The 57,671-nt window shown below is 61.7% G+C and carries 48 protein-coding genes and 1 pseudogene (1 of these 49 cut by a window edge); 38 read left to right on the forward strand and 11 right to left on the reverse strand.

The features are described 5' to 3' along the window. The 3 genes in view from KP004_RS06005 to KP004_RS06015 are tightly spaced (at most 60 nt apart) and all read right to left on the reverse strand, a layout consistent with a single transcriptional unit that may run on beyond the window. Nucleotides 1–99, reverse strand: partial view of a DUF1566 domain-containing protein gene (locus KP004_RS06005; RefSeq protein WP_216801453.1) — the beginning only. The gene continues 2,505 nt to the left of window position 1, outside the view; 99 of the gene's 2,604 nt are visible here — the first part of the coding sequence; its start codon is at nucleotides 97–99; its stop codon lies off the left edge, out of view. Between the two features lie 37 nt (nucleotides 100–136). Then, entirely contained in the window at nucleotides 137–745 is a 609-nt protein-coding gene (locus KP004_RS06010; RefSeq protein WP_216801454.1) for a hypothetical protein, read from the reverse strand. Nucleotides 746–805: 60 nt separating this feature from the next. Beyond that, the gene (locus KP004_RS06015) at nucleotides 806–1,438 is read right to left on the reverse strand and encodes an Lcl C-terminal domain-containing protein (RefSeq protein ID WP_216801455.1); all 633 of its coding nucleotides are present in this window, start codon (nucleotides 1,436–1,438) and stop codon (nucleotides 806–808) included. Nucleotides 1,439–1,824: 386 nt separating this feature from the next. Here KP004_RS06015 and KP004_RS06020 point away from each other — a divergent pair, with 386 nt between their 5' ends. Further along, a complete protein-coding gene (locus KP004_RS06020) occupies nucleotides 1,825–3,147 on the forward strand; it encodes a sigma-54-dependent transcriptional regulator (RefSeq protein WP_239026964.1) in 1,323 nt (440 codons plus the stop codon). Nucleotides 3,148–3,633: 486 nt separating this feature from the next. Here KP004_RS06020 and KP004_RS21100 read toward each other — a convergent pair whose 3' ends face one another. After that, complete coding sequence (locus tag KP004_RS21100; protein ID WP_239026965.1) at nucleotides 3,634–3,879, reverse strand: hypothetical protein; 246 nt, start codon at nucleotides 3,877–3,879, stop codon at nucleotides 3,634–3,636. On the opposite strand from KP004_RS21100, the pseudogene KP004_RS21460 reads away from it, so the two are divergent. From KP004_RS21460 to KP004_RS06040, 5 genes and pseudogenes are all read left to right on the forward strand, one after another. After that, a pseudogene (locus tag KP004_RS21460) lies at nucleotides 3,803–5,344 on the forward strand (RCC1 domain-containing protein); the annotation flags it as partial. The gene KP004_RS21100 and the pseudogene KP004_RS21460 sit on opposite strands and share 77 nt — an antisense overlap. Before the next feature lie 69 nt (nucleotides 5,345–5,413). After that, complete coding sequence (locus KP004_RS06025; RefSeq protein WP_239026966.1) at nucleotides 5,414–9,718, forward strand: cadherin-like domain-containing protein; 4,305 nt, start codon at nucleotides 5,414–5,416, stop codon at nucleotides 9,716–9,718. A gap of 9 nt (nucleotides 9,719–9,727) precedes the next feature. Then, on the forward strand, nucleotides 9,728–10,234 hold the full coding sequence (locus KP004_RS06030) for a hypothetical protein (RefSeq protein WP_216801458.1): 507 nt from the start codon (nucleotides 9,728–9,730) through the stop codon (nucleotides 10,232–10,234). Nucleotides 10,235–10,248: 14 nt separating this feature from the next. Further along, nucleotides 10,249–10,443 (forward strand): hypothetical protein, encoded by a 195-nt coding sequence (locus KP004_RS06035; protein ID WP_216801459.1) that lies wholly within the window; start codon nucleotides 10,249–10,251, stop codon nucleotides 10,441–10,443. Between the two features lie 6 nt (nucleotides 10,444–10,449). Continuing rightward, complete coding sequence (locus tag KP004_RS06040) at nucleotides 10,450–11,463, forward strand: exosortase/archaeosortase family protein (RefSeq protein ID WP_216801460.1); 1,014 nt, start codon at nucleotides 10,450–10,452, stop codon at nucleotides 11,461–11,463. Between the two features lie 119 nt (nucleotides 11,464–11,582). Here the strand turns inward: KP004_RS06040 and KP004_RS06045 are convergent, their stop codons facing one another. Beyond that, nucleotides 11,583–13,145, reverse strand: a complete 1,563-nt coding sequence (locus KP004_RS06045) for a sigma 54-interacting transcriptional regulator (protein WP_216801461.1) — start codon at nucleotides 13,143–13,145, stop codon at nucleotides 11,583–11,585. Nucleotides 13,146–13,338: 193 nt separating this feature from the next. On the opposite strand from KP004_RS06045, the gene KP004_RS06050 reads away from it, so the two are divergent. The 11 genes from KP004_RS06050 to KP004_RS06095 all read left to right on the forward strand — a co-directional run bounded on the left by KP004_RS06050 (nucleotide 13,339) and on the right by KP004_RS06095 (nucleotide 26,960). Further along, nucleotides 13,339–14,004 (forward strand): NAD(P)H-dependent oxidoreductase, encoded by a 666-nt coding sequence (locus KP004_RS06050; protein ID WP_216801462.1) that lies wholly within the window; start codon nucleotides 13,339–13,341, stop codon nucleotides 14,002–14,004. A 14-nt stretch (nucleotides 14,005–14,018) separates the two neighbouring features. Next, nucleotides 14,019–14,150 (forward strand): hypothetical protein, encoded by a 132-nt coding sequence (locus tag KP004_RS21275; RefSeq protein ID WP_275423151.1) that lies wholly within the window; start codon nucleotides 14,019–14,021, stop codon nucleotides 14,148–14,150. Continuing rightward, entirely contained in the window at nucleotides 14,140–15,366 is a 1,227-nt protein-coding gene (locus KP004_RS06055) for an efflux RND transporter periplasmic adaptor subunit (RefSeq protein ID WP_216801463.1), read from the forward strand. The genes KP004_RS21275 and KP004_RS06055 overlap by 11 nt, the downstream gene beginning before the upstream one ends. Before the next feature lie 24 nt (nucleotides 15,367–15,390). Beyond that, nucleotides 15,391–19,815 (forward strand): efflux RND transporter permease subunit, encoded by a 4,425-nt coding sequence (locus tag KP004_RS06060; protein WP_216801464.1) that lies wholly within the window; start codon nucleotides 15,391–15,393, stop codon nucleotides 19,813–19,815. A 214-nt stretch (nucleotides 19,816–20,029) separates the two neighbouring features. Then, nucleotides 20,030–21,250 (forward strand): tetratricopeptide repeat protein, encoded by a 1,221-nt coding sequence (locus KP004_RS06065; RefSeq protein WP_216801465.1) that lies wholly within the window; start codon nucleotides 20,030–20,032, stop codon nucleotides 21,248–21,250. 53 nt (nucleotides 21,251–21,303) lie between these two features. Next, on the forward strand, nucleotides 21,304–22,074 hold the full coding sequence (locus tag KP004_RS06070) for a hypothetical protein (RefSeq protein ID WP_216801466.1): 771 nt from the start codon (nucleotides 21,304–21,306) through the stop codon (nucleotides 22,072–22,074). 166 nt (nucleotides 22,075–22,240) lie between these two features. Then, complete coding sequence (locus KP004_RS06075) at nucleotides 22,241–23,611, forward strand: sigma-54 interaction domain-containing protein (protein WP_216801467.1); 1,371 nt, start codon at nucleotides 22,241–22,243, stop codon at nucleotides 23,609–23,611. A gap of 181 nt (nucleotides 23,612–23,792) precedes the next feature. Further along, entirely contained in the window at nucleotides 23,793–25,244 is a 1,452-nt protein-coding gene (locus KP004_RS06080; RefSeq protein ID WP_216801468.1) for an ammonia-forming cytochrome c nitrite reductase subunit c552, read from the forward strand. Between the two features lie 253 nt (nucleotides 25,245–25,497). Beyond that, a complete protein-coding gene (locus KP004_RS06085) occupies nucleotides 25,498–26,064 on the forward strand; it encodes an HPP family protein (protein WP_216801469.1) in 567 nt (188 codons plus the stop codon). 105 nt (nucleotides 26,065–26,169) lie between these two features. Beyond that, a complete protein-coding gene (locus KP004_RS06090) occupies nucleotides 26,170–26,556 on the forward strand; it encodes a DUF6982 domain-containing protein (RefSeq protein WP_216801470.1) in 387 nt (128 codons plus the stop codon). A 5-nt stretch (nucleotides 26,557–26,561) separates the two neighbouring features. Next, on the forward strand, nucleotides 26,562–26,960 hold the full coding sequence (locus KP004_RS06095) for an HIT family protein (protein WP_216801471.1): 399 nt from the start codon (nucleotides 26,562–26,564) through the stop codon (nucleotides 26,958–26,960). Here KP004_RS06095 and KP004_RS06100 read toward each other — a convergent pair. Together KP004_RS06100 and KP004_RS06105 are read right to left on the reverse strand one after the other, a co-directional pair. After that, nucleotides 26,957–29,185, reverse strand: a complete 2,229-nt coding sequence (locus KP004_RS06100) for a thioredoxin domain-containing protein (protein ID WP_216801472.1) — start codon at nucleotides 29,183–29,185, stop codon at nucleotides 26,957–26,959. The genes KP004_RS06095 and KP004_RS06100 overlap by 4 nt on opposite strands. A gap of 27 nt (nucleotides 29,186–29,212) precedes the next feature. After that, entirely contained in the window at nucleotides 29,213–29,374 is a 162-nt protein-coding gene (locus tag KP004_RS06105) for a hypothetical protein (RefSeq protein WP_216801473.1), read from the reverse strand. Nucleotides 29,375–29,413: 39 nt separating this feature from the next. Here KP004_RS06105 and KP004_RS06110 point away from each other — a divergent pair, with 39 nt between their 5' ends. Beyond that, nucleotides 29,414–29,713: an MFS transporter gene (locus KP004_RS06110; RefSeq protein ID WP_216801474.1), complete on the forward strand. Its 300-nt coding sequence runs from the start codon at nucleotides 29,414–29,416 to the stop codon at nucleotides 29,711–29,713. 69 nt (nucleotides 29,714–29,782) lie between these two features. Here the strand turns inward: KP004_RS06110 and KP004_RS06115 are convergent, their stop codons facing one another. Then, entirely contained in the window at nucleotides 29,783–30,343 is a 561-nt protein-coding gene (locus tag KP004_RS06115) for a ferritin (protein ID WP_216801475.1), read from the reverse strand. A gap of 246 nt (nucleotides 30,344–30,589) precedes the next feature. On the opposite strand from KP004_RS06115, the gene ylqF reads away from it, so the two are divergent. From ylqF to KP004_RS06135, 4 genes are all read left to right on the forward strand, one after another. After that, nucleotides 30,590–31,504: a ribosome biogenesis GTPase YlqF gene (ylqF, locus tag KP004_RS06120; RefSeq protein WP_216801476.1), complete on the forward strand. Its 915-nt coding sequence runs from the start codon at nucleotides 30,590–30,592 to the stop codon at nucleotides 31,502–31,504. Nucleotides 31,505–31,538: 34 nt separating this feature from the next. After that, a complete protein-coding gene (locus tag KP004_RS06125) occupies nucleotides 31,539–33,317 on the forward strand; it encodes a transporter substrate-binding domain-containing protein (RefSeq protein WP_216801477.1) in 1,779 nt (592 codons plus the stop codon). Beyond that, nucleotides 33,314–34,729 carry a sigma-54-dependent transcriptional regulator gene (locus KP004_RS06130; protein ID WP_216801478.1) on the forward strand — a complete coding sequence of 472 codons (1,416 nt, stop codon included), beginning with the start codon at nucleotides 33,314–33,316 and terminating at the stop codon, nucleotides 34,727–34,729. Before KP004_RS06125 ends, KP004_RS06130 begins: the two co-directional genes overlap by 4 nt. A gap of 336 nt (nucleotides 34,730–35,065) precedes the next feature. Beyond that, nucleotides 35,066–36,397, forward strand: coding sequence for an anaerobic C4-dicarboxylate transporter (locus KP004_RS06135; protein ID WP_216801479.1), 1,332 nt, complete (start codon nucleotides 35,066–35,068; stop codon nucleotides 36,395–36,397). 325 nt (nucleotides 36,398–36,722) lie between these two features. On the opposite strand, the gene KP004_RS06140 is transcribed toward KP004_RS06135, so the two are convergent. Further along, nucleotides 36,723–37,595 (reverse strand): bifunctional 5,10-methylenetetrahydrofolate dehydrogenase/5,10-methenyltetrahydrofolate cyclohydrolase, encoded by an 873-nt coding sequence (locus tag KP004_RS06140; RefSeq protein WP_216801480.1) that lies wholly within the window; start codon nucleotides 37,593–37,595, stop codon nucleotides 36,723–36,725. 432 nt (nucleotides 37,596–38,027) lie between these two features. On the opposite strand from KP004_RS06140, the gene KP004_RS06145 reads away from it, so the two are divergent. The 7 genes from KP004_RS06145 (at nucleotide 38,028) to KP004_RS06175 (ending at nucleotide 44,825) form a co-directional block, all read left to right on the forward strand. Beyond that, nucleotides 38,028–38,573, forward strand: a complete 546-nt coding sequence (locus KP004_RS06145; protein WP_216801481.1) for a helix-turn-helix domain-containing protein — start codon at nucleotides 38,028–38,030, stop codon at nucleotides 38,571–38,573. Between the two features lie 19 nt (nucleotides 38,574–38,592). Further along, entirely contained in the window at nucleotides 38,593–39,789 is a 1,197-nt protein-coding gene (locus tag KP004_RS06150; protein WP_216801482.1) for a saccharopine dehydrogenase family protein, read from the forward strand. Nucleotides 39,790–39,813: 24 nt separating this feature from the next. Next, nucleotides 39,814–40,944 carry a carboxynorspermidine decarboxylase gene (gene nspC, locus KP004_RS06155; protein WP_302467685.1) on the forward strand — a complete coding sequence of 377 codons (1,131 nt, stop codon included), beginning with the start codon at nucleotides 39,814–39,816 and terminating at the stop codon, nucleotides 40,942–40,944. Nucleotides 40,945–40,986: 42 nt separating this feature from the next. Continuing rightward, complete coding sequence (gene speA / locus KP004_RS06160) at nucleotides 40,987–42,894, forward strand: biosynthetic arginine decarboxylase (RefSeq protein WP_199390540.1); 1,908 nt, start codon at nucleotides 40,987–40,989, stop codon at nucleotides 42,892–42,894. Between the two features lie 238 nt (nucleotides 42,895–43,132). Continuing rightward, on the forward strand, nucleotides 43,133–43,327 hold the full coding sequence (locus KP004_RS06165) for a GSU3473 family protein (protein ID WP_216801484.1): 195 nt from the start codon (nucleotides 43,133–43,135) through the stop codon (nucleotides 43,325–43,327). 248 nt (nucleotides 43,328–43,575) lie between these two features. After that, nucleotides 43,576–44,184: a YceI family protein gene (locus tag KP004_RS06170; RefSeq protein ID WP_216801485.1), complete on the forward strand. Its 609-nt coding sequence runs from the start codon at nucleotides 43,576–43,578 to the stop codon at nucleotides 44,182–44,184. A 413-nt stretch (nucleotides 44,185–44,597) separates the two neighbouring features. Further along, nucleotides 44,598–44,825, forward strand: a complete 228-nt coding sequence (locus tag KP004_RS06175; protein ID WP_199390537.1) for a hypothetical protein — start codon at nucleotides 44,598–44,600, stop codon at nucleotides 44,823–44,825. Nucleotides 44,826–44,910: 85 nt separating this feature from the next. On the opposite strand, the gene ldhH is transcribed toward KP004_RS06175, so the two are convergent. Both ldhH and KP004_RS06185 read right to left on the reverse strand, forming a co-directional pair. Continuing rightward, nucleotides 44,911–47,046 (reverse strand): L-lactate dehydrogenase (quinone) large subunit LdhH, encoded by a 2,136-nt coding sequence (ldhH, locus tag KP004_RS06180; RefSeq protein ID WP_216801486.1) that lies wholly within the window; start codon nucleotides 47,044–47,046, stop codon nucleotides 44,911–44,913. Further along, the gene (locus KP004_RS06185; RefSeq protein ID WP_216801487.1) at nucleotides 47,043–47,594 is read right to left on the reverse strand and encodes a LutC/YkgG family protein; all 552 of its coding nucleotides are present in this window, start codon (nucleotides 47,592–47,594) and stop codon (nucleotides 47,043–47,045) included. The genes ldhH and KP004_RS06185 overlap by 4 nt, the downstream gene beginning before the upstream one ends. 439 nt (nucleotides 47,595–48,033) lie before the next feature. On the opposite strand from KP004_RS06185, the gene KP004_RS06190 reads away from it, so the two are divergent. The 9 genes from KP004_RS06190 (at nucleotide 48,034) to KP004_RS06230 (ending at nucleotide 57,629) form a co-directional block, all read left to right on the forward strand. Continuing rightward, nucleotides 48,034–49,983 (forward strand): L-lactate permease, encoded by a 1,950-nt coding sequence (locus KP004_RS06190; RefSeq protein ID WP_216801488.1) that lies wholly within the window; start codon nucleotides 48,034–48,036, stop codon nucleotides 49,981–49,983. Nucleotides 49,984–50,134: 151 nt separating this feature from the next. Further along, nucleotides 50,135–50,500 carry a CidA/LrgA family protein gene (locus KP004_RS06195; protein ID WP_216801489.1) on the forward strand — a complete coding sequence of 122 codons (366 nt, stop codon included), beginning with the start codon at nucleotides 50,135–50,137 and terminating at the stop codon, nucleotides 50,498–50,500. Then, nucleotides 50,497–51,186, forward strand: coding sequence for an LrgB family protein (locus KP004_RS06200; RefSeq protein WP_216801490.1), 690 nt, complete (start codon nucleotides 50,497–50,499; stop codon nucleotides 51,184–51,186). The genes KP004_RS06195 and KP004_RS06200 overlap by 4 nt, the downstream gene beginning before the upstream one ends. 52 nt (nucleotides 51,187–51,238) lie before the next feature. Next, nucleotides 51,239–52,612, forward strand: a complete 1,374-nt coding sequence (locus tag KP004_RS06205) for an FAD-binding oxidoreductase (RefSeq protein WP_216801491.1) — start codon at nucleotides 51,239–51,241, stop codon at nucleotides 52,610–52,612. 64 nt (nucleotides 52,613–52,676) lie between these two features. Further along, nucleotides 52,677–53,918 carry a (Fe-S)-binding protein gene (locus KP004_RS06210; protein WP_216801492.1) on the forward strand — a complete coding sequence of 414 codons (1,242 nt, stop codon included), beginning with the start codon at nucleotides 52,677–52,679 and terminating at the stop codon, nucleotides 53,916–53,918. Nucleotides 53,919–54,037: 119 nt separating this feature from the next. Then, on the forward strand, nucleotides 54,038–54,760 hold the full coding sequence (locus KP004_RS06215; RefSeq protein ID WP_216801493.1) for a FadR/GntR family transcriptional regulator: 723 nt from the start codon (nucleotides 54,038–54,040) through the stop codon (nucleotides 54,758–54,760). A gap of 203 nt (nucleotides 54,761–54,963) precedes the next feature. Beyond that, complete coding sequence (gene aspS, locus KP004_RS06220) at nucleotides 54,964–56,748, forward strand: aspartate--tRNA ligase (protein ID WP_216801494.1); 1,785 nt, start codon at nucleotides 54,964–54,966, stop codon at nucleotides 56,746–56,748. A 12-nt stretch (nucleotides 56,749–56,760) separates the two neighbouring features. Next, nucleotides 56,761–57,450 (forward strand): LysM peptidoglycan-binding domain-containing protein, encoded by a 690-nt coding sequence (locus KP004_RS06225; RefSeq protein ID WP_216801495.1) that lies wholly within the window; start codon nucleotides 56,761–56,763, stop codon nucleotides 57,448–57,450. 41 nt (nucleotides 57,451–57,491) lie between these two features. Beyond that, a complete protein-coding gene (locus KP004_RS06230; RefSeq protein WP_216801496.1) occupies nucleotides 57,492–57,629 on the forward strand; it encodes a hypothetical protein in 138 nt (45 codons plus the stop codon). Nucleotides 57,630–57,671 lie beyond the last annotated feature (42 nt).

Consider the following 57,671-nt stretch of genomic DNA (forward strand, 5'->3'; position numbering starts at 1 on the left):
CCGGGTCTGTCCGGTCTTCGGGAGCTGGATGGTTCCGGCCTGTGCCGCGTGAGTCGGCAGTGCCAAAACCACCGCTAAAAGTACTGTCGTGAGCCTCATGACGACCTCCTGGGGCAGTCGGGAAACCCGGCGTCTGCTACTCGATGGTTGCGCTGCAGGTGGGCGAGAGGCCGGTGATGGTCGCCCCCCGCAGGTCGACGGCCCGGAAGTCCCCGGCTGTGAACTCAGCGGCTTTGGGGAAACTGCCGTTGTTGATGCCGCAATAGATCCTGGCGAACTCGCCGGTGCTGAAGCCAGCCGGCGTGCTGCTCGCCAGGACCACCCGCAGCGAGCCGGGCGAGCTGGACGTGGCCGGGGTAAGGCTGGTCAGTGTGACGGCCGTGGCGCCGGAGGTCTGCCCCGAGCCGGTGACGACCCCGGCGGCCACCGCGCCGTTTGCGTCGGTTGCGACGGTGACCCCTGCGGGAATGACGATGGTGACGGTCACCCCTGCGATGGCCGTTCCCTGCGGCAGGGCGCCCTGTGTCGCGAGCGTCACCACCGCACTGGTCGGTTGCACCGGTCCCGTAACGGGTGGAGGGGTTACCGTGCCGCCGGTGTCGCCCCCCGTTCCGCCCCCGGTGCTTCCACCATCCGTTCCACCCCCCCCCGTTCCACCGCCTGTGCCGGTCCCGGCACTCCCGCCTCCGCCCCCGCAGCCGAAGGCCAGCAACAACAGGCATACAAGCAAAACGTGTCTGACCATGTGGCACCTCCTCAGTTTGGCGGGCGGCGTCGCGCCCGGTCGGTTACCGTGTCATCCGGCTCAGCGTCCTCCCCGGACCGGCCACACGAAATGGGTGGCGGTGGCCTTGTCGGCGCCGTTCACTGCACCGTCCGGCATGTAGACGTAACGCGCCCGCACGGGGTGGAATGCGTTGGTGGTGGAAGACCAGTAACCGCTGGTCTGGACGTTGCGGAAGGGGTGCCCCGTCGGGAGCGCGGGGTTGATGTTGGATATGTCCACCAGGCTCTCCAGCTCCAGGATGTTGGGCAGACGCCAGTCGCCGGGAGCGGAGTTGTCGGACAGGTCGCATGTTCCCGAGGCGAGGTTTCGGGCCAGAGTGAGCGCGTCGGTCCAGAGCTTGGCCGAATAGCAGTTGGCGTGCCTGAGCCAGATGAGGCCGGTGAGGTTGTCGGTGACGGTGCCGTCGTTGTTGTCGGTAAAGCGGGGGGAGGGGGGGAGAAGCCCCATCTGGAGTTCGCCGTCCTGCCTGGTCCCGGTGCAGGGGATCTGCGTGCCGGCCTGGTCGTAGCAGTTTTTCTGCCCTGTCTGCGGCAGTTGAACGACTCCGGCGTAGGTGTCGCGCAGCAGCGGGAATGCCAGGAGCAGCAAAGACGCCCCCAAAGCCAACAACCTCTTGCTCAAACCATCTTTAACCACGGGTTCGGGTAGCATGGGCTGCCTCCTTATGTCGCGCAGCAGTGATGCCAACTATGAGGGGGGATCTGTATTTAACGGATTTTAATGGTACTGGAGAAAGCGGACGCGACAATGGTCACAGGTCACAATTCAGGTAAGTAATTTCCGTAGGTAAATGCGGGGGGGAGACGGTCGTGTACGGAACTGTAGCTTGCTGGTTTTGATGCGAAATTTCAGCTATCTGGGAAGCTTTTGTGGCTTTTAATCCATAGATATCAATCTGCGAATGGGATATAGTGTGCACCACCATTATCACAGTCATCCCCTATTTACCGGCAGTAGTGCTACCTCCTGAGGTGGTCGTGGCAAATGAAACTGTACTTGTCATAGATGACGATCCTACAGCGCGCTCGCTCCTCAGTGTGCTTCTGCAAGCGTGGGGCTTTTGCTCGGTCTTTGCCCAAAGCGCCAGTGAAGGATTGCGGCTTCTGAGTGAGTGCAACATAGATCTTGTCATACTGGACCTTGTCATGCCTGAAATGGACGGCATCCAGTTTCTTTCCCAAACCAGGGAGCTTTTCAGCCACATCCCTTTTATCGTCCTGTCTGCCCACGGTTCGGTCGATGCCATCGTCGCATCGATCAAACAGGGGGCGACCGATTTCATTGCCAAACCCTTTAACAGCTCCGATCTTTCCGCCAGCATCACCAAGTCCCTGAACGCGGGGAACACAGCCGGCCCGGCCACCGGCCTGTCCTCCGGCACATATTCCTTCCAGCAGATCGTGAGCCGCTCGCCGAAGATGTGCAGCGTTCTTCAGATGGCTGAGCAGGTCGTGTCTTATCCGCAGACCACCGTTGCCCTGTACGGCGAGAGCGGGGTCGGCAAGGAAGTCCTTGCGCGCGCCATTCATGCCGGCAGCGGCAAAGCCGATCACCGCTTTGTCGCCGTCAACTGTGCCGGGATACCTGCGACTTTGTTGGAGAGCGAACTCTTCGGTCATGTGCGCGGTGCCTTCACCGGGGCTGACAAAGATCGGGAGGGGATGTTCGGCCTGGCAAGGCAGGGGACCATCCTGCTCGACGAGATCGGGGACATGCCCCTCGAGCTCCAGGTGAAGTTGCTGCGGGTCATCGAGGACCGCAGCTATCTGCCGGTTGGTTCGAACCGTTCGGTGAAGGCGAACTTCCGCATCATCGTCGCCACCCACCATGACCTGAGGCACCTGGTTCAGCAGGGACGTTTCCGCTCCGACCTGTTCCACCGGGTCAACGCCTTTCCCATCACCATTCCACCCCTGCGCGAGCGCAAGGAAGAGATACCGCTTCTGGTTAACAAGTTCCTGGGATATTTGCGCAAGGAGATGGGGAAGCCGCTGCCGGGGATCTCCAAACGCGGCATGGACGTCATGCTTGGCTACGATTGGCCGGGCAACATCAGGGAGTTGAAGAACTCGCTGGAACGTGCGGCTATCATGGTGGACAACGAACTGATCGGCCCGTCCCATCTGGCCTTTCTGAACGCGGGACACCCGGTGGGGAGGGGGGAGCGCCGGAAACTCAGACTGAGCGGCGGCAACGACCAGCCTTTCGAGTTGCACATCACCCTGGAGCCCGACGAGTTCTCACTGCAGGCCATCATCAACAAGGCGCTTCACATCACCCTTACCCGCTGTAACAACAACAAATCCCTCGCCGCACAGCTTCTCAAGACCGACCGCAGGGTCTTTTACCGTACCAAATAGCCTTTCCCTCGATTAGCCTCACAGTAATCGCCCCTGCATCTATCTCCCATCTATCTGCCTCCCCGTGCCCAAACGTCACCCCTTGTTGAAAGGTTAATCCGGGAATTCCGGTGCAACCTCTCCGAATGGCCTCCCCCTCCCTTGACGGGAGGGGGGCGGGGGGTGGGTGAGACTGCAAGTTGTGGAAAACATGGCTAGCTCCCCCACCCCCTAACCCCCTCCCGCAAGGGGAGGGGGGGATCCGGACGTCGTTCTCCCGGAATTTCCGGATGAACCTTTGTTAAAGGCGGACAGGAGGGGATTCTCCCATCATGGATGGTTCTACGCCAAAAACAGCGTTGTGCCGATTTCGTACACTCTGTTCCGAATATGTACAAATTCATATTATTAATGAGAAGGAAAGCCCTTGGAATGACATGAATTTGAGGATGGCCCACGAATTGCCATAGTGGTGCCTAATCGAACCTTGCACGGGGATGCGATTCCCTATGTTGTGTCTTCATTGAATGAGGAGGAGCGAATGGTCAGAATACGCACTTTGAGTACTTGGAGGTGGTTGTTCCCGCTGCTGGGCATGATGTTGGTCCTGAGTGGGCAGACGGCCTGGGCTGCACCTACGGTTACGGCGAAGAGCCCGGCGGACGGCGCGAGCAATGTGTCTGCCAACACGGCCGTCACGGCGACGTTCAGCGAGGCGATGGATCCACAGACCATCACCAGCGGCAGTTTCACCTTGGCGAAAAAGGTCGGGATAAAGGCTGTTGCCGCTGGTGGATATCACACTGTGGCATTGAAAAACGATGGGACGGTGGCGGTGTGGGGGGATAACTCGTACGGCCAATTGGGCGTACCGGCAGGTCTCAGCGGTGTTACCGCCGTCGCCGCGGGTAGTTATCATACGGTTGCGTTGAAAAGCAACGGGACGGTTGTCTGCTGGGGGAATAACGGAAACGGGCAAACGAGCATCCCTGAAGGTCTGAGCGGTGTTACCGCTATAGCTGCTGGGTATTCCCATTCAGTGGCACTTAAAAGCGATGGGACGGTTGTCGCCTGGGGGAATGGCGGAGACGGCCAAACGAGAGTACCGGCAGGTCTCAGCGGCGTTTCGGCCATTGCCGCTGGTGGTTACCACACAGTTGCACTGAAAAACGATGGGACGGTTGTGGCGTGGGGGTATAACGGAAGCGGCCAAACGAACGTACCTGCAGGTCTTAGCGGTGTTGCCGCCATCACCGCAGGTGATTCCAGTACTGTTGCGCTGAAAGCAGACGGGACGGTTATCGCGTGGGGGGATAACGAATACGGCGAAACGAGTGTCCCGGAGGGCCTTAGTGGTGTAGCCGCCATCGCCGCTGGCGCTTTCCATACCATCGCGCTTAAAAACAATGGAACGCTTGTGGCCTGGGGAAATAACATGGTTGGCCAGGCGAGCGTACCCGCAGGTCTCAGCGGGGTCGCCGCCATCGCCGCTGGCTACTATTACAATGTTGCCCTGAAAAACGACGGTACAGTAGTCGCTTGGGCAGACAATGGGTATGGTCAAGCCAGTGTTCCTGCTGCCCTCAATGGTGTTGCCTCCATCGCAACAAATTTGTTTCATTCCGCTGCGGTGAAAAATGACGGGACCATTGCCTCCTGGGGGTACAACAGTAACGGACAAACGAATGTCCCCCTAGGGCTCAGCGGTGTTACCTCTACCGCCGCTGGTTGTTATCATACTGTGGCACTAAAAAATGATGGGACGGTGGTCGCGTGGGGGGGGGACGGTTTTGGACAAGCGAGCGTGCCTGTCGGTCTCAGCAGTGTTGCCTCCATTGCAGCCGGCTGTTACCACACTGTTGCGTTGAAAAAGGACGGAACCGTTGTCGCATGGGGGGGGGGCGAACCAGCGAGTGTTCCCACTGGTCTCAGCGGTGTTGTCTCCATCGCCGCTGGTGGTAGGCATACGGTTGCACTGAAAAGCGACGGGACAGTCGTAGCCTGGGGGGACAATGGCTACGGACAAACGAACGTCCCTGCGGGTTTAAGCGGTGTTGCCGCTATCGCCGCTGGTGACCTTTACACTGTTGCACTGAAGAACGACGGGACTGTTGTTGCCTGGGGTGACAACGAATTTGGCCAAGCGAGCGTACCAACTGGTCTCAGCGGTGTTGCCGCCATAGCGGCTGGTTCCAGTCACACCGCTGCGCTGAAAAACGATGGAACGGTTGTCGCCTGGGGGAGCAACTCAGTTGGCCAAACAAATGTTCCAGCGGGGCTCGGCGGTGTGGCCGCCATTGCCTTAGGGGGGGAGCACACTCTTGCCCTGCTCAAGGACGGTACTGTGGTCGTGTGGGGGGATTTAAATGATGTCCCCACCTCGCCCTATGAAACCGCCGTGTCCGGTGCGGTCTCCTATGACTCGGTCACCAAAACAGCCACATTCACCCCATCTTCTCCTCTCTCCCAGAACGTTACCTTGAACGCCGTGGTCAATACCGGCACCCGCAGCGCTGCCGGGGCACATCCGGCTGCCGATACCTCCTGGAGCTTCAGCGTACCCATCTACGGCCCGACCTATCCTCCCCCCGGCGGCGTGACGCGCACCGACACCGGTGCGGAAGGGGCCATCGGCCGCTCGGGCGGCATGACCTGGACCTTCGACAACGTGGCCCTTGCCGCCACCAACCCGACCTGGTGGGGACCGGCGGCGAACGAGATCAAGATCTCCTTCGACGGCAGCACCTATACGGGCAACGAAATCCACACGTACCAGGCGGCTCAGTCCAACCTCCCCAACGGTATCGCGGTCTGGACCGGCCAGACATCGGTCCAGGGGATCCCGATCTACACCCGCTTCACGCTGACGCTGAAGAAGACCGACAATACCCCCCTGGCCCTGACCACGGCAACGAACTACGGGCTTGCGGCCAGTGTGGGCGCCATCGTCCCGGTCACCTACGGCCAGGCCTTCAAGGCCAACTTCATCTTCGAGGCCGCAACCAGTCCGGCCGGACCGTTCCAACCGGCATACAACCTGTTCGACACCTACCATTCGGCGTACAGCCTGAACTACAGCGTCTACAGCTCTTTCACCGCAGGCTTCTACTACAAAAACGACGCTCCCAGCGTAGCCGGGTCAGCCGACCTCGTAATCCAGAAAGGTGGAAGCGGAACCTATCTCTTCACGTTAGCCGACAGCGACAACGGCACCGGCAGTCTTGCCATCTCGGCAACCTCTTCCAACCAGACCCTTATCCCCAACGCCAACCTCGTCCTTGGCGGCAGTGGGGCGGATCGTAGCCTGACGGTGACGGCCGCAGCCGGCCTGACCGGGAGCGCCCAGGTCACCATCAGCATCTCCGACGGCATCTCGACCACCACGAAGGTCGTGAACGTGCTGGTCAATTCGCCTCCGCAGCTTACCGCCAACAACCAGCTTCTAGCGGACCGTGGGGCTTCCGCCGCCGTGACCAGTGCCGTGCTGCAGTCCACCGACGCCGAAAGCACCACGGCGCAGATCGTCTACACCCTCGCCGCCGGCGGCGGCAACGGCGGACCTCCCCACGAGGGAACACTGAAGCTCGCCGGCGCCGATCTTGCGCCGAGCGCGACTTTCACGCAGAAGGACATCGACGACGGGCGGCTGCAGTACGTTCACAACGGCAACTGCAGTCTGAACGACGATTTCCAGTTCAGCGTGAAGGACAGTCAAGGCGCGTCCATCCCCACCGGGACCTACACAAGCTACTCGTTCCGGATCGCCATCAACCATCCCAACCGTCTGCCCGTCGCTGTCAATGGCAGCGCCGGCGCCTCCATGGGAAGGCCCCTCACCGGAACGCTTGCGGCAACAAACGACGACTGCACGCCCCAGTCGCTCACCTTCCGGATTCTCGCGAACCCTTCCAAGGGAACCGTGGAAATAACCAATGCCAGCACCGGCGCGTTCACGTACACTCCTAACGCCGGGGCCAACGGGTCCGACAGCTTCCTCTTCCAGGTCAATGACGGTCTGGCCGACGCCGCCGCGCCCGGTACCTTCTTCATCAACATCGCCAACCAGGCTCCGGTGCCGGTGGCCGTCACTTCGACTACGGCTGAAAACACGACTCTGGCCGGCATCCTCACGGCTACGGATTACGATCTTCCGGCGCAGCAGCTGACCTATGCCGTTGCAACTAACGGCAGCAAAGGGGTCGCGACGATCGTCGATCCCGCCGCCGGGACCTTCACCTACACTCCCAACGACGGTGCGTTCGGTACCGATACCTTCACCTTTACGGCCAGCGACGGGCTGCTCACTTCCGCGCCTGCCACCTGCACCGTCAACATTCACCCGCAACTGAAGAGCGGCCGCATTCTGGTGACCAACGGCCAGACCCAAACCTCCGGCGGCAGCATCGCCATTTACGATCCGACGACGCACCAGCAGGGAACTTTTGCTTCTGGCGGTCAGCTCAGCAATCCGCGCGGCATCGCATTGGAAGCGAACGGCAACCTGGTGGTGGTGGACGAGAACAACGGTGTCCTCCGTGTCGACCGCTTTACCGGCGACCAGTCCAGCGTGGTCGCCCCCGGTGTCTTCTCCATGCCGATCGGGATCGCGGTGGAGCGTTCCGGCGAGCTCCTGGTCGGGACCACCGCAGGGCTGTACCGGGTGAATCCCGGGACCGGAGCTGCCGACACCATCTTCTCCGGCAACCAGATCGACTTCCCGGCCGGCGTGAGGGTGTCTGCCAATGGCGACATTCTGGTCACAGACGTCGGGGCGTTCGCCGGTAAACCGAGCCAGGTACTGCGGATCGATCCGGAGACCGGCGCCCAGACCGTCATCTCGGACGGCGGCAACCTCGCCGTCCCCGCTGACCTTGCCCTTCTCGATGACGGCCGCATCGTGGTCGCCGACGGCCCCATGGGCACCAACAACGTCATCGCCATCAACCCGACCAGCGGTGCTCAGCAGATCCTCACCGCTGGCGGCAGCATAGCGGCTCCCAGCGGCATCACCTATGCCGGCGGCAAGGTTCTTGTGGCAAGTGCCGGTAATGCATCGGTAGTCTCGGTGGACCCGACCACAGGTGCACAGGCCGTCCTCACCTCTGGGGGGGCAATCACCAACCCGTTCGGTATCGCCGTAGTGGCACTGGATGAGACGGCACCGGTGACGAGCCCGGTACCGGGTGAAGGTACCTACAGCTCGGCCCAGAGTGTGGCCCTCAGCTGCAACGACGGCACCGGGAGCGGCTGCGTCACGACCATGTATTGCCTCGGCACCGGTTGCACCCCGGGTACGGCCTACAAGGACCCGATCGTAATGTCCGCATCGGGCGTGATCCGCTTCTTCTCCAGCGACAAGGCCGGCAATGCCGAGGGCATTCGGTCGGCGACGTACACCATCATTTACCCGCCGACCATATCCGGCACCCCCGCAACCGGGGTGACCGCCGGGAACCTGTTCAGCTTTACTCCGACGGCCACCAATGCCGTCAGCTTTACCATCACCGGTAAGCCGTCCTGGGCAACCTTCGACAGCGCGACCGGGACGCTCAGCGGGATTCCCACCAACAGTAACGCCGGGACCTACCCGGGCATCGTCATCAGCGCCAGCAACAGTTCGGGTTCGGCCTCACTGTCAGCCTTCACCATTACAGTTTCCACTGCCGCCGTGAACGGTTCCTGCGGTTCGGCCCATGGCAGCGTAGTCAGTTCCGTGCCCGCGGCAAACCTGTGCACCGACGGGACCCCCTCTGCGGTCAGCGGCAGCGGCCCGTGGAGTTGGAGATGCAGTGGGCTCTACGGTGGCGCCACAGGTTATTGCTCGGCCACCAAGCTCGCCAGCACGATTCCTGCCGTCGTAACCGGGCTCCCCACCGGCGATTACACCGGGGGCAAAGAGGGAACTGCCTTCACCGTGAAACGCACGGATGGCACCGGCACCGCGGTGACAGCGTACACCGGCACCGCAACCAGGTTCACCGAAACCACGGCACTGAAACCCAACACGATCTACAAATACAGCGTCTCCTCTGACAACGATCCGTCCCAGACGGTGTTTATGACAGTGAGAACGCCTCTGTACAACGGTTGGAACATCATCGCTGTTCCCTACGACACGACCGGGGTTGCGCCGGCAACGCTCTTTGGTAATTCGGTCAGTTCCGTGTACCAATGGGTTCCGACTGGTGCCACTGCGGAAAGCAGCAACACGGTTCTTGGTTCGTACAGCATCGCGGCATCGCTCCAGCCCGGCAATGGCTACTTCGTCAAGACCAGCAGTGGTGCCACCACGTTGGCCTATAACGGAACCAGCGCCCCCCAGAGCGTGAACGTCACTCTCAAACCCGGCTGGACCATGGTCGCGAATCCGAACAGTACAGTCAAAAGCGACATAGCGATCAATTGGCTGATCGATGGAGCGGCTTTGGGCAACGCGGTAATCAGTAACAAAATAGGCGGCGGCATCTACTGGTGGAACGGAACCACCTATGACTCGTGGTCCATTGTGAGCGGGAACCCGCAGGTCGAGCCGTGGAAAGGATACTGGATCTTGAACCTCGATACCGTCAACCACGTCCTTACCATCAAGTAGGAGCATCAGGTGACCCGTGCTTTTGCCATAACTGCCGTGCTGCTTGCCCTGACCACCGTGGCGGCCATGGGCTTCGAGCCCATGACCGCCACGGTCCGGGTGTCGAGCGGGCAGCTGTACGACTACGTGGTCCTGGCAGAACATCAAAAGGCCACCGACGGCTTCGACAATGCCTATGACATCATCTCCCCCGGCAACCTGAACGCCGACATGGGGGAGCCTTTCATCAGCGCCGTGGTCAGTCACCCCGAGTGGCGCCCGGCCAGGGAGCTGCGAGGAGACACCCGGCCGCCTGCCAAACAAAAGCAGTGGGACGTAAGCATCACCACGAGTCTGCCCAAGGGGACGCCCCTTGTGGTCGGCATCGTGCCTGAGCAGAGTCAGCTTCCGAAGCAGGTAAGGGTTTCCGCAAAAGAGGGGAACAGGCAGGTCGAACTTACCAAGAACGAGTACATACTTTCTGCTCCTGGACCGGGTTCGGTCGCCAGACTCCAGATAGTCGCGGAGCAGCCGTAAAAGGGGATACGACAATGAAACTGACAGTACAAAAAATCGTGGAAAGCGCGGCTTTGATCCTTGTCGCAGGACTCAACCTCTGCTCCTCGTGCTGGGCCGGCCCTCCGGCTCCTCCGGTCATTCCTGCCACGCCGGTGGGCAGTGCGGAGATGAGCGCTGTGACCGTAGCAGCGGTAGCCGCCTACGGATTCTGGAAGAGCCGCAAGTAAGAACCGATGACAGATGCCGCACAGACGCAGAGTGCAAAGGGGCACCCTGGCACCTTTTTCGCCATCGCCTTCATCTGGTGCACCATCACCGCGGTGACCCTTCTGGGCAACCTCCCCGAAGGTTACTGGACGGCCTGGCGCAACCTGACCATGGCGGTTACCACGGCTCTTGGAACCGTGCTCGGGATAGCCACGTCCGGGACGGGAGACGTTCTGACCGTGAACGGGTTTGCCATGCGCATCATCAGGCAGTGCACGGCTGCCGACTACATTGTCATAGTGGCTTCAGCCATGCTGCTGTACGTGCGTCACCGCATCGGCTACCGCCTCCTTGGCGTCGTCGTTGCCGTGCCGGTGATTGTGCTTGCCAATGCCTGCCGCCTGATGGTCACCGGCGTGATCGGCTCTGTCTCTGTCGCTGCCTTCAACCTTTTTCACGACTACCTCTGGGTCATAGCCTTCGCTCTCCTGGTCTTTTCCATATGGAAGTTCTGGGTGGACGGGGGCTTCTCTGTCTCCAAAGACACCGCACGGCGGGTGGGACAGGTCATCGCTGTCTCACTCGCCGCCTACGCCCTGCTCCTGCTCCTTCGCGAACCTTACGGCAAGGTTTTGGCCGCAACCAGCAGTACTTTTTACAGGCTGCTCAGTCACGAGACTCTCTCCGCCATCATACTTGACGGAGAGGTCATGGTGTACCGGGGGGCGGAAGTCGTCATTCCGTTGGACAACATGATGGAACAGGTGAACCAGGCGATTTATCTGGGACTGATGTTCCCGCTCCAGAAAAAGGGGGACTGGCAGATGGCAGGCATGACCCTGTTTGGAGCGGGATTCATCTTCGTTTTGAGCGCGTTCTTCATCACCATGGGGTGTCTTCAGGCTGTCGCCTCTGGAGAACTCGGACTCTTCTCTTTTCTGGCGATCGGCAGCGTCGTCCATCTGGCCTTGCCGATGTCGATCTACTGGATCATTGCCAGCCTTCGTTCACCTGGTCCTGAAGCCGAAGTCAGTCTCTGAGCACCGGTTGTCCCCAGTTGCACAACCTCCGCGCGACACCCCTTTTCCTTCACCCCCTCAGCACAAGGTTCCTGCTAGGGATGTAGAAGAGTTGAGAAAACGGTAACAGCGAGGCCCGGTTACTTTCCGGGCATGCCCTTTTCACGCTTCCGGCGACGGTAGCTGATGCCCAGCTTGTCCAGACGCCAGCGCAGGGTGTTCGGGTTCATCCCGAGCAACTCGGCGGCGCCGCCGGGACCGTGGATCTTTCCGTTGGCGGCTTTCATGGCTTCGATGATGTGGGCAGACATCGCCTGGTCCAGTGTCGAAGGAGGAGGCGGCGCTGCGTTGCCGGCGGCAACGGTCTTTGCCTCTGCTGTATGGTTGGAGCCGATCAGGTCAAAGGCCAACGGCCCTCCGCGATGCCGGATCAGCTCACGCTCGACCAAGTTTTCCAACTCCCGTACATTACCGGGCCAATCGTATTCCATAAGCCGCAGCAGCGCCCCGGGGGCCACCGTGGGGGGAAGTGCCATGCCGAATTCCCTGCTTTTGACCGCGAGGAAATGGCGGGTCAAGGCGGGAATATCTTCTTTGCGCTGCCGCACCGGCGGTACGATGATGGGGAAGCCGCTCAACCGATACCACAGGTCCTCGCGGAAGCTCCCTTCCGTCATCATGCTCTGCAGGTTGCGGTGCGTGGCCGCGATCACTCTGATGTTGACGGGGATGGCTCTCTTGCCTCCCATCCTCTCCACCTCGTGATTTTGCAGCACCCGCAACAGCCGCACTTGGGCCGACAGCGGCAGCTCGCCGATCTCATCCAGGAAAATGGTTCCCCCGTCGGCACGCTCGAATCTCCCCCTGCTCTCGGCAAGGGCTCCGGTGAACGCTCCCCGCTCGTGACCGAACAGCTCGCTGTCGATGAGGCTGTCGGGGAGCGCGCCGCAATTCACTTTTATGAACGGACCCTGCTTGCGCGGCGACGAAAAGTGGATGGCATTGGCTATCAGTTCCTTGCCGGTCCCAGTTTCGCCGAGGAGCAGTACCGTGTTGTTGAGCGGCGCCACCTGGCGCACCATCTCCATCACGTTGCGCAGCCCGGTGTTGGCTCCGATGATGTCTTCCGCGGCGCCGCCGTACAGCTCACGGTTCAGGAAGCGCTTGTCGTCCAGCAGCACCGCCTGGTAGCGCAGCACTTCCTCGTGGGCGAGGGCGTTGGCCAGCGCTATTGCAAACGGCTTAGCAATCCCACCAATCAGCTCGACCTGCTCCGCCGTGTATCTCCCTTCCCCCCCCGCTCGCAGGACCAACCCGCCCAGTAGTTCTCCCCTGATCCTCAAGGGGACCATGAGGTCGGTAATACCTTTGTAATTCATTACCGGCGCTAAGGCTCGGAAGATCTCGTCATGTTCGGGGTCCACGATAAACGGTGCCGAGAAATTGCGAGCAGCGACCTTTTCCAGCAGTCCTTCAGGAAGCGGCAGGATCTCTTCCGGTACGGTGACATGGCCACTGTTCTCGAAGGCGTTGGCTATGCGCCTTACCGCTCCCAGTCGCTCGTCGAGGATGAAGAGGGTGAGCAGGTCTACCGGGATCTGAGTTCTCAGGTAGTCAAAGGCGCTGCTCACAGACTCATTGATATCGAGGCTGCTGCAGATTCTTAGGGTTATCTCTTTGATGAACTCATCGCTGTTGGTCATTGTTGCCTTCCCTTCCTTGCTTCTTCGCCGCATCCCGTCGCTTGCATAGATGCCCAATCACCAAATGCTGTAATCCTGCCTTGTTTCACAAAATACCACAACAGTTATTACGGCATATTGTGAACATGACTTGAGCTTTCTTTGTAACACTTTGAAATCACGCCAAAACTATGGCTGGCATGGTCGTCGCTATGTGAGAGGCAAGAAATGCAACGGAAAGGATTACTTCATGGCCACCATTCTCTATGTCACCGGTAACGTAAAAGCCGAGGCGCAGTCCCGCAGCCTGCTGCTCGGTTCCGAGTTCCTGGAGGAGTACCTGCGCCTGAACCCGCGGGACGAAGTCCAGGTGCTCGATGTGTACCGCGACAGCATCCAGCGCGTCGATCAGGACGTCCTCAACGCCTGGGCGCGTGTCGAGCGCGGTGAGGACCACGCCCTGCTCTCGGACGAAGAGCGGCACAAGATCAACCGCATCTGGCGCATGGCAGATCAGTTTCTCAGGTGCGACAAGTATGTCTTCGTCACCCACAGCCTGAACCTGTGGCTGCCGGCGGAGTTCAAGATGTACGTCGATGCCACCTGCGTTCTCGACCGTACCTACCGGCTGACACCTTACGGCAGCGAAGGGATGCTGCGCGGCCTCCCCAGGAAATCCCTGCACCTGCACGCCACCGCGGCGTACAGCTTGGGCGGTGAGCGCGACCAGAGTGTCGTCTACCTGCGTTCTGTGCTCAACGTGCTCGGTGTGGCACATCAGGAAACGGTTCTGCTCAAGGGAGACGACCCGGAAACCGGTTCCTGGGAGGAATACGAAGCCGTCCGCAGCAAACTGCTGGGACTTGCCCGCCGTTTCTAAAGAGGAGACCGACCATGCAACTCGTGCTGGCAGCGACATTTGTTCTGTGGGTCCTGGTGATCATCGTCGCTTTCAGCTCGCGTCCCGTGCGACCCGTCGACGATGAAGAAAATAACAAGGAAAAGGAGCATCACAATGAAAGGTAGATTCGAGACGGCAGTGAAGGCCGTTTGCCTGTCGGCAGTGGGAATTGCGCTGGCGGCATGTAGTGGCGAGCAACACAACAAGGAAGCTAAAGGGGATGCGGTGCCGGTGGTGGTGGGGCGGGTCCAGAAGGTCCAGGAGCGCGAGATTATTTCGGTGAGCGGGACCGTCGCCACACCCAATGCACCGGCGACCCTCTCCTTCCTGGTGTCCGGAAAGGTGGTGTTCGTGGGGCCGCGGGAGGGTGAGTTCGTCAAGAAGGGACAGGTCCTAGCGAGGATCGATCCCACCGATTTCAACCTCTCCGTCAAAGGGGCCGCCGCCCAACTGGCCAGCAGCCAAGCCGCGCTGGAAAAGGCGACGAATTCGGCGCGCCCCGAGCACCTGGAGCAGGCGCGCATCGCCTTTGAGCGGGCCGAGGACGAGTACCGGCGCATGAAGATGCTCTACGACTCGAAGAGCCTGGCGCCCAACGATTTCCAGAAGTACAAGGCCGCCTGCGAACACGCCAAACAGGAGTATGACCAGGCCAAGGCCGGCGGGCAGAAGGAGGACAAGGCGCTGGCGAAGGCAGGATACCACGAGGCGGCGGCCCATCTCGACGTGGCCAAAAAGGCGCTCGGCGATGCGACGCTGTACGCACCCATGGACGGGTACATCGCCAAACGTGCCGTGGAGCCGGGCGATACCGCCGCGGCCGGGCGTCCCGTTTTCGAGATGGTGCGCATGGACCCGATCGAGGTGAGCGTGGGCGTGCCGGAAACCGACGTGCACCTGGTGAGCGTTGGCCAGAAGGCTGACATCACTGTACCGGCCCTGCCCGGTAAGTCCTTCCAAGGGACGGTGCGTGTCATCAACGTTTCCGCCGACACCAATACCCGCACCTACATGACCAGGATCAGCGTCCCCAATCCGGAACATGCCCTCAGGGTGGGGATGGTGTCGGAGGCGACCATTCGCGGCGACCGGACGGTGTCCATGGTGACGCTCCCGGGAGACGCGGTGGTGCGCGACCCGCAGGGCGCGACTCAGGTGTACGTCTACTATCCGGACCAGAAGCGCGTCTACACCAAGCGGGTGGAGATCGGCGCGGCGGTCAACAAGGATATCGAGATCAAGGGCGGGCTGGACGGCAACGAGCTCGTCGTCCTGGCCGGACAGACGAAGCTGAGAAACGGCGCGATTGTGTCGGCAACGGAACAGGCAAGCCGGAAGTAGGCCGGCTGGAAAGGAAAGAACAGTATGACACCGATAAAGTTTTCCCTTCGCTATCCCCCGGTCACCCTCATCCTGACGGCCATGGTCGTGTTCATAGGCATCCATGCCTTCCTGAAGATGCAGCGCACCGAGGACCCGACCATCACCATCAGAACCGGGCTCGTGGCCGCGATGTATCCCGGTGCGACCTCCGAGCAGGTGGAAAAACAGGTGACCAAGACCCTGGAAAAACACATCTTCAAGTTCCCCGAGGTACGCAAGGAGAAGACCTATTCCACGAGCCGGCCCGGCGTCGCCATCATCAACGTGGAACTCGAAGACAGCGTGAAAAATTCGGACCAGTTCTGGGCCAAGCTGCGCCACGAGATGAACCTGGTACGCACGACCGAGCTCCCGGCCGGGGTGATGGGACCGGTGGTCGATTCCGACTTTGGCGACACGGTGGCCATGCTGGTCGCGATCCACGGCAAGAGGTACGGCTATCGCGAGCTCAGGGACTACGCCGACAAGATCCACGACGAGATGCGCACGGTCCGGGAAGTGGGCAAGCTGGTAACCTACGGCAACCAGTCCGAAGAGGTCCTGATCACCGGGAGCCTGGAGCGGGTGGCCCAGTACTTCGCCGATCCGCGCCAGATCGTGAACGCGCTCAGGGAGCGCAACGTCATCCAAAGCGGGGGGCACTTCGAGGCCGAGCGCTCCAAGTCCCCCATGAGGACCACCGGGATCTTCAACACCGAGGAAGACATCCGTAACGTGCTGGTCGACGTTTCCAAAGACGGTCATCCCCTCTACATCAAGGATTTCGCCAAGGTGGAGCGGCGCTACCAGGACCCGACCTTCATGGTGCGCTACGACGGCGACCCCTGTCTCTTGCTCTCGGTTGAGATGCAGAAAGGGAAGAACATCGTGGAATTGGGCGAGCGGTTGGACACGGTATTCCAGCGCCTCAAGGTGCTCCTCCCTCCCGACGTGAAGCTGGACCTGGTCGCCAACCAGCCCGAGGTGGTCAAGGACCGCACCGAGAAGCTGAGCCACGAATTCCTGCTCGCCATCGTTTCCGTGGTCCTGGTGACCATCGTGCTGCTCCCCCTCAGGGTCGCCCTCATCGCCGCCCTGGCCATACCGGTCACCCTGTGCGGCACCCTCGGCGTCATGAACGCCTTCGGCATCGCGCTGCACCAGGTCTCCATCGCCGGCCTCATCATGGTGCTCGGCATCGTGGTGGACGACGCCATCGTCATCGCGGACAACTTCGTCGAGCTCTTGGACCACAAGGTACCCAAAGCCGAGGCGGCGTGGCGCTGCGCCAGCGACGTCCTGGTGCCGGTTCTTACCGCCACCGTCACCATCATCGCCTCGTTTCTCCCTCTGCTGATCCTGACCGGGTCGGTGGGCGAGTTCATCATGGCGCTGCCGCTCACCGTGGCCATCGCCCTGGCGGTCTCCTTCATCGTGGCGGTATTCCTGACCCCGCTTTTGTGCCGGTTCTTCATCAAGAAGGGGCTGCACGACCACGATGCGGCGCATGACCACACAAAGGAGAAGAAGAGCCTGCTCGACCTGCTTCAGGACAAGTACGGCATCTGGATCGGCACCTTCATGAACCGGAAATGGCTCGCCTTCGCACTGGGCGGCTGTGCCTTCGTCTTCGGCGTGGCGCTCTTCGCGGTGGTGCCGCAGCAGTTCTTCCCTTCGGCGGAGCGCAACCAGTTCGTGGTCGACGTCTGGATGCCACAGGGGACGCGCATCGAGGCGACCGACGGGGTGATGGGACGGATCGAGAAGACCCTCGCTTCGAGCAAAGGGATCGCCCACTACGCCACCTTCGTGGGGCAGAGCGCGCCGAGGTTTTACTACAACGTCAACCCGCAGCAGCCTGACGGCGCCTACGGCCAGTTCATCGTCAACACCGAATCGGTGCAGGATACTACCCGCCTGGTGCAGGAACTCCGTCCGGCCCTGGCCAAGGTGGCACCGGAGGCGATGGTGATCGTGAAGGAACTGCAGCAGGGCGCACAGATGGAAGCACCGATCGAGGTACGCATCGCCGGGGACGACATCTCCGAGTTGAAGCGGCTCGGCGAGCAGGTGCAGGCGATCCTGGAGGGGATACCGGGCACCCAGTACGTTTTCAGGGACTACTTCAACGATTCCTACCTGGTGGACGTCAAGGTGAACGACGAGCTGGCCAACCGACTGGGTATCACCGACGCAGGCGTGTCGCAGACCCTGGCCGGCGCGTTCGACGGCGCCGCCGTCAGCACCTTCTGGGAAGGGGACCGCGCCGTCGATATCAAGCTGAGACTCGACCCGGCCTCCCGTTCCTCCTTCTCGGACATCGGCAACACCTATCTCAATTCCTACCTGACCCGGGCCCGGGTGCCGCTGCGCGCGGTCGCCACGCTGGCGCCCGAGTGGCAAACCGGCAGGATCGTGCGCAGAAACGGCGTGCACACGCTGACCATCCGTGCCTTCCCTAAGCCGAGAGTGTACGCCTCCGACATCCTGGAAAAGGCGATGCCCCGCATCAAGGCCCTGGAACTGCCGACCGGATACCGGATCTACTACGGCGGCGAGAAGGACAACCAGGATGAGACCTTCCCACAGATGCTGGCGGCGCTCGGCATCAGCCTGGTGGCGATCTTCCTGGTTCTCCTGGTGCAGTTCAGGAACGTCTCGGATCCGCTGGTGGTGATGGCCTCCATTCCGCTCACCCTGTTCGGAGCCATCCTCGGGCTGGTGATCACCCACAATCCCTTCGGCTTCACCGCTTTCATGGGGCTCATCAGCCTGTGCGGCATCGTGGTCAGAAACGGGATCATTCTGGTGGATTACTGCAACGAAAAGGTCGCCGAAGGGGAGAGCCTGGAGCAAGCGGCACGGGAGGCGGGGGCGAGGCGTCTGCGTCCCATCTTCCTCACCACGATGGCGGCGGCCGTGGGGGTTACCCCAATGATCCTGTCCCGGTCGAGCCTGTGGAGCCCGCTGGCAAGCGTCATTGCCTTCGGTCTCATCTTCTCCATGTTCTTCACGCTGCTGGTGGTGCCGGTGATCTACGTGGCGGTGAAGTCGCGGGTCGCCCGGCGCGCCTCGGTGCAAGAGGTCGCCGTAGCGGTCGCGCTGGCGGCGATGGTGCTGGTGGCAGGGGGGAAGGAAGCAAGCGCTGAGCCGCTGCGGCAGTCCCTGACGCTGTCCCAGGCCGTCGAGCTCGCCCTCAAGCAGAACTCGGTCCTCAAGATCGGCCGGGACAAGGTCGCCGAAACCGACCACAAGATCGCGTCGGTACGGTCCCAGTACTTCCCGCAGCTTACCAACAACACGAAGTTCATGAGCCTGTCCGACAAGCAGCAGATCTCCATCCCGGCGGGGAGTCTGGGCAACGCGGGCGGCGAGCAGTTCCCCAACAGGGAGGTGAAGCTCAGCCAGAGCAAGTCCACCGTGCTGTACAGCGAGACCACCCTCGCGCAGCCGACCACGCAGCTCTTCAAAATCGGGGCCGCCAACGACATCGCCAAGGCGGAGCGGGGCATCGCCAAGGCGGAACTGTCCAGGTCGGAGAACGAAATTGTCCTTGCCGTGCACGAGCTGTACTATGCGCTGCTCGTGGCCGACAAGGAGCGCTCCGCCGCCCGCGCCTCGCTCGATGCGGCCCAGGAAAACCTGCGCGAGGCCGAGGACGGGGTGAAGGCGGGCAATGTGCTCGAGGTGGCGCTGACCGCGGCCCGGGCGGACCTGCTGCAGGACAGGCAGGCGCTCCTGGTCGCCGAGAACCGTACCTTCGACGTCACTGCGGAGCTTTGCGACCTCTTGGGGCTGCCAAGCGACACTATCCTGGAGGCCACCGAGGCCGGACTCCCTGACCTGGTAAAACCGGCGAAGGAACAGGCCTATGACGAGGCGCGCTCCGGGAACGGCGAACTCCTCGCCGCGCGTGCAACCCTGGAGAAATCGCGCCACGCAATGCGCGCTGCCCGCTACGAATACATCCCCGACCTGACCATCTACGCCAGGCACGGCTATCAGGACGGCGCACCGTTCCTGGAAAAGAACGTGGGGATCGTCGGCGCGGAGCTGACCTGGAACATCTTCGACTGGGGCAGACGCAAGGCGGATATCGAGCAGCGTGCGGCCCAGCAGTCCCAGGCTGAAGAGAACCTGGCGCGGATCGACAAGCGGATCGGCATTGACATCGACAAGGCATTGCGCAAGCTGGAGCGTGCGCATCAGATGGTGGAGGTGGCCCGCGAGGCGCTCTCCCTGCGCCGGGAAAATGCGCGCCTGAGCGAGAACCGCCAGAAGGCCGGCACAGTGACCGCGGCCAAACATGCCGAAGCCGTCGCCGCTCTGAAAAGGGCGGAGATGGACGAGTTGCAGGCCTCCCTGGCCTACCGCTTGGCACAGGCCGAGTTGGACCGGATCAGGGGCGTCCTCGCCACCAGTCGATAACCCCGGCGGGGCCGCCAACTTGCAGAGACGGGGCTTGCGCCGTTGAAGTCGCTTGAAATGTTCGTCGTGATCGAGGGGGATGATGGCCAGCACAGCTCACCGTGATGCGGTCAAACTTACAGTCTTGCAAAAAACTTCAGAATCCTATAACTTTGCGGCGCGACAATTCTCCCGGGCGGCGTTGTGGAACGGGCGCGCCAAAAGGATCACGATCATGGGCATATTCGGCAAGCTGTTCGGCAAAGACTCTGCGCAGACAAGGGCCATCTCACCGGCCACGGCGACAACCTTACTGAGCGCGCTGTCGATGCACCTGCGCGGCGAGCTGGAGTCGGCGTTGGCGTCCTATGCCCGCATGGTGGCAGAGGACCCGAATGATTCCCTCGCGCCGTTCTTTGCCGCGGCCGTAAAGGCGCAAAACGGGGAGATGGAGGAGGCCGCGCAGGGACTGCGTGAACTGAGCAGCAGGATTTCCGAGACCGGCGAGAACATCTCCCGTGTCATCGTGGTCGAACTGACCAACCTGATGGCGGACGATCCCGTGACGGTGAGACGCCCCGCACTCAACGAGTTGCTGGTCTCCTTCGGCGATCTGCTCAAGAAGGAGGGGCAGACCCGCGAGAGCGCCGTCTGCTTCGAGATAGCGGCGGGATTCGCCCCGGACAACCCTCACGTGCTGCACAAGCTGGGGGACACGCTGCACGACCTGCGCATATACGACTACGCGGAGTCCGTGCTGCAGGAGGCGCTCAAATACGCCCCTTATCACTTCGGTGCGCACTACACCTACGCGGTGCTCCTGCAGGACCTCGGGCGCATCGACGAGGCCATCTCCCACTACGAAACCGCCGTCAAACTGGTTCCGACCCATGCAGCATGCCAGAACAACTTCGGTGCCGCGCTGCTGCGGGCCAACCGGCTGGACGAGGCGCTGGAGCATTGCAGCACGGCGCTGGAGCTGGAGCCCAACGCCCCGCTGGTAAAGATCAACCTTGGTTACATTTACCTGCTCAAGCAGGACTTCGCCGCCGCCCGCAAGAGCTTCAGCGGCGCCATCGAACTCAACGACCGGCTCGCCCCGGCCTACTTCGGACTCGCCTCCGCGGAAAAGGCTCTGGAGAGCGATCCGCAGACCGTCCGTGAACTGTACGAGAAGGCGATCGAGGTGAATCCCGCGATCCCCGAGGCTCACCATGCGCTGGCCAACCTCCTGGCGAGCCAGGACGACCCGCAGGCGCTCACCTACTACGCAAGCGCCCTGCAACTGAACAGCTCGCTGCCCAACCTGCGCCGCGACTACGGCTACGCCTTCCTGCATCTGGGGCGGCGGGACGAGGCACTGGAACAGTTGAAACTTGCGGTAATGCTGAACCCTGAAGATTCCATCGCTCGCGATCTCCTCGCCCAGGCGCAGGGGGCACCAAGCGAAGCCTAGCTTCCGGGTCGATGACCCGGCTTTTATGTAATGACATTTGAAGGAGGTGTGTGATGTATCGCTCGCTGTTTGTCCTTCTGCCACTTCTCGCTGCTTTCATGGCTGTTCCTGCTCTTGCCGAAGAATCTGAGGTAACAAAACCCGACGTTCCGCTGTGGCAGCAGACGACGAAGGACGCCGCTCCACCCCCAGAGGTCAAGCCACAGGTGAAGCCACAGATCAATCCAGAGGCTAAGCCGGAAGTGCCGCAGGACGTCAAACAGGAAGCCAAGCAGGAACCCAAGCAGGAACCCAAGCAGGAACCCAAGCAGGAACCCAAGCCAGAAGTGGCGCAGGAAGCCAAGCCAGAAGTGGCGCAGGAAGCCAAGCAGGGTGCCGGGCAGGAAGCCAAGCAGGAACCCGTCCCCGGTCAGGAAGCGGGCAAGGGGGGCGGCAACGAGATAGACTTCGGTACCATTGAGCAATACCGCCTCTGCATGGATTCCGAAGATCACATCAAGGACCTGCGCAAGATGCTGGAAGAGCACATCGCCCAGAACAACCTGGCGATGGGGGATATAAAAAAGCAGGCGGCTGCCCTGCTTGAAATGCAGCGCAAGCTGGTGATGTCGGACGACGCCCAGGTGGAAGACTTCAACAGGCGCACCCAGGAGCACAACAAGGTGGTGAAAGCTGCCAACGAAGCATCCGACAAACTGAGGCTCGAACTCGATTCCTTCAACACCACCTCTATGCAGCACAATCAGAACTGCGCGGCACTGATCGTCAAGATGTCCGACCGCGACGCGGTGATCAAAGAGCGCACACCAACCCCGAACCAGTAATATTCCCAACAGGGGGACTTTCCCGGTCCCCCTTGCTTTACTCTCCCTGCTCCGCCCCCGACATTTAAAAAACTCCCGCCGGTATTCGAACTTTTTGATCTCAGTCAAGGCGCTCCTTCCGCAAACGCCTAACATCCGATGTTACCAATCGGTAACAGGGGGTGTGATGACGACGACTGACAGTGAACCAGACAATGCAGTGTACCGTGCCATTCTTACCAGCATGGGCGAGGGGATTATGTTCGCCGACCACACCAATAAGATCGTCTGTGTCAATGCCGCTGCGGAGCAGATCCGCGGTATCGACGCCGGTAACTACCTGGGACGCGACCTCCTGGCCATCCACTCGCCGCCGGCCCGGCCCCGCATCGCTGCCATCCTCGAAAGCCTAAAAGGCGGCACCCTGGCGTTCCACACCCGTCCCCTGGAGGTCAAGGGGCGCATCTTCGAGAACAGCTACTATCCCATCAAGGACGCAGAGGAGCGCTTTGTCGGCACCCTCATGGTCAGCCGCGACATCACCGAGCGGGAACATCTCAAGGAAGAGAACTCGGTGCTGCGCGACCAGTTGTTGAGTGAAAACTCCTTCGGCGGCATGGTCGGCCGCAGTCCTGTCATGCAACCGGTCTTCCAGATGATCCGCTCGACGGCTCCGCTTGATTCCACCATCCTGATCACCGGCGAAAGCGGCACCGGCAAGGAACTGGTGGCGCGCGAACTGCACGCCAAGAGCCGGCGCAGCGGCTCTCCGCTCATCAAGGTCAACTGCGCGGCACTCCCCGAGAACCTGCTGGAATCGGAGCTTTTCGGCTTTGAGAAAGGGGCCTTCACGGGTGCCCTCAAGGAACGCAAAGGGAAGTTCGAGCAGGCCCACCGCGGCACCCTGTTTCTCGACGAGATCGGCGAGCTGCCCCTTGCCGCGCAGGCGAAGCTGTTGCGTGTCCTGCAGGAGAAGACCGTGGAACGGATCGGCGGGAGCCGGGAGATCGAGGTCGACGTGCGCATCGTGGCCGCCACCAACCGCGATTTGCGTAACGATGTCGCCGCCGGGAACTTCCGGGAGGATCTGTTCTACCGTTTGAACGTGATCCCGATCGAGCTTCCTCCCTTGCGGCAGCGCCTCGAAGACATCTTGCCCCTTGCCACCGTTTTTCTGTCCCGCTTTGCCGCGGAGATGGGACGCCCGGAGTTGAGGCTTTCCCGGGAGGCGAAGGAGGCGCTGCTTAGCCACCGCTACCCCGGCAACGTCAGGGAGCTCAAAAATGCCATGGAGCGTGCCACCGCGCTTTGCAGCGGCGATACCCTGATGATCGACGACCTTCCCGCCGAGTTCGGCCACGGAGCCTTTGCGGCGCAGCAGGCAGAGCTGTCGCGCACGCCGGTGCCGGGCTCGGCCCTCTCCACCAAGCTCGACGTCCGCGAGGCGGAGCTCATCGAGCAGGCGTTGGCGGCAACCGGCCACCGGCGCGCCGAGGCTGCGAGCCTGCTGGGGATATCCCGCAAGACCCTCTGGAAGAAGATGAAACGTTACCGGTAGGTAACGCCGCGTTACCCTGCCGCCACGTTTCCCCTTTTTGCATCATCATCAAAAGAACGCACTTTCAACTGGTTGACGCTGTCCGCCGTCGTGGCACGCTCCCTGCTCAAGGTAACCCCAGAAAGTTACCCGGGCCGGCGGCTGCTGCGCACGGCGGGAAATCAGACTGGAGGAGAATGTGATGAAGATGCTGCGAGGATGTGTCGCCATGGCGGTGGCGGGAGTGGCGCTGGCGGGAGCCGGTTGCTCCCCGAAGAAGATCGAGCTGTCCGAGGTGCGCCCGGCCATTGCCGACGGGACTGTGGACCCGGCGGAATGGGGCAAGCTCTACCCCAAGCAGTACCAGCTCTGGAAGCAGACCTCGGAGCCGACTCCGGCGGGGAAGAGCAGGTACAAGAAAGGGTGGGACGTCGGTGAGGAAAACCCGGACAAGATCGACGAGTATCCCTTCCTCGCGCTCCTGTACAACGGCTGGGCTTTCGGCACGGAATACAAGGAACCGCGCGGTCACTTCTACATGGTGCAGGACCAGCTCGAGGTCGATCCCGGGCGCTACAAGGCCGGCGGCTCCTGCCTCACCTGCAAGACCCCCTACGCACCGACGCTGCAGAAACAGCTCGGCAGGGATTACTTCGCCAAGCCCTACCAGGAAATCCGCGGCAAAATCCCCAAAGCGGACCAGACCCTCGGGGTCGCCTGCATCGACTGTCACGACAACCGCGACATGTCCCTCAAGATCTCGCGCGGCTTCACCCTGGGCAAGGGACTGGAAAAACTGGGCGTCGACCAGTCCAAGCTGACCCGGCAGGATCTAAGGACCCTTGCCTGCGCCCAGTGTCACGTCACCTACAGCATCCCCAAGGATGCCGACATGAAATCCACCGATGTCTTCTTCCCCTGGGACGGGAGCAAGTGGGGCGGCATCACCATCGAGAACATCATCAAGAAGCTCAGGAGCAACAAGCCGAGCGGTGAGTGGACCCAGAGCGTCACCGGCTTCAAGCTCGCCTTCATCAGGCACCCGGAATTCGAGCTCTTCTCCAACAACAGCGTGCACTGGCAGGCCGGCGTGACCTGTGCCGATTGCCACATGCCGTCCACCGAGGTCGGCGGGCAGAAGGTTTCGGACCACCGCATCATGAGCCCGCTCAAGAACGACCTGAAGGCGTGCAAGCAGTGTCATGAGGAGTCCCCCGAGCAGATGCGCACCAAGATCTTCGCCATCCAGGACCGCGTCATGTCGCAGTTCATCCGCTCCGGCTACGCCACCGCCACGGATGCCAAGCTCTTCGAGATGGCTCACAAGGCCCGGGCCTTCGGCAAAGAACTCGACCAGGGGCTCTACGCCCAGGCGAAGGATCACTACGAGGAGGCGTTCTACCGCGTGGTCTTCATCGGAGCCGAGAACTCGATCGGCTTCCACAACCCGGACGAGGCGCAGCGGGTTCTCACCGATGCCCTGTCCCACGCGGCGGCGGCCGAGCGGCTGTTGCGGGAACTGCTGACCAAAGCCGGGGTGGACGTGCCCGCCAAGGTGGACCTGGAGCTGGCGAAATACCTGAACAACCGCGGCGTGAAGAAGCTGATGTTCAAGCCGGAACAGGAAATAAAGGATCCCTTCGCGGGTAAATAGCTGTGCATATAAGGGGGCGGCGCCTGGGTGCGCCGCCCCTTTTTTTTTCTACGGTGGTGGCACCGCCCGAGGTTCTAGAGCCTTTCACCGAAGAAGGGGACTGGCTCCGCCAGGTGCCTGTCCCCTTAGCTTGCGCAAGGTGGGGCCAAGCGGAAGGGAGCGTTCCGCTAGAGGGACAGGCACCTGACGGAGCCGGTCCCTTCTGCTAGGGGACGGCGCTGCCACCTTTTACTTTAATGACAGGAGGAACATTTTGAAACGACGCCTTTCCGTGGTGATGCGGAGGAAGGTCGCCATCCGCAAGAGGCTGGCGCGGGTGCCGCGCCGCTGGCGGGTGCCCATACGCGGCACGCGCGCTCACATGACGCTGCGGTACGCGGCCTGGAGCTTTGTCAGCGCCATGGCCGGCCTCCTCGCCATCAGCGAGGTGACCATCCTGCTGGGCCATCCCCTGTTGATCGGTTCCCTGGGGGCTTCGGCGGTGCTGCTGTTCGGGGCGACCGAATCTCCGCTGGCGCAGCCGCGCAACCTGGTCGGCGGCCATGTCGTCTCCGCCTCGGTAGCCGTGGTCGTGGTCGCACTGTTCGGATCGACACCGCTCTGCATGGCGCTTGCCGTCTGCACCTCGATCTTCCTCATGAACCTGACCCACACCACCCATCCCCCCGGCGGCGCGACCGCCCTCATCGGGGTCCAGGGTGCGGTGGGACCGGCGTTCGTGCTGCTGCCGGTTCTCATCGGCGCACTGATCCTGCTCGCGGTCGCCTGTTTCACCAACAACGTTGTCTATCACCGTTCCTACCCGCGCCACTGGCTGTGACCGAAACGAAACTGCTTCTAATTGTTGGTTAATTATGATAGTAGGAAAGTGCTTTTTGATTTAACTGGAAGGCCTGCACTGTTAATCAACTAAAGGAGAGGGTGCGTGATAGCTAAGATAGTGGTTCGTTATGCCGACGGTAAGGTCGTAAAAGGTACCACCGAGGACCTCGCTGCAAACAAGGCGCTCTTCCATCTGACTGAAGCTGAAACGGGAACGCGCTATGAGGTAAATGTCGAGCAGTTGAAGGCCATCTTCTTTGTCAAAGACTTCAAGGGCAACCCCGAATACCAGGAACGGCTGGACGTTGAGCGGGTCGGGCTGGGGAAGAAGATCAAGGTATCCTTCAAGGACGGCGAGACGCTGATCGGTTACACCCAGGGCTTCTCACCGGCTCGTGCCACCTTCATCGTCTTTCCCTGTGATGCCGACAGCAACAACGAGAAGGTTTTCGTGGTGACGGCGGCAGCGGCCAAGGTGGAATTCATATAGAACCGATGCTCACCGAAACCGCCTGTCCTTTCTGCAGCATCGATCCGGTCAAGATCCTTTTGGAAAACGAGCTGGCCTACGCCTTTTACGACGGCTTTCCCGTCACCTTGGGGCATACCCTCGTGGTCCCCAAGCGCCACGTCGCTTCCTTCTTCGAGATCACCGCGGAGGAGCAGGCCGCCCTCTTCGACCTGGTGGGGAAGGCACGCGAGCTGCTTCTCCGTCAGCATGGCCCCGATGCCTTCAATGTCGGCATCAACGACGGCGTGGCTGCCGGGCAGACCGTCCTGCATCTGCATATCCACTTGATTCCCCGCTATGCCGGCGACACCGACGACCCTCGCGGCGGGGTGCGCTGGATCATGCCCGTGAAGGCGCCTTACTGGAAAAGGGATGAGCGCTAGCCCGTTCCGGTAAGCTGCCGGTAGAACTCTTCCGGGTCGCTGGTCGGGCGGCGGCAGCTCCTGTTTTCGCACAGGTATGCCACCGCCCGGTCGCCCTCCGCCTGCTTCCCCTGCAAAAGCGGGATCAACCTCGCCGCCTGCCGTAGTTCCTCCCCCTCGCACAGCACGACCAGTACCCGGTTGGGAAGGAACACCCTCCGCAACCCCGCCAGGAACGGCTCGGCCGCCTCCGGCCTGCCCGCCGGCGCCACGATCACCACCTCACTGGCGGTCTGCTGCTGGTAATCGACGGCAAGAAGCATCTCGGAGAGGGCGGCCGGGGACTTGGTGAGCTGTGCCGCGAAGGCGCTCAGGGCACCTCCGGCATGCTCCAGCAGGCGCTCGTCGCCGGTCAGCGTGTTCAGGCGCAGCAGGTTCATCACCATGACCGAGTTCCCGGAAGGGATCACGCCGTCATAGGCCGGCTTTTCGCGCGAGATCAACTGCTCGTGGTACGGTCCGGTCATGAAGAAACCACCCAGTTCTTGATCCTCAAACTGCTCCAGCGCGGAGGTGCAGAGCTCCAGCGACCGCTCCAGCCAGCGCACCTTGCCGCTCGCCTCGAAGAGGTCGATGAGCCCTGCGATCAGGAAGGCATAGTCGTCCAGGAAACCCTCCCCCTTGGCCATCCCCTCCTGGTAGCTGTGGCGCAGCCTCCCGTTTTGCATCATGTTCTGCAGCATGAACTCCGCCGCACTGGCCGCGACACCGACCAGATCCGGACTGCCCAGCACGAGCCCCCCGCGGGCGAAGGCCGAGACGGCAAGCCCGTTCCAGGATGCGAGGAGCTTCTCGTCCCGCAACGGGAGCGGCCTCCTGGCGCGTGCCCGGTACAGGAGCTCACGGCAGTCCGCCAGCGTGAGCGCAAGCTCCGACTCGGAGCGCTGCAGCTCGGCCGCCAGTTCCGCCACACTCCGGTCGCGGTGCAGGATGCTGCGCCCCTCGAAGTTCCCCCCTCGCGTCACGCCGTAACAAAAGGCAACCAGCTTTCCCCGTTCCTCGCCCAGCGCCTCGGTGAGCTCATCCGGCGTCCAGGTGAAAAAGACCCCTTCCTCGCGGTGACCTTCCGGGTTCAGGCTGTCCGCGTCGGTAGCACTGTAGAATGCCCCTTCAGGCGCCTGCATGTCGCGTTGCAGGTACTGCAGGATCTCGCGCGCCACCTGGGCGAATTCCCTCCGCCCTGTAGCCTGGAATCCCTCCAGGTAGGTCACCGCGAGCAGGGCGTTGTCGTAGAGCATCTTCTCGAAGTGAGGCACCAGCCATGCCGTGTCGGTGGCGTAACGGTGGAAGCCGCCCCCGGCCTGGTCGTAGATTCCCCCGGCGGCCATGCGGTTCATGGTGAGTTCGGCCATGGTCCGCAGATGGCTGTCGCCGCCACGCAGGTACTGGCGCAACACCAGGCGCAGCGGCAGTGAGCTGGGGAACTTCGGCGCACCGACCAGCCCGCCGTTTCGGTCGTCGAAACGATCCCGGTACAGCCTCACCGCCTGGTCCAGGGAGACCTCCTGCCAGGTGTCCTCTCCCTCGGTCGGCGCGAGCATGGCGCGGATCGCATCGGTGAGCTGCGCCCCGGCGCGGCTGACCCGGTCCGGCGCCGCCACGAAGCTCTCCCTGATCCGCTGCAAAAGGGACAGGAAACCGAGCCCTCCGGGGTAGTCGCTGGGAGGGAAATAGGTGCCGCCGTAGAAGGGTTTTCGATCGGGGGCGACGAAGACGTTGAGCGGCCACCCTCCCTGCAACCCCATGGCGTGCACCGCGGTCATGTAGACCGTGTCCACGTCCGGACGCTCTTCGCGGTCGACCTTGATGGCGATGAAATAGCGGTTCAGGAACTCGGCGATGGTCTCGTCCTCGAAGGATTGCTCTTCCATCACGTGGCACCAGTGGCAGGTCGCGTAGCCGATACTGACCAGGACCGGCCGATCCAGCTGCCGCGCCAGCTCGAAGGCCTCGTCCCCCCAGGGGAACCAGTTCACCGGGTTGTGGGCATGCTGCAGCAGGTACGGGCTCGTTTCCAGGAAGAGCCGGTTGGTGTACCTCGCCCATCCCTCGGGGAGCAGGTGTCGGGTGCGCGGCCGGTACGAGTAGCCGCGGCGCTGGCGGAGTCTTTCGAATTCTTCCAAGGGTGGGGTGGGCACGCCCTCCGTTCCCGGGAGCTGCTGGTAATGATCAGCGAGGCTGGACATGGTCTCATCTCCGTCGTTTGTGGTCGGCTAGCAGCGGCAGCGAACTGGCAAAAACCCGGCCGCGGCGCGGTTCGCCGGCGCGAAAGGTTTAACTTTACCATCTTTCTTCATGGCGGCGATGCTCTGCCACGGCGCCAGGGCGAAGAAGCCGTTGACGGCACACTTGCCGCGATGATATCTACGCCTCACGGTGACGCTGGAGTACTTCACCGGGGAGGGGCAGAACCGATGGCAAATCCGCGCAAACTGCATTACGCCTGGCTCATCGTGGCCGTGACCTTTCTGACCCTGCTCACCACCGCCGAGGCGTTCGGCCGCCAGAACGTCGGCGTGATGTTCGGCTGGATCTTCGCGAGCCACCAGGTGGGAGCCGCGCTGGCCGCGACCTTCGCGGGCACCGTGCGCACCTACCTCGGGGACTACATGATCGCCTTCCTGCTGTCGGGAATGATCTGCCTGCTGGCGGCGGGGCTGGTACTGAGGATCAACAAGAACAGGCTGCCTGAGCTTGCGCCCGAGGCAGCCTGAGAGGGACTGTCAGGGGACTGGCTCCGTAGGTGCCTGTCCCCCTTCGCGGGGTTAGCCTGGAGGCAACGATCACCCGATGCGTGACTGCCTGCCGCAGTCCTGCATGGCGAAGAAAAGTTGTGAATGGCGGTTGGGGGTGCGGTGGGGGAGCTCGCCCCGCTGGTGGCTGCGTCGCGGCGGACCGGGGGAGGCTGGAACGTCCCGGCGCGCGCCTTCCTTCAGGTATTCGTAAGTGATCAGTTTGAACTGCCTGCGGGCGACTGACAGTGCCGTCTCGAAGAACCTGCACAATGAGGGCTCTTTGAAGCACCGGCACAGGGTCGCGTACAGGTCGATGCTGAAACGCTTGTCCAGTAGCGCCTGGTGCAGGTGGTTGCCGGGCGCCGTCGTCCTTTCCGCAGCGGGAGCTGCGTGGACCAAAAGCGCTCCCTGGTCTACCTCTGCGGCTTCTGTCCGTGACAACTGCTGCAACAGCGCTTCGATGTGACGGCCTTCTTCCTGGGCCAGCCGTTCCAGAAATCTTCTGTGCACCACTTCCGGTGCCGCGAGCGCGCCTCTTCGATACAGCATCTCGCTGTTTCTCTCCATGCTCACCGCGTACCTGATCGCCTCTGCCAGTAGCTCTCTCATCGCTCGTTCTCCTGCCGCGGCCCTTTGCGCCGCCGGTAAACCTGCTCCTTTCCAAGGATGTGTAATTTTTAACATTTGCAATGCTAGCCGCGCTGGCAACCGGAGTCAATCGGGTTAATATTAATACTTGAGGCTCGCGATACACATGAGAGGGCAGGGCTGCGGAACCGGTGTGGCAATTTGAGCGACACCTGTGCTATGGTGTCGCCTTGTGTCGTAATTTTTTGGATTGCCAAGGAAATGTAGATGACGATTAGATGGTACCCCGGCCACATGAGCAAAGCGCTCGAGCAGATCTCGGAGCTGGTCCGCAAGATCGACCTGATCATCGAGGTGCTCGATGCCCGCCTTCCGTATTCCAGCTCCAACCACCTGCTGGAGCAGGTGCGCCGGAACAAGCCCTGCATCAAGGTGCTGAACAAAAATGATATAGCCGACCCGGCCGCGACCAGGGCCTGGGTGCAGCACTTCCAGAAGAACTCGGGCGTGCGCGCGCTGCCGCTGGTGGCGAAGAACATCCCGGAGGTGAAGAGCCTGGTGAAGCTGTGCAAGCAGCTGGTGCCGCACCGCGGCAATCCCGGCTACCCGATCCGCACTATGGTGGTCGGCATCCCCAACGTGGGCAAATCGACGCTGATCAACACCCTGGCCGGAAAGAGCATCGCCAAGGTGGGGGACCGCCCGGCGGTGACCATGCGCCCGCAGCAGATCCCGCTCAACAACGGCATTCTCATCTTCGACACCCCGGGCCTGCTCTGGCCCGCGATGGACGACCAGGGGGGCGCCTACCGTCTCGCGGCCAGCGGAGCTATCGGCGCCAACGCCCTCGACTACACCAACGTAGGCGTTTTCGCGGCCGCCTACATGATGCGCCGTTACCCCGAGCTGCTGAAGGAGCGCTACAAGCTGGCCGAGCTCCCGGAGACGCCGTATGAGGTGGTCGAGGCGGTGGGGCGCTGCCTGGGCTGCATCATGAGCGGCGGCGTGGTCGACGTGCACCGCGCGGCCGAGACCTTCCTGCGCGAGCTGAGAGCAGGCAAGGCGGGGCGGATCAGTTTCGAGGAGCCCGGGACCCCGGAGGATGTGGAGGCTGAGCTGCTTCGTTTCGCCGGCATCGAGGTAGGGGCGCAGCACCAACAGGCACCGACTGTGCCGGATTAAGACCATGAACGACCGTCCGCTTCGGACCAGCCGCATGCACACCGGACCAGCGCGACTCCTCCTCGCTCCATGGCAGGGGAGGGGAAGCCTGCTCCTCGCCCTCGTCGTCCTCTGTTTTCTCGCCGCTCCCTCCACGCTCCTGGCTGCCGCTGATGTTGCAGCCGCACAGACCCGCACCGTCGTGGTCGGTGGCGACCGGGACTATCCCCCCTATGAGTTCATCGACCGCTCCGGCCAGCCCGCGGGGTACAACGTCGACCTGACCCGGGCCATTGCCGAGGTCATGGGGATGAAGGTGGAGTTCCGTCTGGGGAGCTGGGCCGAGATGCGGGACGCCCTCCAGTCCGGGCGCGTCGACGTGCTGCAGGGGATGTCCTACTCAACGGAGCGCTCCGACGAGGTCGACTTCTCTGTGCCGCACGCCGTGGTGAACCACGCCATCTTCGGCCGTAAGGACAACCCGTCGGTCAACTCCCTGGAGGAACTAAAGGGCAAGAGTGTCGCCGTCCATCGGGGCGGCATCATGCACGACTACCTGATCAGGCAGGGACTGGGGGGGAAACTCACCTTAACCGACACCCCCGCCGACGCCCTGCGCCTGGTCGCCTCGGGCAAGATCGAGTACGCCGTGGTGGCCATCGTCCCCGGCATGTACATGATCCGGGAACTGAAACTCACCAACCTGGTGCCGGTGGTGCGCAACGTGGCCAGCCACCGCTACTGCTACGCCGTCGACAAGGGGAACGCGGTGCTCCTGTCGCGCTTCAACGAGGGGCTCGCCATCCTCAAGAAGACCGGGCAGTACGACGCGATCCACAACAAGTGGCTGGGAGTGGTTGATACCACGCCGATCGACTGGTGGACCATCGTGAAGTACGCCGCGGTGGTGGTCGTGCCGCTGTTCCTTCTTTTGAGTGGCTTCGCCCTCTGGTCGCGGACGCTGCATCGGCAGGTGGCCCTTAGAACGGCGGACCTGACCCGGGAGATCGCGGAACGGCGCCAGGTCGAGGAGGAACTGCGGCTGAACCAGCAGCAGCTGGTACAGGCTGACAAGATGGCTGCCCTCGGGGTGCTCGTTTCCGGCGTGGCGCACGAAATCAACAACCCCACCGGCATCATCCTCCTTGAGGCCCCGATCCTGAAGCGCTTCCACAGCGACGCCACCAAGATCCTGGAGCGCTACTACGAGGAAAACGGCGACTTCACCTGCGGCGGACTCCCTTACTCGCGCATGCGCCAGGAAGTGCCCAAATCACTGGCGAAGATCCAGGACGCCGGCAAGCGCATCAAGAGGATCGTGGACGACCTGAAGGATTTCGCCCGTCAGGACACCACCGGGGGCAATGAGGTCATCGACCTCAACACCGCGGCCCAGGCGGCGGTCAGGCTGGTGGAGCCGACCATCCGCAAAGCGACCCGCAACTTCAGCGTCGGTTACCGCAAGGGGCTACCCCGCGTGCGCGGCAACCGGCAGCGGCTCGAACAGGTGCTGGTCAACCTGATCCTGAACGCCTGCCAGGCGCTTCCCGACCCGGAGCGGGGCATCGAGCTGGTCACCTGGCATGACGCCTTCCGCGACACCGTGGTGGTCAGGCTTCGCGACGAGGGAACCGGTATCGCTGCAGAGCACCTGTCGCGCCTGACTGATCCATTTTTCACCACCAAGCAGGACCAGGGAGGGACCGGGCTCGGGCTCTCCGTCTCAGCCGGCATCGTCAAGGAGCACGGCGGCACCCTGGAGTTTCAATCCGACGGCAGTGGCACCACGGTCACCCTGACCCTGCCCGCCTATCACAAGGAGGTTGACGCGTGACCGAGACCCTCTACCCCGATTTCGGCGTCCTGTTGGTCGATGACGAACCCGACTGGCTCGGTTCCCTGACCCTCACCCTGGAAACAGCCGGGGGGATCAACAACATCACCACCTGCAGCGACAGCCGCCAGGTGCTCTCGATACTGGAGGAAAAGCGGATCGGTCTGGTCATGCTCGATCTCACCATGCCGCATCTCTCCGGCGAGGAGGTGCTGGCGCAGATCGCGGAGCGTTACCCGGACACCGCCGTGATCATCCTGAGCGGCCTGAACCAGCTGGAGACGGCGGTGCGCTGCATGCGCCTGGGCGCCTTCGACTATTGCGTCAAGACCGACGAGGAGGAGCGCATCGTCGGGAGCGTGTTGCGGGCGATCCGGATGGTGGAGATGAGAAGCGAGTTCCAAGAGGTGTCGAGCCGCCTGATTTCGCGCGAGCTGTCGCACCCGGAGGCGTTCTCCGCCATCGTCACCGGGGACCGCTCCATGCTCGACGTCTTCGCCTACATCGAGGCGGTGGCCAAGAGTCCGCAGCCGCTCCTTATCACCGGCGAGAGCGGGGTAGGGAAAGAGCTGATCGCCCAGGCCGTGCACCGGCTGAGCGGTTGCCGCGGCAAGCTGGTCACGGTGAACGTGGCGGGATTGGACGATACCGTCTTCGCCGACACCCTGTTCGGCCACGTGCGCGGCGCCTATACCGGCGCCGACCAGGCCCGGCGCGGCATGGTGGAGGAAGCGAGCGACGGGACCCTCTTTCTGGACGAGATCGGCGACCTCAGCATCCCGTCCCAGGTGAAACTGCTGCGGCTACTGCAGGAACGCGAGTACTATCCGCTCGGGTGCGATCTGCCCAAGCGTCTCAAGGCGCGCATCATCGTGGCGACGCATCAGAACCTTTCGGCGAAGGAAGGGGAAGGAAAATTCAGACGCGACCTGTACTACCGGCTGCGCACGCACCGGGTGCAGATCCCGGCGCTCAGGGAACGGCGCGGCGACATACCACTTCTCTTGGATCACTTCCTGGCGGAGGCCGCCGAGGCGCTCGGGAAGAAGAAGCCGACGCCCCCCAAGGGGCTGGCACAGTTTCTCTCCACCTACAGCTTTCCGGGCAACGTGAGGGAGCTGAAGGCGATGGTGTTCGACGCGGTCAGCGTGCACCGCGACCGGATGCTCTCCATGGACAGCTTCGTGAAAGCGGTCGAGTCCGCGCAAGCCGAGGCGGGGCCCTCCTCTGCGGCTCCCCCGAAAGAGAATCCCTTCAGCGGTTTCGACGAGCTCCCTACCTTCAGCGATGCCGCCGCTTTCCTGGTCCAGGAGGCGCTGGCCCGCGCCAACGGCAACCAGACCCTGGCCGCGAGGCTCCTGGGGATCTCCCAGCCGGCCCTCAGCAAGCGGCTCAAGATGATGCACTCCTGAAGGCTTCCCCCCTCCGCCTCGCCCCTCCTGGGGGAGGTGGTTTATGCGTCTCATGAAGAGGCATAACCTTCGGTTATAATGATAACCACGCGTTATACTCTTCGGTAAGTGGTTGATTTTGTATATTTTTTCTGCTCTTCATGTGCAATGCCATAGCCTCAGGTTATGGCATTTTTTATTGCCCGTTGCCGGGATGGAGGAAATATATGCAGTAGTTTCAGGTGTTTACGATAGAAGTGGATCTTGGCATCAAGCCTGCTCTACCACGGTTAAATAACGAACGCGAGGCCATGACGGCCTCGCTCAAGCTAACCAAGAGCAACATAGGAGGTTGTCATGGCAGCGATGTTCTGGATCCAATTCATACTCGTACTCGGCGCGGTGCTGATAGGTATCCGCAAAGGCGGCGTGGCGCTCGGGCTTATCGGTGGCCTCGGCGTTTCGGTGCTGGTGCTCGGTTTCCGCAGTGTCCCTTCGGAGCCGCCCATCGCCGTCATGCTGATCATCCTCGCGGTGGTCACGGCTTCGGCAACCCTCCAGGTGGCGGGTGGCCTCGACTACCTGGTGCAGTTGACCGAAAAACTGCTGCGGGCACATCCTAAATACGTGACCATACTGGCCCCGCTCTGTACCTTCTTCCTGACCGTCTGCTGCGGAACCGGCCACGCGGTCTACGCGCTGCTGCCGGTCATCTCCGACGTCGCCATCAAGACCAAGATCCGTCCGGAGCGCCCCATGGCCATTTCCAGTGTCGCGTCCCAGATGGGGATCACCGCAAGCCCGGTGGCAGCCGCGGTCACCTTCTTCCTTGGCTTCGCCGCGAAGGCCGGCCATCCGGTGACCCTGATCGACATCATCTCCGTCACCATGCCTGCCGGGATCATCGGCGTGCTCGCCGCCGCGGCCTGGAGCTTCAACCGCGGTCTCGACCTCGACAAGGACGCCGAATTCCAGGCCCGCCTGCAGGATCCCGAATTCCGCAAGGGGCTCGATGCCGATGTGACCACCCTCGACAAGAAGATCTCCACCGTCGCCAAGGTTTCCGTTGCGCTTTTCTTCGCCGGCGTCGGCACCATCATCCTCATGGCAAGCTGCCCGTGGCTGCTCCCGCTGGCCGCTGACAAGAAGCCGATCCCGATGACTACCGTGGTGCAGTTCATCATGCTCGCCTACGGCGCCTTCATCCTCTTCGCCGCCAAGGTCAAGGCCAAAGACATCGCCCACTCGAGCGTCTTCATCGCCGGCATGATCGCCGTCGTCTCCATCTTCGGCATCGCCTGGATGAGCGATACCTTCATCAGCGCCAATAAGAAGTACCTGGTCGACAACATCGGCATCATGGTCAAGATGGCCCCCTGGACCTTCGCCATCGCCACCTTCTGCATCTCCGCCTTCGTGAAGAGCCAGGCTGCGACCCTTGCCATTACCCTGCCGCTGGGGCTGGCCCTGGGGCTGCCCATCCCGCTGCTTCTGGGCCTCATGCCGGCAAGCTACGCCTACTTCTTCTTCGCCTTCTACCCGAGCGACCTGGCCGCCATCAACATGGACCGCACCGGCACCACCAGGATCGGCAAGTACCTCCTGAACCACAGCTTCATGATTCCGGGCTTGATCGGTGTCGGCGTCTCCACCGTTGTCGCCTACACCATCTCGCAATTCATTTTCTGAGGCGATTAACAGGGATAAAAGGGATGACGGCAGGATAAAAAACACGTGCTGTTACAGAAAAAGGGTCCCGGCGGAAATGCCGGGACCCTTTTTGTTGGGCCTAAATCCCCCTTTGCGAAGGGGGATTTAGGGGGATTTGCTTTAGGTTAGGGAGAGGCAAATCCCCCCTGTCCCCCCTTCGCAAAGGGGGGAACTCCAGTTCGACTGTCTTGCCTGCCGCTCGACACCGCAGATTCTACGAAATTCCCAGATGGATGTTCGCGAAAGGGGGAGCGGCAGGTAGAAGTTGAACATTGAACGTTGAACGTTGAACGGGTTCTGCCTCTTATGCGAGTTCGAAGTTGTTCTGGTAGGCGGCGAGCGTGTTGATCATGAGCGCGGCCACGGTCATGCGCCCTACGCCGCCGGGAACGGGGGTGATCCACTCGCACTTGGGAGCGACCGCGTCGAAAGCGACATCACCGACCAGCTTGCCGTTCTCCAGTCGGTTGATGCCCACGTCAATCAGGGTCACGCCCTCTTTCACCATGTCGGGTGTGACAAAGCCCGGAATGCCGACGGCCACGATGACGATGTCGGCGCGGCGGGTCTCGTCGAGCAGCAGTTCGCGCGGAGTCTCGATGTGGGTGAGGGTGACCGTTGCGTTGCCGATGTCGAAGTCGTTGGAGAGCATGATGGAGATCGGTTTGCCCACGATGTTGGAGCGCCCGATGACGACGCAGTGCTTGCCGGCAACCGGCACCTGGTAGAACTGCAGCAGCTTGCAGATGCCGTAGGCGGTCGCGGGGCGGAACGCCTTCTGCCCCAGGGCCATGCGCCCGAAGTTGGTGGGGTGGAAGCCGTCGATGTCTTTCTCAGGGGAGATAGCGTTGATGACGCGCTGGGCGTTGATCTGCTTGGGGAGCGGGAGCTGGACGATAACGCCGTCGGTGGAGTTGTCCTCGTTGATCTCGGCGATCAGGGCCAGGAGCTCCTTTTCGGAAACGGTTTCGGGGAGGCGGATCAGGTTGCTGTCGAAGCCCGAGAGCGCGCAGGTGGTGATCTTCGATTTGACGTAGGACTCGCTGGGGGCGTGGTTGCCGACCAGGATCACGGTCATGTGCGGTTTTCTGAGCCCCGCGTCGACGTGGCGCGCGACCTGCTTGGCGATGCCGGCGATCAGGCTGTCAGCGCACTTCTTGCCATCTAAAAGGTTCATGCTGTTTCCTTTTGTCTGCAGTGTAAAGGGGACAGGCACCTGCGGAGCCAGTCCCCTGGTGCTTGAGTGTGAAAGGGGGACAGGCACCTGTGGAGCCAGTCCCCTAGTGAGTAGTAACACAAAAAAAGTCACGGCTCAACAGCTAGTTAGCGTGAACCGGTATACGTTGACGGTGTTTCAGCAGCCGGCGCCGGCTGCGGTGTGAACCTTCTGGTGAACCTCCCGGCGGCGTCATCCGTATACGGCATATCGGGATGCACTGTCGTGTAAACCGGTGCCAGATTAGCCACTTGCCAAAACCGCCAAGATTAATGAAAGTTAAATGTTAAACAGGAAGTATACCATTACTAAACTTTTTGTTGACAAAAATCCGGCAACGCAATACATTGCCAAAATACAAAAGGTTTACTGTTACTAAACCGGGGAGGACACTTGAAAATCGGTGAGAGGTTGAAGAGGCTCAGGATGGCCAATTCGCTGACTCAAGAGGAGCTGGCCAGCCGCGCCGATCTGACCAAGGGCTTCATTTCGCAGCTGGAGAACGACGCCACGTCGCCGTCGATCGCGACGTTGAAGGATATCGTGGACGTGTTCGGCATCAGCATGCAGGAGTTCTTCAGCGAGGAGGTCGACCAGGACATCGTGTTCGGAAAAGATGCCCGGGTACAGGCGACGGACGACGGCGACAGCGTCAAGGTGGAGCTCCTGGTGCCGGGGGCACAGAACCGGGAGATGGATCCCGTGCTGGTGACGCTCGATCCCGGCGGGGAGATGGACGAACAGCCCATCCACGAGGGCGAGGAGTTCGGCTTCGTCATCTCCGGCAAGGTGCAGTTACGGCTGGACGACAAACTCTATACGGTCGACAAGGGGGAGTGCTTCTATTTCTCTTCGGACCGCAAACATGCAGTCAAAAATGTAGGAAAGAGCGCTGCAAAGCTGCTCTGGGTCGTGACACCCCCAACGTTTTACTATTGAAAAGAGGAGAGCAAGTCAAATGAGCAAAGTATTGATTATCGGTGCAGGCGGCGTAGGTGGGGTTGTTACCCATAAGTGTGCTCAGGCAACCGGCGTGATCACCGGCATTACCCTCGCTTCCCGTACCGAATCCAAGTGCCGCGCCATTGCGGACCAGATAGAGTTTCCCGTCGCCACTGCTCAAGTGGACGCCGACAACGTGCCGGAACTGATCGAGCTGATCAAGCGCGAGCAGCCCAAGCTCGTCATCAACGTGGCGCTGCCGTACCAGGACCTGACCATCATGGATGCCTGCCTGGCCACCGGTGTGGACTACCTGGATACCGCCAACTACGAGCCCCTCGACACCGCGAAATTTGAATACAGCTGGCAGTGGGCCTACCAGGACCGCTTCAAGGAGAAGGGGCTCATGGCTCTCCTCGGCTCCGGCTTCGATCCGGGCGTCACCAACGTCTACACCGCCCTCGCCGCCAAGAAGTATCTGGACGAGGTGCACGAGATCGATATCATCGACGCCAACGCGGGCAACCACGGCCAGCCCTTCGCCACCAACTTCAACCCGGAGATCAATATCCGCGAGGTGACCGCTGCCTGCCGTCACTGGGAGAACGGCGACTGGGTCGAGACCGATCCCCTTACCACCAAGCGCGTCTTCGACTTCCCGGACGGCATCGGCCCGATGAACATCTACCGCATGTACCATGAGGAGATGGAGTCGCTGGTGAAGCATATCCCGACCATCAAGAAGGCGCAGTTCTGGATGACCTTCTCGGACAACTACCTGAAGCACCTCGAGGTGCTGCAGAACGTCGGCATGACCCGCATCGACGAGGTGGAGTTCAACGGCCAGAAGATCGTGCCGCTGCAGTTCCTGAAAGCTGTGCTGCCGGATCCGGGGAGCCTCGGCCCGCTCACCAAGGGGCGCACCTGCATCGGCGTCATCGCCCGCGGCATCAAGGACGGCAAGCGCAAGCAGGTCTACATCTACAACATCTGCGATCACGAGGCGTGCTACCGCGAAGTGAAGAGCCAGGCGATCAGCTACACCACCGGCGTGCCGGCGGTCGTGGGCGCCATCATGATGCTGACCGGCAAGTGGCGCGGCGAAGGCGTGTTCAACATGGAACAGTTCGATCCGGAAGCATTCATCGAAACTCTGGGGCCGATGGGCCTTCCCACCGTTGTAGTCGACGGCGGCGACTGGGCGGAACTGTAAGTGACCAAACTGCATGTAGAAGAAATGATGCAGCTTGCTCCCTCGCCGGCCTTCGTGGTCGACCTGGGGCGGCTGCGCCACAATCTGGCCATACTTGACGAGGTGCAAAAGCGCAGCGGCGCCAAGATCCTTTTGGCGCTGAAGGCGTTTTCCATGTGGAGCGTGTTCCCGATCATCGCGCAGACGCTGCACGGGATCTGCGCCAGTTCGCCGTGGGAGGCGCGCCTTGGTCGCGAGGAGTTTGGCAAAGAGGTGCACAGCTTCTCTGCCGCCTTCAAGGAAAGCGACGTCGCGGAGCTCCTTACCACCTCCAATCACCTGGTGTTCAACTCGTTCAACCAGTTGGAGCGCTTCCGTCCCATGTGGGAGCGGTACGCCGGCCGTGTCTCCATCGGTCTGCGCGTGAACCCCGGGCACTCCGAGGGGCACACGCCGATCTATGATCCGGCCGCGCCCAAGTCGCGCCTGGGCATCCTGCGCTCCGAGTTCGACGGCAAGTCCCTTGCCGGCGTGGAAGGGCTCCACTTCCACACCCTGTGCGAGCAGCTCTTCGAGCCCCTGGAGCGGACCTCCAAGGTATTCGAGGAGAAGTTCGGACAGTATCTGCCGCAGATGAAGTGGCTCAACCTGGGGGGCGGGCACCACATCACCCGTGAGGGGTACGATGTCGATGCCCTGGTGGAGTTGGTGCGTTACTACCGCGAAAAGTACGACCTCGAGGTCTACCTGGAGCCGGGCGAGGCCATCGCCATCGGTACCGGCATCCTGGTTTCCGAGGTGCTCGACGTGGTGCACAACGAGGCGGATATCGCCATCCTGGATGTCTCGGCCACCTGCCACATGCCCGACATCCTGGAGATGCCCTACCGTCCCGAAATCCAGAACGGCTACCTGCCGGGGGAGAAGGGGCACGACTACCGCCTGGGTGGGCCGTCGTGTCTTGCCGGCGACGTCATCGGCGACTGGTCCTTCGACCACGCACTTGTACCGGGCGAAAAACTGGCGTTTCTGGATATGTCGCACTACACCATGGTCAAGACGACCACGTTCAACGGCATTCAACTGCCGCATATCTGTACCTACGAGCCGCAGACCGGGGAATTGCGCGTGGTGCGCAGCTTCGGCTATGAAGATTTCAAGAACCGTCTGTCGTGATGACTGTCAACATCCCACTTTGCTGAACATGGTGAACTGAACATGGCTAAATGGACCATCAACGATTCCTCGAAGATCTACAACATCGATAACTGGGGCGCCGAACTCTTCTCGGTCAACAAGAAGGGTAACGTCTGCGTGCACCCGACCCCCAATTCCAAATACTCCATCGATCTCAAGGTGCTGGTAGACGACCTGATCAAGAGGAAGATCAAGCCGCCGATCCTCCTGCGCTTCATGAACATCCTGGAGGGGCGTATCGCCTCGATCAGCCGCGTGTTCAAGAACGCCATTCACGACAACAACTATCCGGCCAAGTACCAGACCTTCTACCCGATCAAGGTGAACCAGCAGCGTCAGGTGGTCGAGGCTATCGCGAACTTCGGCAAGAAGTACAACATCGGCCTCGAGGTCGGCTCCAAGCCGGAACTGGTGGCGGCCATCTCCATGGTCACCGGGAGCAACCTCCCCATCATCTGCAACGGCTACAAGGACACCGAGTTCATCGAGACCGTTCTCTTCGCCACCCGCGTCGGCTACGACATCACCATCGTGGTGGAGAAGCTGTTCGAACTGGAGAAGATCGTCGAGGTGGCCAAGCGCACCGGCATCACCCCTAAACTGGGTATCCGCGTCAAGCTCTCCTCGAAGGGAATCGGCAAGTGGTCCACCTCCGGCGGCGAGGACGCCAAGTTCGGTCTGCGCATCTCCGAGATCATCGCGGCCATCGACATGCTGCGTGAGAACGGCATGCTGAACACGGTGAAGCTGCTCCACTTCCACGTAGGGAGCCAGATCACCAAGATCGACAAGATCAAGAACGCTCTGATCGAGGGGACCCGTATCTACGCGGAGATGAGAAAGCTCGGCGTGGACCTCGAGTTCCTGGACATCGGCGGCGGCCTCGGCGTCGACTACGACGGCTCCAAGTCGAGCTACTTCTCCAGCGTCAACTATTCGCTGGAAGAGTACGCCAACGACGTCATCTACCAGGTGAAGAACATCTGTGACGACGCCGGCGTCCCGTGCCCGAACATCATCTCGGAATCGGGCCGCGCCACCGTCGCGCACTACTCGGTGCTGATCACCGACGTCCTGAACAACAACACCCAGACGCTCATGCCGGACTTCGAGTTCATCCTGACCGAGACGGAGAAGCTTTCCCCGACGGTCAAGAAGCTGGTCGACATCTACAAGAGCATCGACAAGCACTCCCTGCGCGAGGACTATCACGACACCATCCAGCTGATCCAGGAGTCGGTGAGCCTCTTCAACCTGGGCTACCTGAACATGGCCGAGCGCGCCAACGCGGAGTGGATCTACTCGAAGATCATCAGGAAGATCAACTCCATCGTCGAGAAGATGAAGCCGATCCCGGACGAGCTTCAGAACTTCCAGCTGAGCCTGAGGCAGACCTACTTCGCGAACTTCTCGCTGTTCCAGTCCATCCCGGACTCCTGGGCCATCGATCAGCTTTTCCCGATCGTCCCGATCCAGCGCCTGGACGAGAAACCGGACGTGCTCGCCTCCATCGCCGACATCACCTGCGACTCCGACGGTGAGATCACCAGCTTCGTGGGCGAAAACGGCAGGACCAAAGCGCTGCCGCTGCACAAGATCAAGGGGGACGAGCAGTACTACATCGGCTTCTTCCTGATCGGCGCCTATCAGGAGATCCTGGGGGACATGCACAACCTGTTCGGCGATACCAACGCGGTGCATATCACCTTCAACAAGAAGACCAACTACAAGATCGATACGGTCATCACTGGCGACGCCACCTGGGAGAGCCTGAAGTACGTGCAGTATGACGCCCAGGAGATTCTGAAGCGGGTGCGCAACAACCTGGAGAAGGATGTCTCGCTGCAGAAGGTATCCATCGAGGAGAGCAGCCACTTCCTGGAACTGCTGGACAAGACGCTGCAGTCCTATACCTACCTGGGAGAGTAGTCCCAGCTTTTTCTTAAAGTTCGTTTTATCGCTGTCGATACGGTACAGGGGAAAGCCAAATGGTTTTCCCCTGTTACTGTTTCAGGCCCCTGGATGCCGGAGGCAGTTAATGGTTGTTAATGTCTTAAGATTTGGACTTTTTTAGTAACTTGTGCTAAAGTTTTGAGCCGGTAGCAACAGGTAGCGCGTCGTTGCAAAAAATAGATTGCGGCATGCATCTCGAGCTATGGAGGACATAATGCTTATTCAAGTGAGCTATGACGACAACAAATACGACTACGTCAAAGACTTCATGCTGGAGAAACTGATCCAGTCCGGCACGATTTCCAGTTTCAGGCGCAGGTCGGGATGGGTCCGCATCGGCGTCGATCCTGTTCGCACCCAGCGTCGCGAAGGGTACCATGGCGTCGAGAGAAGGGGCGCCAACGCCTGATTCGACCCGATGCCTCCATTTCCGGTACGAGGTCGCCCGCTGCCTGACCAAGCGTTCTTCGCCGGTTTCCGCTCAGTTCCCTTCAACCTTCTGAAATCCCTCTATTCCAGGCACGGCCGCAGCCGTGTTCCCATCACCCGTGACGCTATTCTTCTTGTCGACAAACCGGATCTTAATGGTATGATTGTGGTGCTACGCGATATCATATCGTCGTTTGGTTTGACCAAGTGACACACAGGAGGATAACGATGATCAGATTGACAGCGGCCAGGGTAGCCGGTTTGTTCACGGCAGCGTTTCTTTTTGCAGCGCCTGTGCTTGCCTCAGCTGCCACATGGAACATAGACCCCGATCACAGCAGCATAGGTTTCAAGGTTCGGCACTTGATGGTATCCAACGTCAAGGGGGTGTTCGGCAAGGTCTCCGGTGTGGTCAACATCAATGACAGCGACCTCGCCAAGTCCTCGGTCACCGCGACCATCGACACGGCATCCATCGATACCGGCGTCGCCAAGCGTGATGCGCATCTAAAAAGTCCGGACTTCCTTGACGTGGTCAAATTTCCAACCATGACCTTCGTTTCCACCGGGGTAACCAAGGGGAGCGGAGGCAACTTCAAACTGTTGGGCAATCTCACACTGCACGGGGTTACCAGACCGGTGGTCCTCGACGTAGAGGGACTCTCGCCTGAGGTGAAGGACCCGATGGGGACCTTCAGGCGCGGCGCCACGGCCGGCACCACCATCAACAGGAAGGACTTCGGTCTGACCTGGAACAAGATGCTGGAGGCGGGAGGTGTCGCGGTCGGTGACGAGGTTCACATCAACATCGAGGTAGAGATGACCAAGGCCAAGTAGGCCGCAGCAGCAGGGACAGGCTCCGTCAGGTGCCTGTCCCTCTAGCGGAACGCTCCTTTCTGCTTCAGCCGTCTTCCATAAGCACCAAGGGGACAGGCACCTGGCGGAGCCAGTCCCCAGTTGAACAGCGGCCGCATGTGGCGGTTATACACCCCTGCGATGGGAGGTAGTCGTCGTATTTTCAGTACGTTGGCCTCAGAGGGCAGGTGCGGCGGCCTGCAAGTGGGGGGCTGGGTGTATGAAAAAAACATACTATCGGCACCGTCTCCTGATTGCGCCATGGTGGAGGATGATTGGTAAAACTGTGTGATATCAGGGTCTTGTGCTGGTCTCCGCGCAGGTTCCATCTCTGGCATGGATGATGCTCTTCATGAAGCCAGCAGGCTAACAACCGATCCTAAAAGGAGGATGTCATGAGAGCGAAAGCACCTATCACCTCGATCATCGCAACAGTCGCATCGGCAACGTCGGCTTTTGCCGCTAACGGTGCGCAGGCGGATGAGCCTGGCATCCTTGTCTGGGCTTTCATGGGCTTTGCCGCTGTCATCGTCGCGGGCCAGATGGTTCCCGCAGCCATGCTGGTCATCGGCGCGGTGAAGGCGCTGTTTGGCAAACCGGAGGCTGCCAAATTGAAGGCGTAACAAGGATGTGGTAGTAGTCCGCTGTAACGAGAAAAGCCGCTCTTTCGAGCGGCTTTTCCTTTTCCGGTTCTGTAGTTCTGTTACCTCAATCTTTCAGTCGTTCCGCCAGCAGTTCGGCCGTGTGCTTCACCCGCACGGGCGCCTCGTCCTGATCGAACCCGCCGCTGATCTGCAGCACGCATCCCGGGCAGTCCATAGCCACCAGCGGCGCCCCCGTGTCCTTGATGTTCTTCAGCTTCCTCTTCAGGATCGGCGCGGAAATCTCCGGCAGCTTCATGGAGTAGGAGCCCCCCATGCCGCAGCACATGTCGCACTCGAACATCTCCTCGACCTGGTAGCCCGCCTGCTGCAAAAGCTCGCGCGGCTGCTCCGACACCTTGAGCGTCCGCTTGAGGTGACAGGAATCGTGGTAGGTGATCTTGCCGAGGTCCGCCCCTTCCTGGAAGCTCAGGCGCCCTTCGTCCACCAGGCGCTTCACCAGCGTGGCGAGATCGACGGTCTTCTCGGCGAGCTTGCGCGCCTTGTCCAGCCACTCGGTCCGTCCGACCGCCTCGAGCGTCTTGGCGAAGTCGTGGGCGAGCGCCACGGTACAGGTGGGGCATGCGGAAACCACGTACTGGGCGTCCTGCTCCAGGAGCGCCTCGATGTTGTCGGCGGCGTTCTGGGCCGCGACCTCGTAGGCGCCGCTGTAGAGAGCGGGCGCGCCGCAGCAGGTCTGCTCTTCAGGGAAGATCACCTCGATCCCTGCCTTGTTGAGCAGTTTCACCAGTGCGACCCCCGTTTCCGGATAGGCGAAATCGATCAGGCACCCGGCGTAAAAGACCGCCTTCTCCTTCCCCTTGGGCTGCTCGATACCGGCGTAGAGGTCGCGGAACGGTTTTTCGGCGATGGCCGGGAGGCTGCGACCGTCGGTCAGTTCGGAAAGAAACAGCGGCAGGTGACGGATGAACTTTCCGGAGGTGAAGGGCTTGCCGGCGACCGAGGCTGCGCGCAGCATGCCGTGGAAGAACTTCCGGTTGTTGACCACGCTGAAGATCGCCTTCTGCACCAGGGGCTGTCCCTTTTCCAGTACGAGCCTGCGGCGGATCTCCATGATCATCTCGGGGATGTCCAGCTTGCCCGGGCAGACCTGGGTGCAGTTGCCGCACTGGATGCAAAGCCCCTGGATCTCCTCGGACTTCTTCAGTTCATCGAACCAGGCGGTGAGGATGGTGCCGATGCCGCCGGTGTAGACCTTGCCGAAGACGTGTCCGCCTACCAGGCGGAAGATGGGACAGACGTTGAGGCAGGAGCCGCAGCGGATGCACTGCAGGGCCTGCTTGAACTTGGGATCCTTGGCCATCTCGGTGCGCTGGTTATCCATCAGGATGATGTGCAGCTCTTTCTCGGAGCCGTCATCGTTCTGGGTGGGGCCCGTGATGATGGAGACGTAGCTGGTGAGCAGCTGCGCCGTGGCGCTCCGGGGGAGCGCGTCGAGGATCGGTACCACCGTTTCGAACTTTTCGACCAGTTTCTCGACGCCGACCAGAGCCACGTGAATGCGGGGCAGGGTGGTCACCAGGCGCGCGTTCCCCTCGTTGGTCACCAGGACGATGCTCCCGGTTTCGGCGACGGCGATGTTGCCGCCGGAGATGCCCAGGTCGGCTTCCAGGAACTTCGGGCGCAGTTCGTTTCTGGCCACCTTGACCAGGCGCGGGATGTCGGTGTCCAGCCGCTCGTTCACCTCCTTGCTGAAGATGTCGGCGACCTCCTCCTTGGTCATGTGGATGGCGGGCATCACCATGTGGGACGGGGTCTGGCCGGCGAGTTGGATGATCCATTCTCCGAGGTCGGTTTCCGCCACCGCGATCCCTTCTTTCAACAGGGCCTGGTTCAGGTGGATCTCCTCGGTGGCCATCGACTTCGATTTGACCACGTTCTTCACGCCGTTTTCGCGTGCCACCTTGAGGATGTACTGTTTCACTTCCTCGGGATCGCGGGTGCGGAACACTTTGGCGCCCAGTGCCTCGGCGTTTTTGCGGAAGGTTTCCGCAACCTCGTCCAGGTGGCAGGCCGCCGCCGACTTCGCTTCGGCGATGCGGCCGCGCAGTTCCTCGAAATCGATACCCTCGTAGGCCTTGGTGCGGTTCACCTTGTACGCTTCCGAGAACTTGCCCAGCGCGCCGGTGAGGTTGGCGTCGTTCAAAGCCCTGTTGATGCTTGCCTTGAATTCATGTTTCATCTCTGCTCCCCTCCCAACTCGTCAACGAACAGTACGATCAGCCGCTCGGGCCCGTGCACGCCGATGGTGAGCACGCGCTCGATATCGGCGGTGCGGCTGGGGCCGGTGATGAAGGCTATGTAGCGGCTGGTTTTCGGATTGATCCGGGCGAAGAGGGCGGTCTTGTCGGCGACGATGTTGCCTGAAGGTACGAGGGCGATGTGGATGCCGGTCAGTGCCGATGCCAGACGTTGGTCCGGTGCTGCCTGGTCCTGCACCAGTGACCCCGTATCGGCCACCGCGAAGGACATGTCGCTGATGCCGACCTTGGCCTGCGCCGCGCGCTCCCTGGTCACCTCGAAGCCGAGCCCGGGAACCCCGGCCAGCGCCTCCTGGCCTACCGCCTCCAGGAAGGGTCCCTTGGCCCAGACCGCGTAGCTGCCGGGAGCTTCGGCAATCCCCTCTTGTTTTAAAAATGAGAGGACGAATTCGACCGCGTCATTACAGGTGCCGACCCGGTGCACTTCCGCCCCGACCCCGACTGCCCTGGCCTTAAATTGCTCGTACATAGCTGTTCTTCCTCCATCACTTTTGGCATTACCCTCTGCACCGTCGGGCAACTTCATGAGAGTCGCCGTTTGATCAGGGTAAAGCTGTTTTAAATCCCTTGGAACCTGTTCGATTTTTCTGTCATACGTTCGTTCGGTAAAGTGGATCCCAGGTATATGATAAAAAAGATATTACCATAAGGCCAAAATATCCTAGTTCAAAAAAAGACCTGAGTAAAGCCATTTATATAGCGTATGCAAAATAACTTGACACTGTTCTGAAAAGGTGGTTAATTGGCCTTACCAAAATGTATAACTTGGTTTGATTGCCCTGTTCTCCGCATTTCATGCCGTGGGCGTCAGCTAGCAGGGGCCGTTGCCGAACCGATTCCACTTCAATTGAGATAGCCAATTTTTTGCCGCCCATACCAGCATCACGAACCAAAGGAGAACTACAGTCATGCCATGGATTCAGAGCTACACCCCCGTAGCAGGAAGCCTCGCGATGTCGGCGCTGGTTGCCGCCATCCCCCTCGTCGTCATCTTCGTCTGTCTGGCCGTGTTCAAGATGAAGGCCCACAAGGCAGGCCCCCTGGCGGTCGCCTCCGCCCTCGCCATCGCCATCTTCGTATGGCAGATGCCGGCCAAGCTCGCCGGGCTCGCCACACTGCATGGCGCCGCCTTCGGCCTCTTCCCGGTGTTCTACATCGTGGTGACAACCATCCTCCTGTACAACATCACGGTCAAGGGAGGGCAGTTCGAGATCATCCGCGCCTCGCTGGCCGGTCTCACCGGTGACCGCCGTCTGCAGGCCCTGCTGATCGCCTTCTGTTTCGGCGCCTTCATCGAAGGGGCTGCGGGCTTTGGCACGCCGGTCGCCATTGCCGGTGCCACGCTGGTCGGCCTTGGCTTCCGTCCCTTCTACGCGGCGGGTGTCTGTCTCATCGCCAACACCGCTCCGGTCGCCTTCGGCGCCATCGGGATCCCGGTGGTGGCGCTCGCCGGGGTCATGGGGTACGACGACGCCGGGCTCATGAAGCTCTCCACCATGGTAGGACGCCAGCTCCCCTTCGTCTCCATCTTCATCCCGTTCTACGTCATCATGATCATGGCCGGCTGGAAGAAGACCATCGAGGTGCTGCCTGCCATCATCGTCTGCGGCGTTACCTTCGCCTTCGCACAGTGGGGTACCGCGAGTTACCTCGGTCCCTACCTCCCCGACGTGACCGCGTCGCTGTTGACCCTGGCCGCCCTGGTCATCCTGCTCAAGTTCTGGCAGCCGGCAACCGTTTGGACCTTCGACCACGAGCCCGAGTTCACCGGCAAGGAAAGCCACGACTACACCGGCGCCGAGATGTTCCGCGCCTGGGCGCCCTACCTCGTCCTCACCATCATGGTTCTGGTCTGGGGTATCCCTTCGGTCAAGACCGCCCTGGACAAGAGCAAGGTGGTGATCCCCGTATCCGGCCTGGACAACGCCATCGTGAAGAAGGTCTCCAAGCCGGAAGACGGCATCAAGAAGGTCGCGGTCGTGAAAGCCGAAGCTGCCAAGCAGGCGGCGTCGCTCTCCCCGGCCGATGCCAAGCAGGCAGCCCTCACCGTCGGCCTGACCGAACTGCAGGCGCTCGAGGACAAGGTCCTGGCAGTCGAGCAGAGCCTGCCGGCCGGCAAGCCGGTGGTCACCGCAGAGCGTCTGGCCGCATACGACGCGGTCGACAAAAAACAGAAGGACATCCAGAAGATCCAGAAAGAACTGGTCGAGGCGAAGGCGGTCGACAAGGCGCAGTTCAAGGCTCTGGATAAAGCCCTCACCGACCAGCTCCCGGCCAAGGTTCCCGCCAAGTTCACCTTCAACTTCATGTCTGCGGCCGGTACCGCCATCCTGATCGCGGCCATCATCTCGGCTCTCATTTGCGGCGTAGGTATCGTCGACTTCTTCCAGGTGCTCGGCAAGACCCTGTACGACATGCGCTGGCCCGCGGTCACCGTCGCCTCCGTGGTCGGTCTCGCCTTCGTCATGAACGCCTCGGGCATGACCACCAGCATGGGCATCTCCTTCACCAAGGCGGGCGCCATGTTCCCGTTCCTCTCCCCGTTCCTGGGCATGCTGGGCGTGTTCCTGACCGGCTCCGACACCTCCAGCAACGTCCTCTTCGGCGGTCTGCAGAAGGTCACCGCGGAGCAGCTCGGCATGAACCCGCTCCTGACCGGCGCCGCCAACACCAGCGGCGGTGTCATGGGCAAGATGATCTCCCCGCAGTCCATCGCCGTCGCCTGCGCCGCCACCGGCCTCGTCGGCGAGGAAGGCAACCTGTTCCGCTTCACCCTGAAGCACGCCCTGTTCCTGACCACGGTCATGGGCGTGATCGTGGCGCTGCAGGCCTACGTCTTCCCCTGGATGATTCCCTGATAGACGGCAGCACTCCCCGGGAGGCAGCACCTCCCGGGGGATCTCCCGCACCCCGACGGCGGCGGGAACCCTACGGTCCTTACCCGCGCAACTCCCCACTTCCGATCACCGCGGCGCCAGGATCGCCTGAAAACCGCGAAGGGCCCATGGTATGGCGAAGAACCTCTTCAAGATAATCTGGCAGACCGTACTCCTTTGGCTGGTGTTCCGCCTGGGGGTGTTCCTGGTCGGCGCCCTGCATCTCTCCCTCCCCGGAAACGTGGCGGGGATGCTGCTCATGTTCGCCCTGCTCTCGAGCGGCCTGGTCAAACCCGCCTGCATCGAGGCGGCGAGCGGGTTTCTCCTGAAGCACTTTGCCTTTTTCTTCATCCCGATTTCGGTCGGGCTCATGTCCTTCGGTTCCCTGATGCGCCAAAGCGGGGTGGCGCTGCTGGCCATCCTGCTGTTGAGCGCCATGGCCGGCGCGGCGGTGACCGGAGTCACCGTGCAGCTTCTGCAGCGCAGGAGGGAGCCGTGAACCAGCTCCTCTTCGCCCTATTCGTGCTGGTCACCCTGGGGGCCTACCTGGCCACCCGCTGGCTCTTTCTCACCTACCGCAATCCCCTTTTGAATCCGGTTTTTCTGAGCACGGTTGCCCTCATCGCCCTGCTGCAGGCGACCGGTCTCACGCTGGAGGATTACCGCCCTGCGAAGGACTTCATGACCTTTCTGCTCGGGCCGGCTACCGTGGCGCTGGCGCTGCCGCTCTATCACAACCGGCAGGTGCTCAAGCGACACGCGCTTCCGGTCCTCTCCGGCGTCGCCGCAGGCTCCCTCACCACCATGGCCGCGGCGCTCGCGGCGGGTCGGTTGCTGCAACTGGACCGCGGCGTGCTCCTCTCACTGGGGCCCAAGTCGGTAACGGTACCGATCGCGGTGGAGATCTCCCGGCTGACCGGAGGGGAGGCGAGTCTCACCGCCGCCTTCGTGGTCGCCACCGGGATGATCGGCTCCATCGCCGGACCTGCCCTGCTTAGCCTGTGCCGGGTGCAAAGCCCGGTTGCGCGCGGACTTGCCTTGGGCACCGTGTCGCACGGGCAGGGGACGGCCGTGGCGCTTCTGGAAAACGAGACCGCCGGCGCCATGGGCGGGGTCGCCATGGCCATCGCCGCGGTTTTCACCGCACTGGTGGCTCCGTACTATCTGCCCCTATTTCTGCGCTAGCGGCGACAGCGGCTAACGGTTCAACCTCACACGAAAGAAAGGAACTAACGCCATGGAAGATAGCTTCATCAAAGCCCTCAGCGAGATAGTGGGGGCGCAGTATACCCTCTCCGATCCCGAGTCGCTTGCCTGTTACGGCTACGACTCCACCCCCGAACTGCAGAGCCGACCCGGGGTGGTCGTCCTTCCCGGGAATTCCGAGGAGATAGCCCGGGTCATGGCGCTCTGCGAAGGCGCCGGCGTGCGGGTCACCCCGCGCGGCTCCGGCACCAACCTCTCGGGGGGCTCGATCTCCTTTGATTCCGGCGTCGTGCTGCAGACCAGCAGGATGAACCGGATCCTCGAGATCGACGAGGAGAACCTGACCGCCACCGTCGAAACCGGCGTGATCACCTCGACGCTGCACCGCGAGGTGGAGGCCAAGGGGCTCTTCTATCCTCCCGATCCGGGCAGCATGAACATCTCCACCATGGGCGGCAACGTCGCCGAGAACTCCGGCGGTCTCAGGGGACTCAAGTACGGCGTCACCGACGACTACGTCATGGGGCTCAAAACGATCCTCGCCAACGGCGAGATCTTGAAAACCGGCGGCAAGGTGGTCAAGGACGTGGCGGGCTACAACCTGAACCAGCTCCTGGTCTCTTCGGAAGGAACCCTCGGAGTCTTCTCGGAGATCACCGTGAAGCTGATCCCCAAGCCGCAGACCAAGAAGACCATGCTGGTGCATTTCCCGCAGCTCGAGCAGGCGGCGCTCACCGTCTCCCACATCATCGCGGCGCGCATCATCCCGGCGACGCTGGAGTTCCTGGACCGCACCACCATCAAGTGCGTCGAGGACTACGCCCACGTGGGGCTTCCCCTGGATGTCGACGCCGTGCTCCTCATCGAAGTGGACGGGCACCCCGCGCAGGTCGAGGAAGATGCCGCCGGCATCCGGTCGATCTGCGAGCGGCATCACTGCTCCTTCTTCCAGACCGCGGCCAGCACGGAGGAGGCTTTGAAGCTCGCCACCGCCCGCCGCGTGGCGCTCTCGGCCCTGGCCCGGGTCCGTCCCACCACCATCCTCGAGGACGCCACCGTGCCCAGAAGCTGCATCGCGCCGATGGTGAAGCTGATCCAGGACACCGCCAAGAAGTACGACCTGTTGATCGGCACCTTCGGACACGCCGGCGACGGCAACCTGCATCCCACCTGCCTCACCGACGAGAGGAACCCCGACGAGATCAAGAGGGCGCACCAGGCCTTCGGCGAGATCTTCGAGGCGACCATCGCCATGGGGGGGACCATCACCGGCGAGCACGGTGTCGGTGTGGCCAAGAAGAAGTATCTGCCCAAGCTGGTCGGGGAGTCCGGCCTCAAGGTGATGCGCGGCATCAAGGGGGCCTTTGACCCCAGGGGCATCCTCAACCCGGGGAAAATCTTCTAGTCGGACGTCAGACCGGTCTGACCAGTCTGACCAGTCGGACTAGTCAGAGAGAAAAGAGGCCATCATGGATTTCGTAAAACTGATCAACTGCATGCGCTGCGGCATGTGCCTGCCGCACTGCCCGACCTATAAGGAAACCTTCCTGGAGACTGCCTCGCCGCGCGGACGCGTGGCGCTGGTGCGCAAGTTCCAGGAAGGCGAGCTGGTGGAGAGCGAGAAGTTCCTCGAGTACGTCTCCCTCTGCCTGGACTGCCAGGCCTGCGCCTCGGCCTGCCCTTGCGGCGTCAATGCCGGCGAGCTGGTGGCCGAGTTCCGCTGCGAGAGAAAGCAGGAGCAGGGGCTCTCCACCATGGAGGACCTGATCCTGAGAAAGCTGGTGCCGCACCCGGATCGCCTGGAGGCGGCCACGGCGCCGCTGAGGCTCTACCAGCGCACCGGCCTGCAGAAGGTGGTCCGCTCGCTCGGTCTTTTGAAGGTATTCCCGGCGGCGCTGGAGCGGATGGAGGGGCTGCTGCCCAAGCTCCCCGAGGCCCCGCTGCGCCAGACCATCAACGAGGTCACCCCTGCGGTCGGCGAACAGAAAGGGACGGTGGGCTTCTTCCTTGGCTGCGTCATGAGCCTCATCTTCAGCGAGGCGAGCCTTGCCACCGTGGAACTGCTCTCCAGCCTGGGCTACAAGGTGGTCACCCCCAAGGACCAGAAGTGCTGCGGCGCCCCCAACATGCTGGGACACGACATCGACGGGCTCAAGGAGGCCGCGCGCTTCAACACCGACCTGTTTCAGTCACAACAGCTCGATTTCGTGGTCACCGACTGCGGCGGCTGCGGAGCGGAACTGAAGAAGTACGGTCACCACCTGGACGGCGAAGCTGCCGCCACCGCCTTCAGCACCAAGGTCAGGGACATCTCCGAGATCCTGGCTACCGAGGCCGGGACGCTGAAGGAGAAGTTGAAGCCCCTGCCGCTCAAGGTGACCTATCACGACCCGTGTCACATCGCCCACTGCCAGGGGATCCGCAGCCAGCCCCGCGCCCTGATCAACCTGATCCCCGGCATCGACTTCCGCGAGCTCCCCGAGGCGGATGCCTGCTGCGGATCGGCCGGTACCTACAACATCGAGAAGCCGGAGATGTCGGATCGGGTGCTGTCGCGCAAGGTGCAGAACGTCCAGAAGACCGGTGCCGACTACCTGGTGACCAGCAACCCCGGCTGTCTCTTGCAGCTGAAAAAGGCGCTCTCCGAGGCGAACCCGCCGGTCAAGGTGATCCATCTGACCGAGCTCTTGCAGATGAGCCTCAATGCCTGAACGGGAGCGGAGCGACAGGCCGAAAAGAGGTTTACGTGTGCGTCAAATTGACGCGGTCGGCTCGGCCAGACTCCAAAAATTTTGTTGCCTTAGCCACCCTAATGTAGTATCGGTGCCTCATGAAATTTACGCCGATTAAACCGAAAAAGGTATCGACTCAGATCGCCGAACAGATCCGCAGTTCGATTTTGGCGGGTGAATTCAACCCGGGCGAAAAGCTCCCCCCCGAGCGCGAACTGGCCGAGCTGTTCGGCGTTTCACGTCCCTCGGTGCGGGAAGCGCTCAACATTCTCACCTCGTCGGGGCTGGTGGAGACCTACCAGGGGGGAGGGACGCTGGTCCGCTCCCTGGTCGAGAACTCTGCCGCCATGCCGCTCACCGAGCTGATCCGCATCGACGGCGACCGCGCCCTTGACGTAATCGAGGTGCGCAAGGGGATGGAGTCCTGGACCGCCTGGTATGCGGCGACGAGGGCACTCCCCGAGGACATCCGGCGCCTCGAGGCCGTGATCGAGGGGATGAAGAAGAACCTCGAAGATCTCAAGCACTCGGAGGACTTCGACGCCCACTTCCACATGCTGGTGGCCCGCGCCACCCACAACGTGGTCTGGTCGCACATGATGCAGAGCATCTTCGAGGCGATGCAGGAGTTCCAGCGCGACGTCTGGCGCGCCGTCTACCTCACCGAAGAGGACCAGCGGCTGCTCTACAACCACCACCTGAAGGTCTACGAGATGATCCGCGACCGCAATGCAGAAGGCGCCCGCGACGCTATGCTGGAGCACCTGGATTTCGCGCAGAAGCGCTGTTCCGCCTACGTCTCCATGCGCGGATCCGAATAAGTACCCAGCCAAGAGACCCAAGGCCCGGTAGAGCACTCTGCCGGGCCTTTTTTGCCTCCGCTGTCCGCGGCCGCCGCGCCGGTCGCGGCAGGCGCGCCGCGGCCCGATCCCCGCGCGGGGGTGCTTTTTGGTTGAAGCAAAAATTGTTTTTGGTTATAGTTACGCGATTTATTTCCCTGCAGATAAAACCAAGGAGGGTTTACATGATAGATTTTCTGGGCGATTGGAAGAGAACCAGTTATTGCGGCGAGTTGCGGGCCGAGCACATCGGTCAGGACGTGGTCCTGATGGGGTGGGTAGCCAAGCGGCGCGACCACGGCGGGCTCATCTTCGTTGACCTGCGCGACCGCGACGGCGTCGCCCAGGTGGTTTTCGACCCGGAAAGAAACGCCGACGCGCACGCCAAGGCCGAGACCGCCAGGAACGAATTCGTCCTCGCCATCAAGGGAACCGTGGCGGCGCGTCCGGAAGGGACGGTGAACCCGAAGATGAAGACCGGCGAGGTCGAGGTGCTGGTAAAAGAGTGCAAGCTCCTCAACCCCTCCAAGGCGCTTCCCTTCACCCTGGACGGCTTCGTCGACGTCAACGAGAACATCCGCCTCAAGTACCGCTACCTCGACCTCAGGACCGGGCAGCTGCAGCAGAACCTGATCCTGCGCTCCAAGGTGGCCCAGCTCACCCGCTCCTACCTGACCGACAACGGCTTCCTGGAGCTGGAGACCCCGTTCCTGACCAAGTCCACCCCCGAAGGCGCCCGCGACTTCCTGGTCCCGTCCCGTATCAACAAGGGTGAGTTCTACGCCCTGCCGCAGTCCCCGCAGCTCTTCAAGCAGATCCTCATGGTCTCCGGTTTCGACCGCTACTTCCAGATCGTGCGCTGCTTCCGCGACGAGGACCTGCGCGCCGACCGCCAGCCCGAGTTCACCCAGATCGACTGCGAGATGTCCTTCATCGACCGCGAAGACATCATCACCGTGATGGAAGGTCTCATGGCCCGCATCTTCTCCGAGGCGCGCGGCGTGAAGGTCGAGCTCCCGATCCAGAGGATGACCTACCAGGAGGCGATCCGCCGCTTCGGCGTCGACAACCCGGACCTGCGCTTCGGCCTCGAGCTGGTGGAACTCTCCGACATCGTCAAGAATTCCGGCTTCAAGGTCTTCGCAGACGTGGTCAACGGCGGCGGCATCGTCAAGGGGATCAACGTGAAGGGCGCCGGCGCCATGAGCCGCAAGGAGATCGACGACCTTACCGAGTTCGCCAAGATCTACGGCGCCAAGGGCCTTGCCTACGTGAAGATGACCGCGGAAGGGTGGCAGTCCCCGATCGCCAAGTTCTTCACCCCGGAAGAGATCGCCACTATGGACAAGGCCTTCGACGCACAGGAAGGCGATCTGCTCCTGTTCGTGGCCGACAAGCCGAAAGTAGTCAACGACTCCCTCGGCAAGCTCAGGAATCACCTCGCCGCCAAGATGGGGCTCACCGATCCGAACGTGTTCCGTTTCGTCTGGATCACCGACTTCCCGCTGCTCGAGTGGGACGAGGAGGAGAAGCGCTGGGCCGCGGTGCACCACCCGTTCACCGCGCCGATGGACGAGGATCTGCAGTACGTGGAGAGCGACCCCGGCCGCTGCCGCGCCAAGGCCTACGACCTCGTGCTCAACGGTAACGAGATCGGCGGTGGTTCCATCAGGATCCACCAGGAAGAGGTCCAGTCCCTCATGTTCAAGATGCTCGGCCTCTCCGAAGAGAGCGCGCGCGGCAAGTTCGGCTTCCTGCTCGACGCGCTTGAGTACGGCACCCCGCCGCACGGCGGCATCGCCTTCGGCCTGGACCGCCTGATGATGCTCATCACCGGCTCCGACTCCATCCGCGACGTCATCGCCTTCCCCAAAACCCAGAAGGGCGCCTGCCTCATGTCCGAGGCTCCCTCCGGCGTCGACACCCTGCAGTTGCGCGACCTGGGCATCCGTCTCGCCGCGAAGCAGTAAGGCGTCACCTCATTGAGGCTTTTCGCCCGTTTCATACTCCTGCTGTTCATGCTCTCCGCGGCGGCCTGCGCAACGCAGCCGCCGCGTTTTCGCGATGAAGCCGCCGCCAAACTCGACCAGTTGAAGCTCGAAGGAGGGGAGCGGCTGCGTCCGGCCGAGTACGCGAGCGTGCTCCAGGCGTTTCTCAAGGGGGACGCCTACCTGATGGAGAGCGAACAGGAGGAAGCAGACCGCTACTTCCAGATGACGATCCTCAAGGGGGATCTCCTCGCGCAGGAGGTTGCCGCCGAAAAGGCCCGCAGGCTGGCCGAGGCTGCGCGCCTGGCCGAGGAACGCCGGCAGGCCGAACTGGTACGGTTGGCCCGTCTGGAGGAAGAGCGCCTGGCCAAGGCACTGGCCGCCGAGAAGGCCCAGCGCGAAGCAGCCGAGGCGGAGCGGCGCAAGGCGCGTCCGGTGGTAAAGGAGCCTGTGCAGGTTGCCTCCTGGACCGTCCGCCGTGGCGAATCCCTGCCGCTGATCGCTTCGCGCCCCGAGGTCTACGGGGACCGCAACCTCTGGCCCCTGATCTACCGCGCCAACCGGGACCAGATCCGCGACCCCAAGCACATCTGGCCGGGGCAGGTACTGCGCGTTCCCAGGAACGCAGGGCGTGACGACTTCGGCGAGGCCCGGCGCTACGCCCAGGAGCACCCTCTGCACTGATCGACCCCATTTCGTCAGACAGTATTTTTGAACGTCATTTTGTGCAAAAACGGCCGTTTCTTCTTTTCGTCGCCGGTGAGACGGTGGGGCGCTTCGCCGTCGTAGCCGTCGCCGTCCCCGCCGCAGCGGCGGCCGCCTCATCCCTTTTGGTAATAGTTTTGCGCCACTGCGCGTTTTAGCTCGCTTTTTTCCCGCATCCGACCAAGCGTCACCCCTTGCCG

Source organism: Geomonas oryzisoli, assembly GCF_018986915.1.
GTDB lineage: Bacteria > Desulfobacterota > Desulfuromonadia > Geobacterales > Geobacteraceae > Geomonas > Geomonas oryzisoli.

Excerpts from the sequence above, each read along its gene's own strand:
- KP004_RS06010 (WP_216801454.1), bottom strand. The coding sequence starts at position 745 with ATGGTCAGACACGTTTTGCTTGTATGCCTGTTGTTGCTGGCCTTCGGC.
- KP004_RS06015 (WP_216801455.1), bottom strand. The coding sequence starts at position 1,438 with ATGCTACCCGAACCCGTGGTTAAAGATGGTTTGAGCAAGAGGTTGTTG.
- KP004_RS06035 (WP_216801459.1), top strand. The coding sequence starts at position 10,249 with ATGAAACTGACAGTACAAAAAATCGTGGAAAGCGCGGCTTTGATCCTT.
- KP004_RS06040 (WP_216801460.1), top strand. The coding sequence starts at position 10,450 with ATGACAGATGCCGCACAGACGCAGAGTGCAAAGGGGCACCCTGGCACC.
- KP004_RS06045 (WP_216801461.1), bottom strand. The coding sequence starts at position 13,145 with ATGACCAACAGCGATGAGTTCATCAAAGAGATAACCCTAAGAATCTGC.
- KP004_RS21275 (WP_275423151.1), top strand. The coding sequence starts at position 14,019 with ATGCAACTCGTGCTGGCAGCGACATTTGTTCTGTGGGTCCTGGTGATC.
- KP004_RS06055 (WP_216801463.1), top strand. The coding sequence starts at position 14,140 with ATGAAAGGTAGATTCGAGACGGCAGTGAAGGCCGTTTGCCTGTCGGCA.
- KP004_RS06060 (WP_216801464.1), top strand. The coding sequence starts at position 15,391 with ATGACACCGATAAAGTTTTCCCTTCGCTATCCCCCGGTCACCCTCATC.
- KP004_RS06065 (WP_216801465.1), top strand. The coding sequence starts at position 20,030 with ATGGGCATATTCGGCAAGCTGTTCGGCAAAGACTCTGCGCAGACAAGG.
- KP004_RS06070 (WP_216801466.1), top strand. The coding sequence starts at position 21,304 with ATGTATCGCTCGCTGTTTGTCCTTCTGCCACTTCTCGCTGCTTTCATG.
- KP004_RS06075 (WP_216801467.1), top strand. The coding sequence starts at position 22,241 with ATGACGACGACTGACAGTGAACCAGACAATGCAGTGTACCGTGCCATT.
- KP004_RS06080 (WP_216801468.1), top strand. The coding sequence starts at position 23,793 with ATGAAGATGCTGCGAGGATGTGTCGCCATGGCGGTGGCGGGAGTGGCG.
- KP004_RS06095 (WP_216801471.1), top strand. The coding sequence starts at position 26,562 with ATGCTCACCGAAACCGCCTGTCCTTTCTGCAGCATCGATCCGGTCAAG.
- KP004_RS06100 (WP_216801472.1), bottom strand. The coding sequence starts at position 29,185 with ATGTCCAGCCTCGCTGATCATTACCAGCAGCTCCCGGGAACGGAGGGC.
- KP004_RS06110 (WP_216801474.1), top strand. The coding sequence starts at position 29,414 with ATGGCAAATCCGCGCAAACTGCATTACGCCTGGCTCATCGTGGCCGTG.
- KP004_RS06115 (WP_216801475.1), bottom strand. The coding sequence starts at position 30,343 with ATGAGAGAGCTACTGGCAGAGGCGATCAGGTACGCGGTGAGCATGGAG.
- ylqF (WP_216801476.1), top strand. The coding sequence starts at position 30,590 with ATGACGATTAGATGGTACCCCGGCCACATGAGCAAAGCGCTCGAGCAG.
- KP004_RS06125 (WP_216801477.1), top strand. The coding sequence starts at position 31,539 with ATGCACACCGGACCAGCGCGACTCCTCCTCGCTCCATGGCAGGGGAGG.
- KP004_RS06135 (WP_216801479.1), top strand. The coding sequence starts at position 35,066 with ATGGCAGCGATGTTCTGGATCCAATTCATACTCGTACTCGGCGCGGTG.
- KP004_RS06140 (WP_216801480.1), bottom strand. The coding sequence starts at position 37,595 with ATGAACCTTTTAGATGGCAAGAAGTGCGCTGACAGCCTGATCGCCGGC.
- KP004_RS06150 (WP_216801482.1), top strand. The coding sequence starts at position 38,593 with ATGAGCAAAGTATTGATTATCGGTGCAGGCGGCGTAGGTGGGGTTGTT.
- nspC (WP_302467685.1), top strand. The coding sequence starts at position 39,814 with ATGATGCAGCTTGCTCCCTCGCCGGCCTTCGTGGTCGACCTGGGGCGG.
- speA (WP_199390540.1), top strand. The coding sequence starts at position 40,987 with ATGGCTAAATGGACCATCAACGATTCCTCGAAGATCTACAACATCGAT.
- KP004_RS06165 (WP_216801484.1), top strand. The coding sequence starts at position 43,133 with ATGCTTATTCAAGTGAGCTATGACGACAACAAATACGACTACGTCAAA.
- KP004_RS06170 (WP_216801485.1), top strand. The coding sequence starts at position 43,576 with ATGATCAGATTGACAGCGGCCAGGGTAGCCGGTTTGTTCACGGCAGCG.
- KP004_RS06175 (WP_199390537.1), top strand. The coding sequence starts at position 44,598 with ATGAGAGCGAAAGCACCTATCACCTCGATCATCGCAACAGTCGCATCG.
- ldhH (WP_216801486.1), bottom strand. The coding sequence starts at position 47,046 with ATGAAACATGAATTCAAGGCAAGCATCAACAGGGCTTTGAACGACGCC.
- KP004_RS06185 (WP_216801487.1), bottom strand. The coding sequence starts at position 47,594 with ATGTACGAGCAATTTAAGGCCAGGGCAGTCGGGGTCGGGGCGGAAGTG.
- KP004_RS06190 (WP_216801488.1), top strand. The coding sequence starts at position 48,034 with ATGCCATGGATTCAGAGCTACACCCCCGTAGCAGGAAGCCTCGCGATG.
- KP004_RS06195 (WP_216801489.1), top strand. The coding sequence starts at position 50,135 with ATGGCGAAGAACCTCTTCAAGATAATCTGGCAGACCGTACTCCTTTGG.
- KP004_RS06205 (WP_216801491.1), top strand. The coding sequence starts at position 51,239 with ATGGAAGATAGCTTCATCAAAGCCCTCAGCGAGATAGTGGGGGCGCAG.
- KP004_RS06210 (WP_216801492.1), top strand. The coding sequence starts at position 52,677 with ATGGATTTCGTAAAACTGATCAACTGCATGCGCTGCGGCATGTGCCTG.
- KP004_RS06215 (WP_216801493.1), top strand. The coding sequence starts at position 54,038 with ATGAAATTTACGCCGATTAAACCGAAAAAGGTATCGACTCAGATCGCC.
- aspS (WP_216801494.1), top strand. The coding sequence starts at position 54,964 with ATGATAGATTTTCTGGGCGATTGGAAGAGAACCAGTTATTGCGGCGAG.